We start from the raw sequence: 57,671 nt of genomic DNA, 5'->3' as shown, positions 1-57,671 counted from the left end.
GTTTCTAGACGATTAAAGCAAAAGGCTTCTTTAAAATAAATACCTGTCAACGCCGCAAAAGTAAAACCAACTCCCAAGATAGTTAGTGGGTTGGTGTACACAGTCACAGCAAAAGGGTGGCTGTCAACGTGAGCAAAGATAAATGCACAAATACTCCCAATTAACCAAAAAACTTGCAAAAGTCGGTGCAACGGAGCCATGTATATATGGATAGTTAGCAAGCTGACACCCAAAGCTAAACTAAAGCAAGTATATAGAGGCGTAAGTGCTTGGATGGCAGTAGGGTTATTGTTAAACAATGCTAAACCACTACCCACAGCAAAGCTGAGTGCCGCTACCATTAAGCCAGTGCGATAAATAATCACGCCAGTGCGATCGCTCTGGTCAATGGTAAATTCGCCAAACTGCCCTTGATACACTGGTGATGGAGCTACGGTTTGTGTAGTCATAGATAAATAATCATAAGTCAGCTGTATTTCCAGTATCTAGTCTAATAATTAATGACTTCTAAAGCATCATGGCAGTTTATCTGCAACTGTGTATGTGCATCACCTCCATTGATGGCAATTTCTACCCAGCCATGACTCCCAATTAAAGCTATGGCTTCGCCAACTTCGCCATTACTGTACGTTTCACACCCTGGTATTGTCAACCCAGCAAGTTGCACCTGCCAAATTTTACCTTTTACATAATTTCCTGGGATGTTGCTGATTAAGTTACCAAAGCCATCTATATATTGAATACAACCCAACACACCACGGCTAGTTTTTTGACATTCGCCGATATCTAGCTTGACTAAAGTAGCTGGGTTGATTTCTTGTCCTAGCTGTTTTAAGGGAACACCACTAGCAAGGTTAGCTCCCACAGGTGCAAAAATATCTCTACCGTGAAAGGTGCGGCTAGGTTGAGCAGTTAGCCAATAATTAGAGTTGGTTAGTTCTACGGCTGCAATGGCGGGGTTTTGGCTTAATACTCCGCTGAAGATGCCATTATCTGGCCCGACTAAAAACCCTTTTTTCAATTCTACGGCGATCGCTCGTCGTTGACTACCAACACCAGGATCTACCACTGCTATATGCACACTCCCATCGGGAAAGTAGGGATAAGCATTCATCAAACAAAACCTAGCAGCAGCAATATCTTGTGGTGGAATTTGGTGCGTTAAGTCGATCACCTGAAGCATCGGGTTGATTTGAGTAATTATACCCTTCATTACCCCGACATAAACATCACGATCGCCAAAATCGCTGAGTAATGTTATGAGCGATCGCTGATTCAATTGACTTTTTTGCATAAACATATTAACATCACATATACTCAGTCATAAATTCTGTAGCAACAGCTACAAAACTTGTGCTATGTTAGGAGTAACAGACATAAAAAAGAATAATGAGGTTAATCACTATGAATCAAAATAGATTACAGGCTATGAGACAAGCTAAAGAAGCACACAGACAAAATCTTAGAAAGAATTTAGAGCATCGCTTAGAAGTAGCAAAAGCTCAAGGTAACGAAAAGTTAATTCATCAATTAGAAGCAGAGATGAGATACCTAGGCTAAAACTGCTAAGGCAAGAGTTGATTGTTGATAGTTTTGTTGTGTGGAAAACCCGCTTCGGCGGGTTTTTTGTTGAGTTCGTCAGTATCAGGAATGATACCAATTCGCAATGACGCGACGCTCGTTCCTCGCTAACGCTTCGCTATCGCAGGCTCGCTACCGCTGCGCTAACGCCATTCGCGGCGGATGCGACGCTCGTTCCGACGCTCAAAGATTCGCTAACGCTGCGCTAACGCAGGCTCGCTACCGCAATTCGCTGTGGACGCGAACCCGTAAGGGTCAAAATTGGATAGTTGCTGGGCATTCATACCAAGCATCAGGGCAATCGCACTACATTACCTTCACCCTGTATTCGGCTTTGCCAATCTTTGCCTAAAATAATCATCAATTTCTACTTTCATGTCCTCCATCAACCGATATTGCCTAAATGCACCATAGGCAGGGAAAATTAGAATGAGGAAAATGCCAGCAAAATTACTCCAAAAAAATAGTGGAGAGCTAATCAAAAAAGTAGCTAAAAAAATGAATTGTTTTAGCCTAAATTCTTTAACATAATCACTTAAGGTTATTTCAGTTTTATCTGGCTGAATTGATATTGAAATTCTCAGGCTCGCTGATAGTCCAGTTAGCATCAGCCATAAACCTGACTTCATGATCACTAAAGTATAGCGATCTACCTTCTTATTCTCATATTTATGTCGGTGAGCAAAAATAACTATCCTTTCAATTAAGCCATCTATATCCGCCACTTCGCTGTAGGATACCAGTGTTTTGTTGAAGAAAACTAATAGCTTCATTTGTATCAAATGCTAAGTATGCGTTTAAAAGTCTAATTTCTTACTTTACCTTGGCGATTAGAAATCGCACGCCATTGAGGGAGTCGGGAAACCCGCCCAGCGCAGTGGCTTGGCTACACAGACAAAACCCAGCTTCGTGGGTTCAAAACCTTTGATTTTTCATGAGTCCGCGCAGGTGGTCTTTGTTTGTGTAGTAGCGATTTCTAATCGCCCAAAACTTTTAAAACATCCTCTAAAACAATCATAAACCTCTCTTAGAAATCATCCCAACCTTCAATACTAGAACCCGGATTTCTCACAAAGAGATAAAAAAAGGAGGTAAAAAACTGCGAAAATGTATATAGGATAAGCAAACCCAACCATAAGCCTTATACGTCAGTGAATAATGACATTTAATTGATTTGTACCAACTATATTGGTAATATAAGCTTTAGTATTTAATTCAACTTTCAGTTGGATGTAGCAGTCCTAATACCAATTCTTTATAAACTTGCACTTAATTAGTGACGCTATTACTTGGCGTTCTTGGCGTTCTTTGCGGTTCGTTTATCAATATTCAGTGCATCTTTAGGCAGGAATGGTATTAATCAGATCCAAACAAATTCTTTACCTTCTACAAATAGTTGGTAAATCAAATAGGATTGCAATACTAACTCAACATTAATTAGTCATCTATTTAGCTAAATATTACAGTGGCATTTACAGAAAGACATAGAAATATTATTCATCAATTGACTCAAAAAGGTAACTCTTTTAAAGAGGATATCCATAGCAATATTTTAACATCAAGTTTGCAGAGTAATCTACCATTATCCAGCAGCACATTAGCAACAAATAATATTAATACTCAAGCTGCTGCTGTGACGACTGCACAAGCAGACTTAATCATTCAAAATGTTGAATCACCTAATTCAACAGATGTTGGTAATACAATACAACTCAAATATCAAGTTAAAAACCAAGGCTCGGCAAATGCCTTTTCCAGCTATACAACGTTTTATTTATCTAAAGACCAAACTATTAGCGATGATGATGCTTATTTAGGTTCAGATTACGTTGATGGTATTGCCACTGGGGCCTACAGTTCAGAATCAGTCAACCTAAAAATTGATAATGGTATTGCGGCAGGCAGTTATTATTTATTGTGTCAAGCTGATGGCAGTGAAGAATTAACAGAAAGCAATGAGACTAATAATCTATTTGCCAAAGCTTTGAATATTACTCTGGTGAAAACAGATTTAATAATTCAAAATACCGTATCTCCCAGTGCAATAACAGTTGGCGATAGCTTTAAAATTAGTTATCAAGTCAAAAATCAAGGTGTAGGCAATGCTTTTCCTAGCTCCACTATGTTTTATCTATCTAAAGATAAAACTGTCAGCAATGATGATTTATATTTAGGTTCAAACGATGTTGCTAACTTAGCAGCAGGCGCTTCTATTTCCCAGTCAACCTCTCTGAAAATTGTCAACAATATTGTGGCAGGTAGTTATTATCTGCTATACAAAGCTGATGGCTACAACAATATTATTGAAACCAACGAAAGTAATAATATTGTTGCTCAAGCTATCACTGTTAAAAATAGTTTTCGCACCAGCAATGGCTATGGTTTAATTAATGCAGCCGCAGCCGTAGCTCAAGCTTTAGGTCAGACGACTTTTGCCGATGTTCCGGCTTTGGGTGGTAACAATTGGGGCGCAGACCTCATCAAAGCCCCAGAAGTTTGGGCAAAAGGATATACAGGTCAAGGAATTACCGTTGCTGTTGTAGATAGTGGAGTTGACCGCAATCATTCAGATTTGAGTCAAAATATTTGGAAAAACACAAAAGAGATTGCAGGTAACGGCAAAGACGATGATGGGAATGGCTATATTGATGATGTTTATGGTTGGAACTTTGTTAATAACAACAACAATACTTTAGACAACAATGGTCATGGAACCCATGTTGCCGGCACGATCGCAGGAGTAAAAAATAGTTTTGGTGTCACTGGTATTGCTTATAATGCCAAGATTATGCCAGTAAAAGTTCTCACTGATAATGCTTCTGGCTCTGATATTGCGATCGCCAAAGGTATTCGTTACGCTGCTGATAATGGCGCGAATGTAATTAACCTGAGCCTAGGTAAAGAACAATCTAGTAGTGACGTACAATCAGCTATTCAATATGCTAGCTCTAAAGGTGCGATCGTTGTGATGGCTACGGGAAATGCGAGTCAATCAATACCATACTATCCTGCTAGGTACGCAAAAACCTGGGGACTAGCTGTTGGTGCAGTTGATAAATCTGGCAATATGGCTAGCTGGTCTAACCTCGCTGGAAACGAATTAATTAGCTATGTGACAGCCCCAGGTGTGGGTATTTATTCAACTCTTCCTGGTAATCAATACGGTTCTAAGAACGGAACATCTATGGCTACTCCTCATGTAGCTGGAGTAGTAGCCTTGATGTTGAGTGCAAATAAAAGTCTCACAGAAGCCCAAATTCGCAAGATTGTCACAGCTACCTCAGCCAACAATTTCATTGCGTAATTTAGTCAAGAATAAGGGTGTGGGGTGTTGGGGGTAGTGTGAAAACTTCGTGGGAAGGAGCTTGTATCCCAATACGCTTGAGTTGAGGAACGAAACCCAACATCCGAGCATACTTTGTTGGGTTACGCTATCGCTACACCCAACCTACTTTTCTTGTACTGCCCCCTTGCACCCCTGCCCCAAGAGCACTATATAAGTCCTAACATTCGAGGCTTCACACTTTTGCACTCACTACTTTTCGACGTTGCAGCCAACTACCTAATAAGCCTGCAGCCACAATGCCGCCGATAGCTGTTGGTTCAGGTACACTTTGAGCATCGTCATCTTCTAGTTTGTAGACACTGACATCATCTAAGTTTAACCAGTCATACCCGGTGTGGCTGGCAAACTTTAACTCTGTAGCTTTAGAGTTAGCAATAAAATCAACAGTATATTTTTTGAAATTGTTGACGGGGTTAATACTATCCAATGTGAGGTTTGTTAGTTCTAACCGCTTTTGTCCACCAACAAATACTTGGAACAAATTATCAAGGCGGGGTGCTTCTTCTACAGAAGCAACATAAAAGCTGAGTCGATACTTCTCATCCTTTTTTGTCGCCAAAGTTTGAGACAGATAAGCCAATGTTCCTGGAGGAGTGTAACCAAGCTCTACACTGCGTGAACCATTAGTCGCAGGGTTGGGATAATTAGACAGTCGAATAGCATAACCACCACCTTCAAACTGGCTGTCATTCTTCCATCCAGTGATAAAAGGGTTAGGTAAGGTAGGGTCATAATTAGGATCTACCAGTGGGTCTGCCTCAAAATCTCCATTTTTGACTAGATTTAGTTGGGCTGCTTGAGCTTGGGAAATATATGCACCACTCATAGCAATGGCACTAGCCATACCAACAACGAATCCTAATTTTTGCGCTGATTTCATCAGATTTAGCTCCAAGTATTTCAAAATTCAAGGCTATACAAGTAATAAGGGCTGATTTTTCTGGAAAGCCTAAATTTCCCATGTCTAGAGTGAAGGCACACCAAATCCGCGAGTAGTAAACCTATTTCTGGCTGTCGTACTTGATAAGAAGTTGGCAAAACTATTGGCAGCACTTAGGTTAGTCGTTCTGTTGAGTACAGCCGCCGGATAGACAATTGCACTATGACAGTTTTGTGCAGCTGTTGTAATTAAAGCCGTACTGTTAGAAATTCTTTGGTCGGTTGTGTAAACTATCCCGGCATCAATTACATTGCCGTTGAGCGTTTTATTTTGTACTGCTGACAAGACATTACGCACATTGCTAGCAAATACCAATTTGTTAGTAGTTGTACTATTGAGCAGTGTATTGTAAGTACCACCGCCACAGCCTGTGAGAGTACTTTGTAGCACTTCTCTAGCATAGGCTCCGGCAGGAACAGTAGCTGGATCACCTATCACAATGCCTCTTCTACCAGTTCTGCCTGAACCGTTGGTTAATTGATCAAAAGCAGCAATAGCTGGACTTGGTGCGGGAGCTGTAGGTGTAGTTGGTCGAATCAAAACGAGACGGTTGGTGGCGACTGTTTTAGGCCAACCCGAAGCTAATTTCCCAGCACTTTGCAAGCTGTTCATTTGGGTTGTTGCAGCCGAGATAAAAATGTCTGGGATACCAGCTGACTCATTTGCTGGTAGATTGATTTGATTGAGCAAAGCACCAGAAGAATCAAAAGTATTGACGAAGGTGATTGGTGCAGTGGGGTTAGCTGCATTGTAATCACTTTCAATTTCTGGGATTACCTCTGTTAAACTTACTGCTGCATATACTCGTAGCGTGGTTATAGCTTGTGCTGTTTGGTGTGTAGAATTGATTAGCAGTGGCAAGCTAATAACTACAACTAAGCTGGTAACTGCCACAGCTATCCAACTCAGAAACCGTCTTTTTTGGGCTAGAAAGAACATACTGAAAGTGCTTGTTGGGTAAGGTGGATTTTAGGTGCTATTACCAACCCTGATGATATGTACCAACCTATTTGGTAATATGTGCGTAAGCATACCAAAATCAGGTATTTTTTACCAACCATTTTGGTAATCAAACGTTGACAATTCGTTTTCAAATAAGTAGTGCGGCGTAAATAATTTGTAGCTGGGAAAAGGCAGGAGGCAGGAAACTACTATTTCAAGTTGATGAAAAGTGTTTGATTTAAGCTTTTTGACTTTTGACTTCCACGTAGCTTCTACCCAAAGGTTTCAGAGTATAAACAAGCAGCTATGCAAACTTTTTAAGCTATCTATTTTACTGTTGCCTGTTGACTTTTTCCTATTCCCTACCCCGGAGTGTTAGTAACTATTGCAACATAAATCTATTATTGGTACAGTATAGAATGTGATACCAATTATATTGGTAGTTCTAGGTGTGGGGAAAATGTCAAATATTGTCTGGAAATCTTTGTATCTAGCTCCAATACTACTGGGAGTTAACTTGATGCTGGCTCAAACTGCGCTGGCATCTGCGGTAGTAGAAGAAGTTGCACCAGTGCCAGCACAAGAAGATAACACTGAATCTCTTCAACCGACAGATTCAGGTGATGACTCAACGATGAGTCAGGTAACATCTGTATCGCAACTATCAGATGTACAACCAACTGATTGGGCTTTCCAAGCTTTGCAATCTTTAGTTGAACGGTATGGTTGTATTGCTGGCTATCCTGATAGTTCATTTCGTGGTAATCGAGCTTTAACTCGCTATGAGTTTGCTGCAGGTTTGAATGCTTGCTTGAATCGGATTAACGAACTGATTGCCACAAGTACAGCAGACTTAGTAACTAAAGAAGATTTAGCCACACTGCAAAAACTCCAAGAAGAGTTTGCACAAGGCCTGGCAGAATTACGCGGCAGAGTTGACGGTTTCGAGGCTCGTACAGCAGTTTTAGAAAGCCAACAATTTTCTGCGACTACCAAGTTGAATGGAGAAATAATTTTTGCGCTGGGTAGTGTGTTTGGCGGAGATAGAGCTTTAAACTCTGACCAGTGGCGGACAATTAACGCCCCTGGGGGAAACCGAGAAGCGCGCAGAGCCGCGGCCTATGGAACAGCAGGACGGAAATTACAAGATAATCCTATCTTGAGCGATCGCATTCGTCTGAATCTTGTCAGTAGTTTTAGTGGTAAAGACCAGTTATTTTTGCGATTAGAAGCAAACAATAGCACGGCTTTTAACGCACCTGTCACAGGTACGAATATGACTCGTACATCTTGGGATACAACAAATAATGCCGATAACAGCGTCCAATTAGGCAAATTGTATTACCGCTTTCCCGTAGGCGATAAACTCAATGTCACTCTTGATGCGATCGGTGGCGAATTTTACGATAACGTCAATACGATTAACCCGTTATTGTCTTCCACCCCTGTAGGCTCGATTTCTCGATTTGGACGTTTTTCACCTATTTATCGCGCCAGTAATACGAGTTCCGGCAGTAACACAGGTTCAGGTATCACGGCTAACTTCAAACTCAGTGATGCTATTACTCTTTCTGGCGGCTATCTGGCTAGAAGAGGTAGCGATCCTAGTGTTGGGAAGGGGTTATTTGATGGTAGTTACGGAGCATTAGCACAGTTAACATTTCAACCAGACACAAATTTAACCTTGGGTTTGACGTATGCACACTCTTATCTTAGAGGTGCGAACAATGATGGTGATGTTGTAGTTTCGGGTTCCTATGGCAGTACTTTTGCGAATAGTCCTTTTGGTACAGCAATTAACACGACAGCTAATCATTATGGTTTAGAAACTAGTTATCGCTTTAACCCCAAATTTACACTTGGTGGTTGGGTAGGATATACACAAGCCATCGCTGAAAATAGTTCAGGAACGAATCAATTAACCAACCAAGTAAATAGAGGTGATAAAGCTGATATTTGGAACTGGGCTGTGACTTTAGCTTTTCCCGATTTAGGTAAAAAAGGCAATCTGGGCGGGATAATTTTTGGACAACCACCAAAAGTTACTAGCAGTGACTATGGCCCTAACGTTTTAACCGCTACAACGGCGCGGCGTGAAGATACAGATACATCTTTCCATTTAGAAGCTCTGTATCGCTATCAAGTCAATAGCAATCTCTCCGTTACACCTGGGTTGATCGTTATATTCAACCCAGAGCATAACAGCAACAACGATACTATCTATACAGGTGTGTTGCGTACTACTTTCCGCTTTTAACAAAACAAATCCCCTAATTAAAATTAGGGGATTTCCCTGTTCAAGATAGGAATAATTACCAACTTTTTAAATAAATACCAATTTAATTGGTATAAACTTTCATCAAAAATAAATATTAAAAAATAGTAAAAAAAAGGTTATTGCGCTCTCTGGAGGAAAATTTTAAAAATAGTCAGTGCTATATTGAATCTGTCAAGAATACCGAACCAGGGAGCAATATAAAATGCAAGTCAGTGCGCGTAATGCTTTAAAAGGAACAGTTAAAAAAGTTGAAGTTGGCAGTGTCAATACAGAAGTCACCGTAGAAATTGCTAATGGCGTAGAAGTAACAGCAATTATTACAAAATCATCGGCAGAAAATCTGCAACTCGCTGAAGGTAAGCAGGTTTATGCCATTGTTAAGGCTACTGATGTGATGATTGCGATTGATTAATTAATTTACATCAGTTTATCAATACAGCAAATAAAGGGCAGTTATTTTGCCCTTTATTATGGGTAATTCTCTACTGCATCAAGTCATATTTGAAAGCAGGCGATCGCATCTGAAAAAACATCTATCTCAAGAGCTAATTCAGAAGTTTTTTCAGGTGAAATTATGAGAATTAACTTTCATGTTTGGTTGATAAAATCCATAATAAATCTAACCATAATTGCGGATGCGTGTGTTTAAGTTGAGACATGGGATCTCGTACTAAGTTGGTAGCATTCAAGCACGCAACTTCCACCAGTCCTAAATACTGTGCGACTTCTCGTAGTAGATTTTTTTGCTTGAGGACAGCACTCATTAGCGTATCTGGACAATAAACAGTCACATATCGTTTGTGAAAATAACTCGGATGCAGATATTGAAATTGGGGGTTATTGACTTTCACATAACAGTGGCGAATGACTTCCCATGCACTAGGATGAGTATGTTCGACAATAGTCGCAAATTGCTGTGCCAAATCTTCTTCGGTAATCATACTTGCTTGCCTCTAAAATCTTGCAGGAAGGGATATTGACTTATGCAGTGAGACGACAAATCAAGGGTGTAAGGGTGTAAGGGTGTATATACCCAGTCTCAATAGCCAATCTTTGTGCGTAAGTCATTGTGATATTGAATCGTTAATGTTGCGATCGCTTGATCCCTGTCACAATATCGGTTGGTATATACTTCACTAGCGAGATTACCTGCCTAAAAAGCATCAAAACCGAAACTTAAACCAAAAACTGTATCAAATATAGCTATTTACCAACTTAAATGGTATAAACAAAAAAGATGAAAGCAAAATTTCCAAAAAATTTTATTTCATCTGCAAAACCTGAGAAGCTGATTTTATCAGCATTCTGGCTTTCAAATTTCTTAACATTACGCAGGGAAAATCAACTTAGCGCAAAAATTTTTGATTTTTTAGCAAGAAAACTAGCAAGACGTATGTTATTCTTTCTGTAGAGGGAAACGAAAGGGCAAAGCAAAAAACAAAGCAAACCTTTTGCAAGCACCGATACAGGTAAATCCGCTCCGGCTTAGTTACAGTTGAGAAAAAAGGAAGCCAATGAAGCAGGATAGTGACCTCCGCAACAACTTGAAGTCAATTAGAACCCGCTTAGGAATGAGCCAGCAAGATTTAGCTAATATTGCTGGGGTAACTCGTCAAACTATTAGTGGTGTAGAGTCAGGGCAGTATGCTCCTTCTGTAGCCATCACCCTGAAACTAGCAAAAGCCCTTGGCTGTCAAGTAGAGGATCTATTCTGGTTAGAGCAAGATTTACCGGAAATTGAAGCAACTCTCGCCAAACCTGTCACAATTAATCAACCTCTGCGCGTTAGCCTAGCGAGAGTCGGCGGACAATGGATAGCTTACCCCTTAGTGGGAAAAGACGCATTCCGTCAAGATATGACACCTGCTGATGGGGAGGCGGCAAAGCAAATTGGTGCAGATAAAGTCATAGTCCGGCTTTTAGATGACAACCTCGAAGTACTGCACAATACAGTAGTAATTGCTGGTTGTTCACCTGTAATCTCACTCTGGGCAAGGGCTACCGAACGTTGGCATCCGCAGTTGCGAGTCCATTTTACCTTTGCCAACAGCATGGCTGCATTGCACAGTTTATGCAGAGGTGAAGCCCACATTGCCGGGATGCACCTGTATGATCCCAAAACAGGCGAACATAATATTCCGTTTGTGCGGGAAGTTTTAGCCGACAAGTCAGCAGTAGTCATTACCCTTGGTTTATGGGAAGAAGGATTATTAGTACAATCTGGTAATCCCAAAGGCTGGGAAACATTATCTGATTTAGTCAAAGCTAAAGCAACCATTATTAATCGAGAACCTGGTGCGGGAAGCCGGATGCTGTTAGAACGCAAACTGCAAGAAGCGCAGATATCATTTGATGCTGTCAAAGGATTTGACCAAATCGTTACCAGCCATCAAGATGTTGCCCAAACTGTGGCGTTAGGTTTAGCCGACGCAGGTATTAGCACCGCATCCATCGCTGCAACCTTCGGGTTAGGATTTATCCCATTACATCAATCACGCTACGACTTAGTAATTCTCAAGGAATATCTCGAAGAAGCACCCATACAACAGTTGCTGAGTACCTTGGGACATCGTGTGGTTCACTCACAGTTAGAAGTTCTGGGTGGCTACGACATTAGCAGAATTGGGGAAGTAGTAGCGACTGTTTGAAAAGTATGAAGTATGAAGTATGAAGTATGAAATGAGGCATTGCTGATTAGTGGGATGTTTTTTGTTTCGCGCAAAGGCGCAAAGGCGCGAAGAATCAATATTTTATTTTTGTTAAACATCTCAATTCATCCCGCATTTATGCAACGCCTGAAATGAATATACTTCCACAGTAACCTTGTTAGCAATTTATTGTGAGTGCTTCATTGTGACCATACTTTACTAAAAAGTAAAGTAAAACTTCACACTTCAGACTTCACACTTCAAATATGTATTTGATTTTAACGGTTGTGGGCGTAGAGCGATCGCCCCCAGCGACGTTCTACATCGTCCGAACTCTTCACATCGCAGACCCACACAAATTCACACACTACTAGGAGACTAAATCATCATGACTGACGAAAACATTAGACAGATAGCTTTTTACGGTAAAGGTGGTATTGGTAAATCTACCACCTCTCAAAACACCCTCGCTGCAATGGCAGAAGTCGGTCAACGTATTTTGATTGTGGGATGTGACCCCAAAGCTGACTCTACTCGCTTGATTCTGCACACGAAAGCTCAAACAACCGTTCTGCACTTGGCCGCTGAACGCGGTGCAGTTGAAGATTTAGAACTTGAAGAAGTTGTGATTGAAGGCTTTCGAGGGATTAAATGCGTAGAATCTGGTGGACCTGAACCTGGTGTAGGTTGCGCTGGCCGTGGGATTATCACCGCCATCAACTTCCTGGAAGAAAACGGAGCTTATCAAGACCTAGATTTCGTCTCCTACGACGTATTAGGTGACGTTGTGTGTGGTGGTTTCGCCATGCCAATTCGGGAAGGGAAAGCACAAGAAATCTACATTGTTACCTCTGGTGAAATGATGGCGATGTTTGCAGCTAATAACATTGCGCGTGGTGTTTTGAAATATGCCCACACTGGCGGTGTACGCTTGGGTGGTCTAATTTGTAACAGTCGTAAAACAGACCGGGAAGATGAACTGATTACCACCCTGGCATCTCGATTAAGCACCCAGATGATTCACTTCGTTCCTCGTGACAACATCGTGCAACACGCTGAATTACGCCGGATGACTGTGAATGAGTACGCACCCAACAGTAATCAAGCGTCGGAATATCGTACATTAGCTGACAAGATTATCAACAATAAAAATCTGGCCATTCCTACACCTATCGAAATGGATGAGCTAGAAGATTTGTTGATTGAGTTCGGTATTCTTGAAAGTGAAGAAAATGCTGCAAAAATGATTGCTGCTGCTAATGCTCAAGAAGAAGCTGCTAAAAAGCAAGAAGATGCTAAAGGCGAAGCATTAGAAGCACTCAAAAAAGGCAATGTTGAAGTTGTTTCTGGTAGTGACAAAAACTAAAATTTGTTAGTTACTTAGTCATAATTGAGTGGGCTATTTATGCCCACTCTAACATCAAGAGTGTATCAATATTGGGAGGTATTTTCATAGCTGATTTATTGTTTTAGATGTTTTCGCTTTACCGTTATCACCGCAAATTTTTCAACTTTTTAATGCGTAATTAGTATTTTATTTTTCTCCTTCTCTACTTGGTTGGTTTTCTATTTCTGAGGGGATGGGAATGTTTTCTATCCCACTCCTCTTTTTTATACAAATATCAAAATTTACTAATATTTTTAGGTATAGCAGTAGCAAGATAGATTAGAACGTTAACAAATCATACAACCCTTATCTCAAAGGTCTTTTAGTCCTGTTACCTGTTACCTGTACCCTGCTATAAAAACACGTCTGATTTTTTTAAGCAAATTTAAGATTAGTCAAAAAACTACCCTAAATAGAATCATGAAAATTAATCAAGAAAACGTCAATAGACATCTTCAAAATTCAATGTCAGACAATGAAGATAGATTTGGTACACAAGTTCCTTCAGCGTTAGCAGCTCATGAAGATTGTGCTTTTGATGGGGCAATGTTGACTCTTATCTCTATTGTTGATGCGGCACATTTAATTCACGGGCCAAGTGGTTGTATTAGCAATTCTTGGGGAAATAACAGCACTTTATCATCAGATTCTAGGCTGCATAAGGTTCGCTTTACCACTGATATGGAGGAAAGCGATATCATTTTTGGGGCAGCGAAAAAATTACAACAAGCCATTTTGCAATTGGCTAGACGTTATCAACCTAGTGCTATATTTGTCTATTCTACTTGTGTTTCGGCTTTGATTGGTGATGATATTGATGGAGCTTGTAAAGAAGCTTATGAACAAACAGGGATACCGATTATTCCTGTTGATTCTCCTGGTTTCTCTGGGAGAAAAAACTTAGGTATTCGTCTAGCGGGTGAAACTTTAATAGAACAGGTAATTGGTACAGCAGAACCAGAGTTTACAACACCTTACGACATCAATATTATTAGTGACTATAATATGGTAGAGGCAGTTAAGAGTATCTTGCCTCTGCTTGAAAAATTAGGTATTAGAGTATTAGCTAAAATTGCCGGAGAGAGTTATTACAAAGAAATTTGTTATGCTCATCGTGCTAAGTTAAATGTGTTAATTTCTTCTAAGGTAATGTTAAATTTTGCCAAAAAGATGCAGCATAAGTTTGGCATTCCATATATTGAAGCATCATTATCTGGTGTTGATGATATAACTGAGTTTCTGCAAAATATTGCTGCACAATTAGGTGGTTATGAGCTACAAGAACGCACCGAAAAGTTAATCGAGGAAGAAGTTAATAATTTAGCAGAAAAGCTCATATTTTATAAATTAAACCTCGCAGATAAAACGGTAATAGTTGATGTTAGTGATTTTCAGGCTTGGAGCATAATTTCTACTGCGAATAGTTTGGGGATGAAAGTGATTCCTATCACTCAGGAAAAATTGAATCAAGCGGATAAAAATAGGCTGCAACAATGGCTGAATAGAGATGATGTAGTTTTGCTAAATGAGAACCTGGAAGAGATAATACAGGAATATCAAGTGGATGCAATTATAGCTGATGAGCATTTACAATCTCTTGCCATCCCAGCCAAAGTCCCTTTTTTGAATATCAACACCAAATTTTATGCAAGCTACGCAGGGATTTTAGCAGCTGCACAAGATTTATATGCAACTATCTATAGTCCCGTTTGGCAACAGGTAAACAAGTCTGCACCTTGGGACAAGATTGAATCATAGAAATTACACAAAAATCCTATTAAACTCTCTTTTCTCTGTGATCTCTGCGCCTCTGTGGTTCGTTTCTTGTAAGTAATTATCAATACAACTTCCAGCAAACTGAAATATGGCAATTGTTAGCGTTACGAGTACATCAGTTACAGTTAACCCCCTGAAACAAAGTCAAGCTATTGGTGCTACTTTGGCCTTTTTAGGCTTAAAGGGAATGCTGCCTTTATTACATGGTTCTCCTGGTTGCAGTGCTTTTACTAAATGTCCTTTAGCGCAGCATTTACGGGAGGCAATTCCCCTTTCTAGTACGGCGATGACTGAAGTTTCTACCATTATGGGTAGTGAGGACAAGGTTGAACAGGCAATTTTACAGATGGTGCAGAAATATCAACCAGAAATTCTCGGTTTATGTACCACGGGGTTAACGGAAACTAAAGGTGATGATTTGCGGCGTTTGACTAAAGATATGCGCCAGCGTTATCCAGAATTACAAGATTTACCAATTGTTTTGGTTTCTACGCCAGATTTTAAAGGGACTTTGCAAGATGGTTTTGCGGCAACTGTGGAAAGTATCGTGAAGGAAATTCCGCAAGACACTGGCGGCTGTCATCTTGGACAAGTTGTTTTGTTGGCGAGTTCTGCGTTTACACCCGCAGATATCGAACAGGTAAAAGAAATGATATCGGCTTTTGGCTTGCAAGCGATCGCTATCCCTGACCTTTCTGGTTTATTAGATAGTGAGTGGAATCATGACTACAAAGGTATCACCGCCAGTGGAACGACTTTGGCACAGTTACAACAAGTTGGTCATTCTGTCTTCACTTTGGCTTTGGGTGAAAGTATGCGCGGTGCAGCCAAAATTTTAGAACAACGCTTTAACATACCTTACGAAGTCTTTAGCGAACTCACAGGACTAGATCCCACGGATAGATTTTTACAAGCTTTAGCAGATATTAGCGGTCAACCTGTACCAGAAAAATACCGCCGCCAACGCCGTCAACTCCAAGATTTGATGCTGCATACTCATACTTACTTTAGTGGGAAGCGCGTTTCTGTCGCACTGGAACCTGATTTACTCTGGTCAATCATTGCTTTTTTACAATCAATGGGAGTGCAAATTCACACCGCCGTGACTACACGTTCTCCTGTGCTAGAAAAACTGGCAATTCCTTGTGTAACTATCGGTGATTTGGAAGATTTTGAACAGATGGCAGTTGGTTCGGACTTGTTAATAGCTAATTCCTACGCGGCGGTAATTTCTCAACGTCTCAATATTCCTCTCTACCGTCAAGGAATCCCAATTTTTGACCGCTTAGGCAATGCTTTGTCTACTAAAGTTGGCTACCAAGGTACTAAGCAGTTATTGTTGGATATCGCTAATTTATTTTTTAAGTATTAATCATCTTATACCAATTCGCAATTCGCAATTAAGAAATCTAGCTCCAGTAAGACTTTCCTAATTTCTATAGGACTCATATTTGATTTCTGAAAAACCAAATTGGCTAGAAGCTTGCCATACAAAGGTTCGTTTCTCAGTATACTTAGCAATATTCAAGTACGATTCCTATATCTGTCGCATTCTTTTCTTAAATTGGTATTATGTTGTCAATTACCAAAATATTACCAACCTAATTGGTAAAAAGATGCAATTGATACAAACTTGATCACAGATTTCCGCTTTGATGCTGATTAGGGAAACTATACCACCCAAGATTAGTAAGCAAGGTGAAAACACGGCATAGACTCAAAATCAAGTCTTTGAGTCTTAATCATCCCATCAAGTTAAGTAGAACAATAGCCAAAGCAACTAGCTTGGCTAAAAAACCGCGTCCTGACTCATCAGTTGCTATGGAGTCGTTACTGACATGGTTTGAAGTGATTGGCTACACAGTAGAACTAGAAGCCGATATCGCCTCTGGAAGACACAAGCAAGAACGCAATAATCTGACTGAAGTTATTTTAAGCGATCGCCTGCGTTATGCGTTGCAGCGAATTAACCCACAAATTTCATCAGCAGCAATTCAAGCAACTATCCGACAGTTGACTGTTTTACCTAGTAGTAACCTAATTGAAAATAACCTATACTTCCATAAATTATTAACCCAAGGGATTGATATTACCTACCCTATCAATAATCAAATAATTAGCGAAAAAGTCTGGCTGATAGATTCATCTAACTTGCTAAATAACGATTGGTTGGTAATTCATCCGTTTACCATTGTTGTAAATAATCAGACTCACAAAATAGATGCAGCTATTTTTATTAACGGCTTACCTTTAGCAATTATATATCACCAATCTAATTCTGAAAAATTTACTTTAAAAAAAGCTCAAGAGAATTTGCAAAAATATATGCAAAATCTCCCCCAATTATTTTTTTATAATGCTTTTTTAGTAATTACATATAGCAAACGAGCAGGAATTGGCACATTAACTTGTAACTCAAAAGATTTTTTACCTTGGCACACCATAGATGGTGAAGACTTTACCCATCCTCAAGAAACAGAAATAGATATACTAATCCAAGGTATTTTTGATAAACGACGCTTTTTAGAATTAATTAAACATTCTATAGCCTTTGAAAAAAGGGGCATTATCCATACTAAAAAGTTACTTCGTTATCATTTCTGTACTGTAAAATAAGCAATTTATTTAATTATGGTTATTAAATAAGTTGAAAATATAAAATAACACCTAAATGCCCACCGTGATTTGACATTTCAACATATATATTGTGAATATTACTCTTGTGTAATCTCAGAAATAATCTATTTAAGTCATACTGATTCATCAGCATTAAAGGATAATTAAAATCCTTACATTTTATCAAATTTATCAAATTATGAGCAAAGGGAATATATTTCTTTATCCACTCTCGTGTTTTTTGCAATTTTGATACTTCTTGATGATATGTAAAGTGCAATACTCCTACTCCATTACTTTCTAAATGTTTAATGATATTTGCCATAATCGCTTCACCTCTTCTGGGGGAAATATGCTGAAACACTATAAATGAATAAATAAAATTAAACTTTCTTCCTGCTATAGCAGTCAGAGAATCATCAGATTTAAGTAACTCAACATTTTGCAGTTTATTTAGCTGACAGTTTTTTCTAGCCTCTGCCAGCATAGATTCAGATACATCTAAACCAACAACATGAATGGATGATTTAGCCAAAGGTATTAATATACGTCCTACTCCACAACCAAATTCAAGAGCATATCTTGGCTGAAAATGAGGATCTATGTGTTTTTGAACTGTAGCAATAACAGAGTTAAAATCATTAATACCTGATTGAAAAAACTCCCTATAAGAATCTTCATTAAGATTTTTGCTCTGATATTTATCAGAGCTTAAAACTCCGAAGTATGGGTCTAATTCTCCATACCTGTTCCAGGCTTTATCAGTATTCTCAACCATTATAAACGTACCTATTTTTGTATAAATACTGGGGAACTTATATTAGTTTGCAATATCATATCAAGTCAGCAGTTTGTCAAGTACCATACTAAATGTATAAATTATGCTAAACAAACGCTTCTATCACATTGGGTTTGGGCAAGAAGATTTGGGTGAAAAGCCTCCTAGTATTGCTTTATTATCTGGTGATCCTGAAAGGGCGCATTTGATTGCTCAAACTCATTTACAAGATGTGCGTTTGTTGTCAGCAAATCGCGGACTTAATAGTTATTTAGGATATTTACCTAATAGTCGTCCTATCTTATCCGCTACAAGTGGGATGGGTGCGCCTTCTTTAAGTATTGTGGTGAATGAATTGGTACAGGTAGGAATTCGGCAAATTATTCGCGTCGGGACTTGTGGTTCGATTCAACCTGATGTAACAGTTGGTAGTATTGTGATTTCTAGTGCGGCTTTGTGTCGTCAAGGTGCGGCTAATGATATTGCACCTGTGGAATATCCGGCGGTGGCTGACCCGTTTTTGACGGTGGCTTTGGTAAAGGCGGCGCAAATATTGGGGTTTGAGCATCATTTGGGAATCACTGCTTCGGTGGATACTTTTTATGAAGGACAGGAACGAACTAATTCAGCGAATCCTTACTTAATGCGATCGCTCCGTGGTATTACGGAAGAATACCGCAAGTTAAATATTCTGAACTATGAAATGGAATGCGGTACGCTGTTTAAAATGGCTGGAGTATATAAGTTTGCTGCGGCGGCTGTGTGTGGCGTAGTGGCGCAGCGCACCGTTGATGAGCAGGTGATTTTAGAACAAAAAGATATGGCCGTTAATTGTGCGATCGCAACTGCTGTCAATGCAGCAACTAACTTGAACTAAATCATTATTTAGCCCAACTTTAAATTTGAGCTACGTAGTTTCATCGAGTCTTTACTTAATCTTTAATTTGGTAATTACTAAATCTAGATAATATGTATTTATTCGGATAAAACTTATTTTTCAGAAGTTGCAAAAGACCATATATTTGTCTTTTTTGAACTTTTAGTGAGCTTGATTTTGCAGCAGTTTAATTAAACATCTATTTCAAGCAAAAAGTTAAATATTTAATAATAATTTTATTTTCAGGATGCTAACAAACTGGAGAGCAAAATAACATGAACCGTGCTGGCAAGCGTTGGATTACGAACATTAACATAGCTGTAATGGCAGTAATGCCAACGCTGATAATTTCAGCATTTACATCCAAAGCAACCGCTGAAGATTTGGGAGCCTGTTTTATGGTGACTCCCTCTGGTGCAACTGTTGAATTGGCGAGACTTTGTACTGGCAACAAAGCTAATTCCGATGAACGAGTATTTAAAGTTCCTATTAAACGTCGCTTTGGCAGAACTCCAGTAATTGAGGTCAAATTCAATAATCAAAAAACCTTTGAAATGATTGTTGATACAGGTGCAAACGGCACTTTAATTACGCAAAAAATGGCCAATACTCTGCAAATTAAACCAACAGGAATATTGCAAGCTCAAGTTGCTGATGGGACACAAATACAATTTCCTACAGGTAAAGTTAAGTCTATAGCTGCGGGTGGAGTAGTAGCGAATAATTTAGAAGTAGCGATCGCACCTAAAGCAGATATTGGCTTACTTGGCCATGATTTCTTTGGCAATTATGACATCAAAATTTTAGCCACAGAAGTAGAATTTCATCCACGTTAATTATTTGGCGTTGCATAAATGCGGGATGAATTGAGATGTTTAACAAAAATAAAATATTGATTCTTCGCGCCTTTGCGCCTACTCTTCGAGAAGCCGCTACCGCGTCTATGCGCGAAACAAAAAACATCCCACTAATCAGCAATGCCAATTATTTAAGTCCTGAGTGCTGTTAGCGGTAGCGGGGCGTTTAGCCCGTTCTGAGTGCTGAGTAAAAATACTAACCTCTAGTCTCTAACTCACCAAACTAGCAATCAACTTGACTAATTCATTCGGTTCTACTGGCTTAGAGACATGGTTGTGAAAACCTGCTAGAAGTGCTTTTTGCCTATCTGATTCTCCCGCATAAGCTGTAAGTGCGATCGCTGGTACTTGCCCACCTTGTTCTGCTGGCAAATTTCTGATTTGACGCAACAGCATATAACCATCTACCTGTGGCATCCCAATATCACAAACTAAAACATCTGGTTTTAATTGATTTAAAGCCGGGAGTGCTTCAGTTGCAGAGGCTACAGCAATTACCTCTGCGCCACATTCTTTGAGAATAAAAGCTACTACTTCCCGTGAATCAACTTCATCATCCACAACTAAAATACGAATGCCAGTTAATTCTTGATAATTATCAAACTGTTCCGCACTTTGAGATTGTTGATTTTGATTGGCAATTAATGGCACTCTGACAGTAAAAATCGCTCCTTGCCCTTCGCCGGGGCTAGTTGCCCAAACTGTGCCACCGTGTAGTTCTACCAAATGTTTAACAATTGCTAGCCCAAGTCCTAGCCCACCAAACTTTCTAGTAGTTTGGCTATCGGCTTGTCGGAAGTAGTCAAATACATAAGGTAAAAAATCTGGGCTGATTCCTTGGCCTGTATCGATAACTTGAATTTGCGCTTGTCTACCAACTTGTTCTAAGCGAACTTCTACACGACCACTAGGTGCAGTAAATTTAACAGCATTGGAAAGCAAATTCCAAATGACTTGTTGTAACCGCACAGTATCGCCTAAAACTGTGCCAATATCGGCTGATAAGTTGGTTTGCAGTTGAATTGATTTGGCTTGGGCTGCTAAACGCACAGTATCTAAAGCAGACAGAATAATTGACTCTAAATTGACAGAGGCAATATTTAGACTCAATTTACCTCGCAAGATTTGGGAAATATCCAACAAGTCTTCTATAAGTTGAGCTTGTAACTTGGCATTGCGCTCGATAGTTGCCAAAGCTTCTGAGGCTTTATCTTGAGAAAGTTTTTGGCTACTGAGCAACTTAGACCAGCCTAATATAGGATTGAGTGGCGATCGCAACTCATGGGATAAAATCGCCAAAAATTCATCTTTGACGCGGTTAGCTCCTTCCGCTTGCGCCCTGGCTGTCTGTTCTCGTTTCAGCAATCTTTCCCGTTCTTGTTCTGCCTGTTTGCGTTCTGTTAAGTCAACCACAAAAGCAAAACCATCAGTACGAGAACCTTCCCGAAAAGCACAACCCATGAGAATTGGCACTCGATAACCTTTTTTGTGAATGTAGTAGTGTTCTACAGGTGTAGAAATCCCAAATTTTCTCAGTTCTTCAATTATTTTTACTACCACATCTCGGCAATCTGGGGGTGAAAGGTCTCGCCAACATAACCCGCCTGCTTCTAAATCTACCCTTGTATAGCCTAATAGGTGTAAATATGCGTCATTGGCAGCAGTAATTTGACCATTCATATTCCAAAAAGAGATGCCCATCACATTCGATTCGTATAGCCAGCGAAATCTAGCTTCACTTTCTTGCAGGGCTTTTTGGGCTAGTTTGCGTTCAGTAATGTCTTCAATAATGCCATTGATGATTGTCGTCTGATTATCGGTTAGAGAAGTCTGACTAATCCGCACCCAAATTGTACTGCCATCGGTACGATGTAAAAGTGCTTCACGCTCTCGAACATCTGTAATTGTGCTTAATTCTGCTAACAGATGAGCATAATCTTCAGAGCTAAAATAAGGCTCTAAAGTTTGATTAACTGGAATTTCGTCAACTGAATTTAAACCTAGCAATTGCCTAAATGCTGCGTTAGTTTCTAAGACAACACCATCGGCGGTGATGCGATAAACACCGACTTTTAATTGATTAAGCAAAGTTTGAAAGCGCGTTTCTAAACCTGTGATTTGACGTTGAGTCTGTGCTTGTCTCAAGACTAGACGAACTGCCACAGGTAAACGCATATAGTTACTAGGTGACTTAATTACATAGTCATCTAAGCCTGATTTCATCGCTTCTACAGCGATTTCTTGAGAACCACTGTTAGTAAACATGACAACAGGAATTTCGGGAAAGCGGCTTTTGATCTCTCGCAGCACGTTTAAGCCATTACTCCACCGTAGTTCGTAGTCAGTGATTACTAAGTCAAATTCTCCAGCTGACAATGCCTGTTCTAATTCTTGGGGACGAGCAATTTGCTGGATTTGTAGGTTGCTCAATTCTCGTTCTAAGGCATGAATCGCCAGCAAGCGATCGTGCGGATTGTCGTCAATTAGGAGAATGCGTAACATGGTAAGTCTAACCAGTGTATTTAGTAATTTTCTTCATAAGTGCCAAGTTCTGGCTTTTGGTTAAAAACCATCCAATGTCGGTTAACAATGGCGACAATTTCAACTAAATTATCAAAAGCCACAGGTTTGACCATATAGGCGTTTACACCTAAGTCATATAAAAGATTGACATCGCCATATTCTTGAGAGGCAGTTAAAACGACAACTGGTAAGCGCTTCAGTCTTGGTTGTTGCTTTAACCACATCAGTACTTCAGCACCAGAACGTCTGGGTAATTTTAAATCGAGCAAGATTAAAGCTGGCAAAGGATAAAGATTGCGATCGCTATATGGTGCTTCTCCCGATAGGTAAAGTAAAGCAGTATCGCCATCTCTGACTACTTGTAGTGGGTTAGTAATGCCAACCTTACGAAAAGCTCGTTTAACGAGGAGAATATCACGAGCATCATCTTCGACTAACAGAATTGTCTCCCCTATGGATACTGTATTCATTGAGATTCCATAACTTTTGACAATTCCATCATAGGTGTTTTAGTATGTATCAATTTTAACTTTGTTTTTTTTTGATTATTCATTGCTGATCCACTCCTTTAGCCTGTAACCCACCTGATTAAGCTACAGATTGCCTGAAACCTCTTATTCTTATCCTGGGCAAATTTCAGGTCTTTGTCTTCTACCATAGGAGTTACAGAAAACACACACAAAAAACCTGTACTGAGATTTTGATTAACTATCTCTAGTGTCTTGGCGTTCCAACACAGCTTTTGGTAAAGCAATCCAAAAGCGACTACCTTGACCTAATTGGGATTCTACCCCACAAAAACCGCCCATCTTTTCTAAGCCTTTACGCACAATTGCTAGCCCAATTCCTGTCCCTGGATACACTTCTACGCCATGCAATCGTTCAAAAACCCGAAAAATTCGCTCTTGATGTTCTGGTGCGATGCCAATGCCATTATCTATAATCCACAATTTAACCCAAGTAGCTTGCTCTTGGTGGTATTCCTTTGAATAGATTTGCACAACAGGCTCTCTATCCGATTGTACAAACTTAATTGCATTATTTAATAAATTTGTCACCACTTGAACAAGCGTAGAACGATGAGCCAAAACCTGGGGTAAAGCATTTTCGATTTGAATGTGCGCTTGTTGTTGTTGAATTTGTGCATCTATTTGCATCATCGCTTCTCGAACAACAACATTCAAATCCACAGGTTGAAGGGAAATTTGACTGCGACTCAAGCGACTGTAACTCAGTAAATCAGTAATTAAAGTATCCATTTGCTTGGCTCCCTCAGCAATATAGTTGAGGCAGTCTTGACCAAAAGAATCTAGTTGGTCGCTGTAGTCTTCTAACAAAGCTTGAGCAAAACCTTGCATGGTACGTAAAGGCGCGCGTAAGTCGTGAGAAACAGAATAATTAAAGGCTTCTAAGTCATGATTAATTTCTTGGAGTTGGGCGGTGCGTTCTGATACTCGATGCTCTAGTTGTGTCGCATAATCTTGGAGTTGTTGTCGCAGTTGTGATTGCTTAATTGCGATCGCTAATTGGGCGGAAACTTCTTGCGCTATTTCTAAAACTTCTCTACTAAAAGTTTCTGGTTGAGATTTCACCAAAATTATTTCCCCAATCACAACATCTTCTACTTGCAAGGGGATCGTTAAGCAACTATTTTTTTCTCTGCCTCCAAGTTGTTGGATAATTGGTGGATTTTCAGCGTTAATTACCAAAAATGGCGGCTGAGATAACACTTCTGGCAGAAAAAAATCAGCAATGGGCAGTGTTGTACCTTCAGTTAGTGGTAATTCACTATCAGCATCACCAGCGAGTACCTCAGCAGTTTTAGTTTCAAAATTGAATAATATCGAAAAAGCTTGTTGACAATTGATGAGTTGACGTAACCTTTTTAAGGCATCTCTAATAATTGTTACATTAGGTTCAGCCGCTAAAATTGCTCTGTCAATTTTGTGTAAATCTGCCAAACGTTGAGCCGAAAGTTGAGCTATTTCAGTTTGTTCAATGGCAGTCTTTAAGGCATTTTCATAACTCTGCGACACCTTATATATTTGTTGTCGGATGTAGTAAGTCAAAGTAATCCCGATAATGATTGCCAAAATGATGCTATTCGTACTCACTTGCTGTGCTGTCTCACGGGCAGTTTGGCTGCGACGATTACGGAGTGTTTCTTCTGTCGCAATAAACGCTTCTATCTGAGTGCGAATTACATCCATCTGCTTTTCTCTGGCTACAAAATTTACCACAGATTCTACTTTGCCTTGCTGACGCAGTTCTAAACCTTGAGAAATCAACCGATTCCAATCTTGATAATGCAATTGCAGTTGCTTTATCCGTTGAACTTGCAGTGAATTATCAACAACCAAATTGTTTAATTCGAGAAAAGCAATATTAATATCTGGGATGGCTTTTTGGTAAGGTTTGAGAAATTCTTGTTGACCTGTGATGATGTAGCCGCGTGAGCCTGTTTGGATATCGAGTAATAGTTTATGAGTGCGGTAAGCCTGAGCAATTACTTGGTCTGAATGATCTACCCATTGCAGTGCTGACAACAGACGGTTAATTTGCCACAGAGAAACTCCTGAAAACAGCAATAGTAGAACGCTAGGGAGAGCGATCGCACTTGTTAATCTTCGTTGAAAAATAGATTTGGCAATTTGCAGCAGCATAATACTATGCTACTGGTTCTACAGGAGAAATATAAATGAAATATCACAGGTGTAGCAACTTCAACAGACAACCTGAGCAGGTGCGATCGTGCAATTTTACACAGTCAAGTATTTTTGTTTTAACGGTGTGATCTCAAGCTATAATCCTGAGGGATTAGTTACAAATATTACATTTTCCCGACTCACAGTTTTTGTGTGAAATATGCAAGCACAACTTTTGGTTTCTGCTTTAACACTCGGCGTAGCATTGACGGCCATACCTGTTCAGTCTTCTCATGCCCAAATAGCCAAGGTTCCAACTCTTTATGAGTTGCAAAACCATGAGATTAAAGTCACTTATTCTACAACTAGCTTTGTAGGTAAGCCACTGCTCAACTATCAAGACCAACAACAAAAATTGCAGTTTTCTGGAGACGAAATCCGAACTACAGATACAGAAATTGGCCAATTAGTGACAGTAACTATCTATAAAACTGTAGATACTGGTTCTGTAACATTTAGCTTGCTTATCCCTGATGTCAACTTGGGAAACACCAATGAAGCCAAAATTGTGACTAACGGTATTACCACTGTCAACCGTTTTTCGACAATACCAGTATTGAACCAAGGACAAAGACAGACTTACAAAGTTACACCTTTATTTGGTACAGCCAAAGCAGTGGTGTTTTAAAGTATCAATTACTTTGAGGGTTTACAGGTGTGGGGTGTAAGGGTAGAGGGGTGTACGTATTCAAAACCTTTACACCTTAAACTCTACTCCTTATTTTCTAAATAAGTATCCAAATTAGGGACATCAACCCAACTCCTAGTGTCATGAGATTTATGAGATAAATCCATCAATAACTGGGAATAAACGCCTTCGCGCAAGGATGGGACTATTGACTGCTGTTGGTCAATTCCTTGTAGCCATTGATCTACTACTCGCAAAAATGCGCTAATGCGACCATCAGCAAAGTTTTGGGTAAACATTAACTGCTGTGGAATTTCAATTTCCGCTAAAGGTTGACCAACTGGAGAACCCCAAACCCGAAAACCGTGGATATAGTCTTTTTGATTTTCGCTGCCTAAAACTAATGTAGCGCGATCGCCATACACTTCTACCCAATGAGTTCGGGACGCATGAACCACCGCACTAATATTCAGTTGACAAGGTGTTCCATCAGCTAATTCTAACGACAGCAAACAATTATCATCAGTTTCTACAGGCTTTAATACGCCACTACTAGGGTCAAGGCGATGAGAAATAGCTGTACTTAAATAAGCACTTAATCTGCGGACTGGCCCAAATAACCAATAAATATAATCAAACGCGTGGGAACCCAAAGACCCCAATGCACCACCGCCTTGTGCTTGAGACGAATACCAATTCCACGGACGAGAAGTATCAGCGCGGGAAGAACCCAACCAGTCAATTTTAATTAAACGCTTATTTCCGACATAATCTGATGCTAATAATTGGGCAAATAACTGCCATCCTGGAACAAAGCGAAATTCAAAATCAACAACCGCAGTTACACCATTTGCTGTTGCTAATTGATCAAGTTCTTTGGCTTCGGCTACATTTAACGTTGTGGGTTTTTCTAATAATAAATGCTTGCCTGCTTGTAATACAGTTTTTGCCATTTCATAGTGCAGAAATGGTGGTGTAGAAATACTAACAGCTTGTACTTCTGGTAATTTGACAATATTAGCTAGACTATCACAAGCGTGAGGAATATTATTAGCATCAGCAATTGCTTGGGCTTTATGAATATCTCGATGGTAAACAGCAACCACCTCCGTTCGTGGATGAGCTTTAAACCCTGGTATATGGACTTTTTGACCAAATCCAGTCCCCACTACAGCCACCCCAACTACATTCTGACTCATAGTTAATTCCCCTCTGTATTGTTTTATATCTAATATATAGAAAGACTATAAACAAAAAGTGACAACTGGGCAGGGAATAATATCGTGTTCGGTTAAAGACTTATCATGAAGACCGCAGAGGGAGCAGGGGAGCAGAGGGGTAGAGAAAGCATTTTTGGGTTTTATGCATAGATTCGGGGATGATTAGATATCATCCGAACTTAATATTAGAGATAAAAATATAGTGAATGGATTTGTTTACAAGTCCTAGACCCAGCGCTATGTGCCTTCTACACAACTCATTTATGGTTACTATAGAAAAAATAAATTTTTATCGGCTAAGTTTGAAGAATTTAAACTTAGCCGATAACTATAGTATTTTATCTATGTAAATAATTTAATATTTATTAAATCTTGAAGATTTTTAATAAACAATATTGACATACAAGGCTGTAAGCTATTAATAACCGTATTAAATTCGATGTTAAATAAAACTTGTTACTTCTGCAAGTTTTATTAATCAATAGTTCTTAACAATCTCTATCTTCAGCCCATTTTATGGGAGATTTAGTTGGAGTAAATTTACATGCCAAAAATAAATTTTTCTTCGTCTAATTTTTCATGGTTTACAACCATGAAATTTGCTCAAAGTAGCTGGCATTTTAATAAAGCTAAATTTTGCATTTAAACGATCGCCAGTAAAAAAAGAGTATTTAGAATAAGTTAATTTAATCAACCTAGTTAATTTTATCCACTACCTTTAAACACAAACTAGGTAAAAGAGAGGCATTGATTTTCTCTTTTACACTTACTCTTTATACAACAGGTAATTCTTGTGTTAGAAGCGTGTATATTTGCAACAATATTCTGCGGATTTTTCGGTATCATTCTGAAAAAAAATCTCGTTATGAAAATCATCTCTATGGATGTTATGAGTACGGGGGTTATCGCCTGTTATGTACTAATTGCATCAAGAAATGGTTTGTTTACCCCAATTATTTCTAACGTCAAAGATATTAGATACGCTGACCCAGTTCCCCAAGCTGTCATATTAACGGCGATTGTCATCGGATTTTCGATTCAGTCCTTAATGCTGGTCGGTGTGATGAAATTGGCACGAGATAATCCAACGTTAGAAAGTAGCGAAATTGAGAAAAACAATACGCCATGACTACCATTACGATCGCCTGGCTGGCACTACCATTTTTTTTAGGGTTCGTTATTTATCTACTTCCCAAAATTGATAAATATCTCGCTTTATGTGTGACTTTTGCTTCGGTAGGATATGCGTTGCAGCTATTTTTCAAGCCGCCACTAACACTAAAGTTGCTCGATAATTTCGGTGTTCTCTTAACAATTGATCAACTTAGCGGCTACTTTATATTAACTAATGCGTTGGTAACAACAGCCGTCATACTCTACTGTTGGTACAGCGATAAAAGAGCCTTCTTTTACTCACAATTGATTATTTTGCATGGCAGTATTAATGCCGCGTTTGTCTGTTCAGATTTGATCAGTTTATACGTGGCTTTAGAGGTGAGTGGTATTGCCGCGTTTTTGTTGATTGCTTATCCTCGAACTGACCGCTCGATTTGGGTTGGCTTACGCTATTTGTTTGTCAGCAACGTCGCCATGCTGTTTTATCTAGTGGGTGCGGTGCTGGCATATCAAGCGCATCATTCATTTAGTTTTGCTGGTTTGCGCGTCGCACCTCCAGAGGCACTGGCCTTGATTTTTTTAGGACTATTGACAAAAGGAGGGATTTTTGTATCGGGTTTATGGTTGCCGCTGACCCACTCCGAATCAGAAACGCCAGTATCAGCGATGCTGTCGGGAGTTGTGGTCAAAGCTGGGGTTTATCCGTTAGTGCGGTGTGCGTTGATGGTGGCAGAGGTTGACCCGATAGTGAGAACCTTCGGCGTAGGTACGGCAATTTTGGGGGTGTTTTATGCAGTCTTTGAAAAAGATACTAAGCGGATGTTGGCATTTCATACGGTTTCGCAGTTAGGGTTTATCTTAGCTGCCCCGGTTGTGGGTGGTTTTTATGCCCTGACCCACGGACTCGTAAAATCTGCGTTGTTTTTAATCGCAGGGGTATTGCCGAGTCGCAACTTCAAAGAACTGCAAAACCAAGCGATCGCTACCCCAATTTGGATTGCTTTAGTGATGGCTAGCTTCTCGATTTCCGGCTTTCCCTTGTTATCTGGTTTTGGCGCAAAGGTGTTGACATCCAAGAATCTGTTACCTTGGCAAGCGATCGCCATGAATATTGCCGCCTTGGGAACCGCAATATCCTTTGCTAAATTCATCTTTCTGCCTCGTGGCGGCAATAGCGACAATATCAATGTCAAGCCAGGTTTTTGGGCTGCCATTATCCTCTTAATTGGTGGGCTGTTTCTGGCTAATATTGTTTATTACGAAGCATATAGTCTGGAAAATATCATTAAGCCCCTGGCAACCATCGCTATCGGGTGGGTAGCTTACTTGATCATCTTTAAACATTCACTCATCAAGCTGCCGCGTGTGCTTGAGCAATTTGATCATCTAATTGGTGTCATGAGTCTAATTTTAGTCCTGCTGTTCTGGAAGGGATTTGCATGGTTGGGTATCTAAATCTCATACTGCGACTGGTCATTTGGTTTCTGCTCACTGCCAATTTCAGTGTGGCAAATATCATTATTGGTGTCGGTATTGCTTTTTTATTGCCTGGTGGCTACACAGCAAGAGGATCATTAAAAGATTGGCTGCGTGTGTTGGGTGAAGTGATAGTGGCAATTCCTAAAGCTTACATTGAAGCATTTGAAATCATCCTCCGACCGCATAAATACGAAGACATCACAATGGAACAAGTGAAACCAGGTCGAACACCAGGGCTGATATTTCTGGATATCTTCTTGATTACCTTTACGCCTAAAACCATTGTCTTGAAATATCACGAAAAAGGTTGGTACGAAGTACATTGGGTGCGCCGGAGGAGAAAAGGATGATTCTAAACTTTGTATTAATTGCCATGATTTTGGCAATGCTCATTCCCATGTATGAAGCATGGCAAGATGACGATATTTGGCAAAAAATGTTGGCATTTGCCAGTTTTGCTACCAAAACTTCTATCACAATCTTGGTGGTATCGGTTTTACGTGATGATTGGATGATTGGTGTTGTTGGAGTCATCATTCTCAGTGTGGGGAATGCTGGATTAATGTTGCTGGCTAATATAATTAAACGTCTGAATGAAGTATGATTGACTTTCTTAGTTATGTCTGTATAGGTCTAGGACTCATCTTTTGGTTTTGGGGAACCCCTTCCTTACTTGGCAAGCGATCTTTATTGTTCAAGCTTCATAGTCTTTCCGTTGCTGATACCCTGGGATCGATGAACATCATCATTGGGTTGTTATTGAAGATACCCAGCGAATGGCCGCTACTCATCCTGGCTCTCATCTCCCTAGCAATTTGGAACACAGTGCTGGGGTATGTGTTGGCTTACTGTTCTAGTAGCGAGGGTAATTATGAATGATAGCTATATGTATATCATCATTGCGCTGCTGCCATTGTCTGCTTGTATGGTGGTATTTCAAGTCAATCCATACAATGCGCTAGTTATTCGTGGCATCTTAGGTGCAGTTGCGGCAATGGTATATGCAGTTTTAGGCGCGCCAGATGTTGCTCTAACAGAAGCATTGGTAGGTACGATGCTGGCAATTACCCTCTATGCAGTAGCAGTACGTTCATCAATGGTGATGCGTCTTGGCATCATCAAAAACGAGGCAGAGGAAGAACAGCATTTTGGGCAACTATTAGATGAATTACGCACAATTTTTGGCAAACGCCAGATGCGTCTAGAACTAGTTCCCTACTCCAATAACCAAGCCTTGCAACAGGCGTTGATGGATAAAGAACTCCATGCAATCTGTGTTAGACGAGAAAACATCGAGTCAGATTATGCAACAAGCAATGATGAAAACCAACAATATCACACCGCTATTAGGGTAAAACGCATCTATGAAATTCTACAAACTGAACTGACATCACCAGCAACAATCCTTAACTATATAAATACACCAAATTCAGGTGAAGAGCATATTTCTCCCTCTCCAACAGCAGATACGGTTTCTCCGAGGTCTTTATGAAATGGATTTACATTGCAGCAGGGATAGCACTGTTTGTGAAAATGCTCATCTTACCAAATTCAACCGCAGTGCTACCGGATTTCTCGATTGTGGAATCAATCGTCAAAGATGGTGGTATACCTAATGCAGTCACAGTCATTATTCTCAGAAATCGTTTGTATGACACTATTTTTGAAGTAGTGGTATTTACAATCGCTATCATGGGTGTCTACTTTCTGTTAGCCAATGAAAAGCCTTCTACCACAATTTATAGTTTTACCGATCAACCATCTATTGTCCTAGCACGTTTGGGAGCGACTATTGCCGCGTTGGTCAGTATTGAACTAGCTATTCGCGGACATCTTAGCCCTGGCGGTGGTTTTGCTGCCGGAGTTGCTGGCGGAACAGCAATTGGGCTGATTGCGATTACCTCGTCACCAGAGTGGATGCAAGGAATTTACCAGCGATGGCACGCCGCTACATGGGAGAAAATTTCGGTTCTTGTTTTTATTGTCCTAGCAGTGTTAACTCTAGCTGGAGTGGAGTTACCACACGGAGAGATGGGCGCACTTGTTAGTGGAGGAATTCTCCCGTTGTTGAATATATTAGTTGCAATCAAAGTTGCCTTGGGGTCATGGGCTGTAGTTTTAGTTTTTATCCGCTATCGGGGGTTATTGTAGATATTTATATCATTCACATTAATGATCATACAAAGAGACTCTGTAGAGACTTAGCATTGCTATTTCTCTACTTTTTATTTCAAAAATCTGATTGTAGAGGAATAGCGATAGTTTTTACCTCTATAAGCTTGAATTGCTGCTGTTATACTACATAGGGTTTGGTATAAAGATATAACAAAAATCAGGAAATAACCTGTGCCCAAAAAATAGGCAAATTTAAACTTTTCTAATCTATCATTGGTGGCAACTTTGCTGAAGTCAATTCCACAAATTGGAGATATTAATAATAAACAAATAATAGCAATAATTATATAGAGCGTTATAGACAGTTGAAAATTTACAGATTCTTTGCCATGAATATCTACCCAAGTATATCGATTTTTATAACGCTGCCAAATATATAAGGGTAATAAAATATTAATAAATGGAATATAAAGAGGAATATTCAAAAAGATGGCACTAATTAGATAAATCGGTAGCCAAATTAGAGCCGCTAGATGAGATAACATTGCCCATAACCTATCTGGGCGTTCTATATTATTATTCATGGATAATTATCTGATAATTCGCATAGTGAAAGGATAGCGATAGTGTTCTCCATGATAAGCTTTAATGGCGGCAAAACTGACTATAAATGATTGGAATAAAAGTAATCCAATAATTAAAAACATCCATAGCAATAGCAAACCATCTAAAACTGAACTAACTTCATTAACAGTGCCATTGGTGGTAATGGCAACGCCACAACTACCTAAGACAATTAGCAACGAAATCACGATCACTACTAAAGTATATAAAGTCAAGGAAATTTGAAAGTTTAAAGATTCTCTACCCTGAAAATCAATCCAAGGATATTTAGTTTTGTAAAGTTGCCAAATGCCTAATGGTATTAAAATATTGAGTGGCAAATATAAAGGAATACCAATAAAAACTAGCCCAAATAACACTAGCCATGATAACAAAGCCGAAAGATGACACAACATCGCCCATATTCGCATTTGTTGTTTGTCTCGTTTTTTCATGGCTTGTTAGTGGCAGAGAGATAAATAAAATCCTATTTACTACACTACCTGCAAACTAGCTAGACAAAAGTTTAAAATTTAAGTATTTCACGATCGCAATTTTCGGGAAAAGGTTCAATTTCCCAAACTATGCCTTCACCTGGTTCTAAGGCTACTTCTACATAAAGTTGTTCGATAGCAGTTGTGGCAATATCTTCGTTATCAGGAAAAGGCTGCAAATCTTCTGTGAGAAGTCGCAGTTTAAAACCTTCAGGAATAACTGCACCCACAGTGGCGTTATGCAACTCAAACCGCCAATAGGGTGCATCTGGTTCGCCTTGGGGTGTAATTGTTAGTTCATAGATTTGTCCGGCGATCGCTAGTCGTCGTGATATATTTACCTGGGTTTGTCTATCTTCGACACTCCGCGCTGCTGCACTTAATTCTAAATTCCAGCGTTCCCAACCAATATTTTGTGCAAGTTGAGATACACCGCTTTGCAACCATTCCAAAACTGAACGCTGTTGGGGTAGTCCGATGCGTTTTTCATATAAATTTTGTCGCCAACCGCCATGTTCAACTAACCCGCCCCAAAGTTGAAACGGAATGGCTAACCGAGGCGTGACGACTTCGGACTTTCCCAGGCGGTCAATTAAATTGTGAGCTTGGGCTTGCGGTAGGGTGGGAATTGCGGTAACTGGAGCGCGTGTAGGTTCTGCCGTACAAAATTCTCGCGCCACAGCTAAAACACTAATATCAGTAATTATCTCACTAGCATCTAAAGAATAAGTGCGATCGCCTGCGTCATAACTTCCTTTATTTTTAATTTGACTATGGGTGCAATAACCCCAAACCCTGACATAACCTGCATCTGGTTCCACTTGCACCGCCAAATAATAATCGCCTAGCCAACTCGGTAAATCTACCCATTCCTGGGGTACACGCAACTCACTCAAATCAATACTTTCACTGGGAACCAAAATAAATCTCGTTGCATCTACTGTAATAGCGGTTCCATTGACCAGTTCCCAAAAACTGGCTAAAGCAGTGCTAGTTGGCCAAACCTTTGCCTGTGGTGTAAAGTCTTCCTGTAACCAAGGTAAGACAGCATTCAGGCAAAGTTTATTTAAATAAGCTTGATAGTCAGCACTAGGATGAGAAAAGGCTAAATCACCTTGTGCAGTTTCGGGAATTTCTAAAATCAGTTCTGTAGAATCAGAAAAAGTAAAAGTCATGGCGGTTCCTCCGGGGAAAGGTTGGGCTTGTTTTGGCACTACCAGGGAAACTTCTCTTCCCCGAACAGGCGGCAAAATCTCCAGTAAAGTGCTGAGTGCTGAGTGCTGAGTAAAAAGACTTGTCTCTCTTGCTTGGCTCTAAAATCAGAACTTCTACCTCCTGCCTTCTGCCATATAGTAATTTTGTAACCATTCTTCCATCACAGCACTCATACTTTTGAGTAAGTCTGATGTCACAGAAATATGCAGGCTATCTTGACACCAGTTAGCTAAAGACCGCAATAAAACCTCTTTAGCTTTGGTCAATCGCCGGGAAACAGTATATTGTTTAATATCTAATTGTTTAGCGATCGCATCTTGATTCAGCTGCTGTGCGTAGTATAGTTGCAATATCTGTTGGATTTGCGTTTCTAGTTGAGCGATCGCAGTTTGTAATACTTGGCTAATTTCCTCTCGTTGCGAATTTCTCGCTTGTTCTTCTTCTTGGGCGACAATTTCGTTAATTAAAGATTCTTGCACCCCTGGTAAATTATCCAGTAACTCAAACCCATCATCACCACCTTTGGAGACATTGAGAGAATCTGGCGCAGGATAAAGATATTTGCGAACAGCTTTTGCTGCATTTAATAGCCATTTTTCCAAATTTTGGGCGTTTGCAGATTGGCTACTTTGAGAATTAAAAGATTGAGCGATCGCATCCCAAGTAGTATCATCAGGCCGGGATAATTGCCTGGAGTTACTGGCTTTGGTGGGGATATACAATGTTTTAAAAGCAGTCCAAGCCACAGTGTAGGCGCGAATGGTTTCCGGGGATAAACCAGCGTTTTCCAAAGCTTCTTCTAAACGCTTTTGGCTTGTTTTGCGTAATAAACCCCAATCACTACAAATATCGACTTCTTGACGCTGACGCAAAGTTTCGCGGATAGCAGTCCCAAAAATCAGACTAGCGTAGTTTTTGAAACTGCTACTTTGCGCAGGATTAAAACCTTTGAGGACGCGTTCAACCTGGGCGATGGCAATTTGAAAACAATCAGACAATTTGAATTGACTACTAGCGAAACCAGCACAAGTTTTTTGCGATGTCCAATAACAAGGTTCTTGTAAATACGCCGTTAGATGTTGCGTAGCTAAGGATGTAGCGGCTGGTTCTTGCCAAAACTTATACCAGTACAATACCCAAAAATATTCAGAATTTTCTTGAGGTATTTGTTGCAGACAACGTTGGATGCTGCGTCGCAAGCGCGCTTCAGCCGCCCAACGACTGAAGCGATCGCCATCAAACTGCACAAAAGTTGAAAAAATTTCAATGATGCTTTGTCGAGGTTGCATAAAAAATTACAAGCCGACCTATAGGAAAAGTACAGGCATTCAAACAAGCCTGCACAAACTTTACTACATGGAAATTGATTTATGTTTCGCCTCGCAATGAAATCTTTCACAATTGGTAGTTTAGTCGCCATATCTACCGCTAGCAGTGTTTTTGCCCAAATACCTATAATTAGAGATTTAGATTTAGTTCAAGCGCCAAACTTTAGCTGCGGCCCCCATCTACGTACGTATATTGTAAAACCGTTAGATAACCGCCAAGGATTGGGGATTCGCTGCGTTAAATTTAGCGAAGGTAAACCAGGGACAAGTATTCCGCGTCTGGCTTGGTATGGCGAAGGTAATTGGGGTGGTGCAACCTATCGCCACGTAGGACAAGCAATTTACAGAAGTTCCAACCTTGTTGGTTTTGCTTCTGATATTTATGGCAATGGCGAAAATATTCACAACAACTTCCCCGGAAATCTCAAAGTAGAAGTTAGTGGTTCCACAATTCGTGTCACTGGCGCATGGAATGAAGAATGGCATTTAGTAAAAGCTACTAGCTATAAACCTTTACCCAGACCAAAAACTTGTGGTGGTTACTTTGATGAATACCGCGTCTCTGACCTCGCAGGTAGCCGTCAAGGTTCTGGTTTGCGTTGCGTTCTGCGTGTTGGGCCAAACAATACCACTTGGTTTGGTAACGGTAATTGGGAAGGTTCAACTTATTCTCACATCGGTACGCGTTCTTTTAACGGTTACGGCGCTAGCGATGTTTGCACTCAAGGGTTTGGGCCAATTTGTAATACTTTCGGTTGGGGTTCATTGAAGTTCACTTCCGTTCCTGGTGGGTTTAATGTCACAGGTGCTTGGAGTGAAAAATGGCGGTAATCCGATTTTAGATTGCGTTCTGTGTCTACGTTAAAAACTCAGATACTACAAGGCTTTTAACCCTATCACCTGTCGCCTGTTCCCTATTATAATTGCTCAAAACCTTGAAGATACGGAAATTTATACTCAGCACTCAGCACTCAGCACTTTGTTTCATCAGACTGTGAGGAAATCACCACAACTCGACCATTTTCAACCACAGTACAATTTTTACTCTTATTCTTGCTGTGATTGATTGGTTCTTCCTGATACTGCTGTTGGTGGGTAAGATTTTGTTCATTTTGTTGGTTGAGAATTACGACACAACCAGTACAAGAAACTGTAGACATAAATAATTAATTGAGTTCTATCTCAATTATCGCTAAAAATTGGGAATAAGAATAGAAAAATTTTTATACCTTGATTATAGAGTTTTTACTGGCTAACTTACTTAAAATATCTTTAAAACTCTTCTTTCTCCGTGAACTCTGTGCCTCTGTGGTTCGTTATTCTTTAACCCTGTTTTGATTAGCTGGCTAGGGACGCAAACTTCTGCGTCCCCAGCCATTATTTATCTTCAGGTAGGGTCAAGATTTCTACACCCTCTTCTGTGACTGCTATTGTATGTTCAAATTGCGCTGATAATTTGCGATCGCGTGTTACAGCCGTCCAACCATCGCCCAACATCTCTACTTCCCAAGTACCCTCGTTAATCATTGGCTCAATGGTAAATACCATTCCTGGTCTGAGGCGCTTACCTTTGCCTCGCGTGCCGTAGTGGGGAATATCCGGTGCAGTGTGAAAAATATTACTAATGCCATGTCCAACAAAATCCCGCACCACAGAAAAGCCTTGAGACTCAGCATACTCTTGAATAGCTGCCCCAATATCACCCACCTTTGCCCCTGGTTTAACTTCAGCAATACCTCGATAAAGGCACTCTTGGGTAACTTCTACTAACTTTTGCGCCTTAGGAGATGCATTACCAACAATAAATGTTTTTGAGGTATCACCGTGATATCCATCTACAATCGGCGTAACATCAATATTAATTATGTCTCCTTCTTTGAGGATTTGTTTAGCATTAGGGATGCCGTGACAAATGACCTCGTTCACACTAGTGCAAATTGACCGAGGAAAACCTTTATAACCAAGAGGTGCGCTTTTAGCACCGTGCGCTTGAGTCCAGCGTTCAGCCTCATCATTGAGTTCCAGCGTACTCACCCCAGGTTTAACTAGCGGTTCTAGATGCTCTAGAAGTTTAGCTGCCAAGCTTCCGGCTCGACGCATTTTGTCGATTTCGCGTGAGGATAAAATAACGATTGTTTCGATTTTCATGGACTTTCTTCTAAAGCATCATTCAAAAATATAGTTAAACCTGAGTGTGCTGCTCTATAGGCAGCATCAGCCACTTTCAAGGTGTACAAACTCTGTTCTGGGGTAACGTACAAAGGAGTGCCATCAAAAAGATGGTCTAACACCATAGTTGTATCTTTAGCAAATAAACCCCGACGTGTGCCAACATCAATTGGTGTAGTTTCTCCAGGCTGGATTAAGTATCCTGTATTGCCATCAAAAATTAAAGCACCTTTTTCGCCGTGAACTTCAAATTTACGCTCTGCTTGCCATATTGTCTCGCCTTTAGCATAAATCACTTGTGCTAAAAGTCCACTGCTAAAGCACAGTTGACTCGTACACAAACAAGTTTGGTAGTATTCCGATTCTACTGCCCAATATCGCTGATGGCAGTTCACTGTAAAGACTTTTCCAAACAAATCAACCAGACGATGCACTCGAGAAATTGCACCAATTAAAGGAAAACCAAATAATTCGGGGTTATAAGTCCACTTACGCGGTGCAGGATTTTGCGGGTTGACGGTGCTGTAGCGGACATAAAACACATCACCAACTTGATCTAGGTTTTGTTTCAATGCTTGGTGTAAGCCACCTAGTAATTCTATGTGTTCGACGTGGAGTAATTTATTTTGAGCTTTGGCTAAAGCCAGGAGTTCTTCTGCTTCTACTAAATCTATTGCTAGGGGATATTCGACAATGACGTGTTTGCCTTGGGTAAGTGCAGCACGAGCGATCGCTCCATGATCTCGATTGACTGTGGATATTACAATTAAATCCAAATCATCTTGTGCTACTAACTCTTGCCAAGAATGAACAGCAGAGGCTTGAAATTCTTTAGCGAAATTCTCTGTTGTTTCTAAAGTATGACCAACAACTGCATCTAGATGGGTTCGTTCATCTTGCAGCAGTGCTTCTGCTCTTAACTTTGCTGCATACCCAGTTCCTACCAAGCCGACACGCACTTTTGCTTGCCCCAAAACTGCCTTTGAATTATACACGATCCTTCAATACATAGACTTATACCCTAAGCCGCAAAATTGAGGGGAATTTATGCAAATCTGAAAGCTACTACTCACTCAGCTAATGTATAAAGTAAACTTATTATTCACAAGTAACTAAATTTCATTACTAATCGTGGTCGATTTCCAGTTACATGATTTAGTTTTTCCCGTAGTATCAGAATTGAAGTAAATTTTCATCAGCGGCTAATCCTATAAGTTAAGCCGTGAGTATTGCTTTAGCATAACTTATACTGCCGTCTACAAAAGAGAGGAATACTGAAATGGCAACTTACAAAGTTACCCTGATCAACGAAGCTGAAGGCTTAAACAAAACAATTGATGTTGCTGACGATGTGTACATTCTAGACGCAGCTGAAGACGAAGGTCTTGATCTGCCTTACTCTTGCCGTGCTGGTGCTTGCTCCACCTGCGCTGGCAAACTCATTTCTGGTAGTATTGATCAAGGTGATCAGTCTTTCTTGGATGACGATCAAATCGAAGCTGGATATGTGCTGACTTGTGTAGCTTATCCAACCTCTGACGTTACAATCGAAACCCACAAAGAAGAAGACCTCTACTAAGAGTTAAATATTCCCCCAAAAAATCTCTTGCAAGAGTTATTGAAGTTGAAAAAAGCCTAGCAGCACAAATAGGAAGATTTTTTCTTCCTACTTGTGTTTTTTCAAGTTAGTTTGACAAAAATTCTAGTATCTTCACGCTCCAGCAGGAAAACAAAATTTTGTTTTCCTGCTTTATTCGTTTTTGGAGGAACAGGTTACAGTTTTCCTCTCTACTCCCTAACCTGCAGGGTTACTAATTTGGTCGTTGAAAATTTGAATCTTCGTACCAGGATAGTAAAACTGAAGAATTTTGGGAGTTGACCAACCAAGTTTGGCTAAATTTTGTGCGCCAGTTTGACTTAAGCCAACACCATGTCCTAATCCGCCACCAATAAAAGCATATCCCCACAATTCGGCTGCACCTTTATTTAATGGTTGTAAGTAAAATAAGGTACTTACAGGGGCTGCAAAGGCACTGCGGATTTCGTCTTTGTGTAAGGTAAATACGCCAATGTCGGTTTTGACAGCTAAATCAAGGATACGTCCACTGGAACTGCGTTTAGTGATGGCGATCGCTTCTAGGGTGGTAAATTTAGCGTAGGGGCTTTTTTTGACGCTCAAGAATTTTTGCAAATCCTTGGTAATTTCTGGGATGGAACTTTCTTTGCGCCAACGAAATACATCCCAGTTGCTTTCATTAAAGCCTTGTTTCATGCTAATAAATCTCTGGAAATTCTTTTCATCCGCTAAACTTTGTTGTGACAGATTCCAAAAATTAATCGGCGTGTCCACTACTGGCTGTAAATAAGGACGGTCTTCCCCATTCCAGACATCGCTAAAAAAGGCGGTGACACCACCAGTTGTGGAAGAATATAAGGCATCAACTAGCTGGTTATTGTAGGTTAGTACCATGCCTCGCGTTGCGGCGATCGCTTTGTCTGTTTTGGCTGTGGCCCCACTTAGCCCATAATAAACTTGGCAGTGAGTATCGGCACACAATTGGTAGTTATCTACAGCAAATCGGCGCACATTTCTCAAAGCGTAAGTCCGCGCCAAAATTGCCTGGGATTCTAAGGCGGCTGTTGGTACGTCAGTACCAATTTCGTTGGGGACAACACCGCGTAAATAAGTTTCTAACCGCACTTCATTGACTAAAGTGTAAGTCCCGTAAGCGTTGGGCTGTAATGTCATGCGTCCTGAATACAACCTACCAGTTCCCGGTTTTTCACCTTTGCTGACCCGAATTAAGTTTTTGTCAGCACTAATGGCTAATTCGTTGGGACTGTAACGCTTGCCATTGACTACCCAACTTACCCGTGGCACTTTGTCTTGAATTTTCGTATCGACGTAGGCCATTTTCGCGCCAGCCGCTTGCACGTTCTGGAATAACAAGCGACGCAGTAAAGCCGTACTGTAAACATCTCGTTTTGCCCAGACTTGCCAACGTTCTGGCTGAGATATTTCCACTTCTACCCCTTGAGAACGCCATTTTTTGGCACTATCTTCTGCTGTTTCAAAGGTACGGTAAGTTCCTAAAACCACTACCTCCTCAACTACAGGTTTTGGTAAGGTTTGCATCACTGTTTCTAGCTTGATGGGTTTATCAGTGACGATGGTTTCTAGTTTGCTACCTACTTGAAATCTTAGCCGCAAGCGATCGCTTGCGGTCGGTTCTAGTTGCAGCTTGGCAGTTGATTTCTCGCCAAACCTTTGTATGATTCCTACCCTCAATTCCACGTCATTGCCAATGCTGGTTGGGCCTGATGCTGCGGTGAATCCCAACAAGCAAAATGCCGTCACTACAGTGTAAGACAAACGCCAAAACGAAAAGTTTATCTTGACTAAATTCTGCCCTCTTGTTCTTGGTCTGGGCAGAATTTCTATTTGCTTCGTAGCGTAGTGGTTTTGTCGCATGAACGCTCCAATAGTACCATTACCAATTTAGCTACCCGAATCACTTGCAAATCGAAGTCATAATGACTATGATTTATATATGGATACAAAGCAGAACTAATTAAATCAACTCCTTATGGCTAAAGTACAAGAGATACCGTTAAATCAAATTAAGCGTCCGTTGCCGAGAGTCAACGATCCCAACAAAGTGAAAGCCTTAATGGAATCAATTGCGGAAATTGGGCAACAAGAACCTATTGATGTTTTAGAGGTAGACGGACAGTATTATGGCTTTTCTGGCTGTCACCGTTATGAAGCCTGCCAGCGTTTAGGCAAAGAAACCATCTTAGCCAGAGTCCGTAAAGCTCCTCGCAGTGTTCTCAAGATGCACTTAGCGTAGTAAAAGTATGAAGTGTCAAGTGTGAAGTATGGAATTTCATATTTCAGCCCTAAAACTTCATCCGTTCTCAACCCTATTCCTCAAATAATAAGTTTAGGAGAAAATTATGTCATCTCAAGCAACGGTAAAAAATGTAAATATTGGCATTGACGACGAAAGTCGCACCAAAATTGCTGAAGGATTGTCGCGCCTGTTGGCTGACACCTATACACTATATTTAAAAACCCATAACTTCCACTGGAATGTTACTGGCCCAATGTTTCAAACTTTGCACTTAATGTTTGAAACCCAGTATACAGAACTTGCCTTAGCTGTCGATTTAATTGCTGAAAGAATTAGAGCCTTGGGTTATCCTGCACCCGGAACATACAGTGAATATGCCAAACTGAGTTCGATTCCCGAAACGTCTGGGGTTCCCAAAGCCAAGGAAATGATTCAGTTGCTGGTAGAAGGACAAGAAGCTGTTGTGAGAACTGCTAGGTCTATTTTCCCGGTTGTGGATGAAGTAAACGACGAACCCACCGCCGATTTATTGACTCAACGGATGCAGGTTCATGAAAAGACTGCTTGGATGTTGAGAAGTTTGCTGGAAGAATAGAGAATTATGAAGGATGAAGTATGAAGTATGAAATGTTTTTTCAGGCTTTATGCTTCATCTTGGAGCCTTTATCTTTCCCTCAGCAATGGCTAATACTGATTTCCACCAAAAACTGCAAGAATTAAACCAAAAAGTTGGAATTACGAGTTTTAAGGCTTTGAGTCAAGCGGCTGCTGTTTCGGAAAGGCAAATCTTACGGTTACGGCGGGGAGAAATAGCCCAGATGCGAGTGGATGTGCTGTTGAAGTTGTCATCAGTGCTTCAGGTATCTTTGAGTGAATTAGTCACGACTTTTTCCAGCTGCAAGTTGAGTCAAGAGAAGGGAGTATCTACTCAGCAGATGTTACAAGAGATTGCAGATTTAAAAAAAGAATATCAGCGATCGCAATTACAAATTGAACAACAACGCGAGTTACTACTCCAACAATTCCAGCAGTCGAGCTTACAACTGCTGGAATCTTTATTGTTGCAGTTTCCTGTGGCTGCCCAAAAAGCACGCGAAAATCCGCAGTTAGAGGCGGTGAAGATAGTACCCTTAGTGGAGAACCCACTAAATAAACTTTTACAAACTTGGGGTGTAGAAGCGATCGCGCCTGTAGGCGCAGAAATACCCTATGATCCGCAAAAGCATCAATTAATGGCAGGAACCGCACAACCAAACGAATTAGTCAAAGTCCGTTATCCTGGCTACCAGCAAGGAGATAAGCTACTTTATCGAGCCAAAGTGCAGCCAACATCATAGAGTTGATAGGAGTTGAGATGAGATGCTTAACTCCTAATTTTTTTGATAATTAAAATCGTTGTTAATAATATTATCAATATTGGGAATAATTAAAATGGAAGCATTCTTCTGCCAACACTTGAGCAAATTTTAGCAATTAACCTTTCAGGAATTTAGGTCAGCAACACTGATTAATATAGATTAGGCTATTAAATCAGCCAGCAAAGTAAATCATGGGATACATTGCAGATGCTTTACAGATTATGGCAATTGAATCATTATTTGTTAGCTATCAAGTCACCTGATATACAAATTTGATTTTCTATAATTAGTGAGTTGTTATCAGATGGTAGATAACCTGCTGATAATTTCTAATTTTAACTTGAGTCAGATAACATTAGTTTTACTAACCAAATTTTGGTGCAACTGATACAAAAATAACTTTTGATTATCAGTTATGTTCATATACCTAACTTCTTGCAGGTTTAATTCACAAGTTCCCCATGCCATCCTCAATTCAAATTGAGTTGTTAATTTCCGAATAGCCTATCAAAGCTACTCAAATATTGTGAGCAAATTAGGCAAGTGACATTATGGATACTTCTTAAGTAACTATTGGTATGTATTATGTCTGGAATTATTTTTATGAGTATCAGACATTTTTTCAATTCTCATAATTAACGTTTATGCCAGACATCTAGCGGTTAGCTAGGAATAATTGATTATTTCTGTTTTGCTAGGTTTTTATTAAAAATGGCTATTAGTATATAATACTAGCAAATTCAGTAACTTTTTTTACAACAATTGGGGATAAAATGTTATGGAACAGCAAGTTAAAGTTGTGAAACTCAATGGCATTATCAATACTGCTAACTCACAAGAACTAAGAGACAATATTACTTATCTCCAAGAAAGTGGCGCAAAAATCGTTTTAGTGGACTGTCAAGATGTGACATTTATGGACAGTATAGCCTTAGGAGCTTTAGTATTAGCCTTTAAAACCTTAAGAGCAACAGATACAAAATTAGTTCTTTGTTCTATTAACGAACAAATCAGAATTTTATTTGAAGTGACTGGCATGGATAAAGTATTTGAAATTTTCCCTACTCAAGAGGATTTTCATCAAATAGTGCTGGCAAACAGCTAATTAAATTTGATTCGTAAGATTGATAAATCATCATCAAAAGCATCTTTGGAGTTTAAAGAAATTAGGTAATTTAATACTTGTTCGAGTGGACAGTCAAGAGTATTTTGTAAACTCGTGAGTATCTGAATTAACCCATCTAAACTCCAAAGTGTGCCATCAGATTTAGTAATTTCGTAAGCACCATCGCTAAAAATATAAAGATTACTCAAGCTTTCTACTTCACAATAGGCATCTACATATTTGGCTTCAGGAAACATCCCAACAGGCATTCCCGGGGTTCTTAATAGTTTAAATTCGGCATTTCTGGATGAGTTACCTGATACTAAAATCGCCGGGGGATGCCCAGCACTAGCATAAGTTAACTGGCGAGTTTCATAGTTATAAACTCCATACCAAATAGTAAAGTATTTATCATTTTGATAATTCATCTGAAAGGTTTCATTTAAGGCTTTCAGTACTTCACTAGGTTGATAGTAATTCAAATCTTTTAAGGCACGAGAACGCAATAAATTTAAAACCGAAATAGACGGCAGAGTTGCTTTTAGTCCATGCCCAGCAGTATCTAATAAATAAACGGCTAAATAATGAGAATCTAGCCAATAATAATCGAAACAATCACCACCTAGTTGACGTGAGGGAATAAAATAAGAGTCAATATGTAATGGTTCGGTGATTGGTAATGGTAAAAGCGATCGCACATAGTCTGCAGCTTCAGCTAGTTCGGTTTCTAAAAGCTGTTTTTGCGTTTGTAAATCTCGGCTTAATTGATGCAGTCGCAATCCAGCCCTAACTCTGGCCTTTAATTCGTTTTGTTCGATAGGCTTAGAGATAAAATCATCCGCACCTGCATCTAATCCCTTGACGCGATCGGCGACTGAATCTAAAGAAGTTAATAAAATAAAAAAACTAGTAGATAAATCGGGATCAGATTTAATATATTTACAGACTTCTATTCCATTTAATAATGGCATAATCCAGTCACAAATAATTAAGGCAGGACGGCAAGAAATTGCCTGAGCGATTCCCTCTTCACCATTACAAGCAGTAATTACCTGATAGCCTTGTTTTTCTAACAATCTTTTCAAAAATATTTGAATGGTAGGGTCATCATCAATTACGAGAATTTGAAACATAATCATATAAATAAATATTGTATGAAAAAAATTAAAAAGGATAGGCAAACCAGATAGAAGTTCTGAGGCTAAATCCTTTTAACTACAATCCCCAATCTGGATAACCCATCCTAATTATTCAGCCGATTTCTCTAATTTCCATCTGAAGCAAATATTATGGTGGCGATAAAGGATTTAGCCACAAAAGAATAGAATTTTTGAGTTGATTTAAATCTCGATATACTTCTTGCTTAAACCATTGTCCAAAAGCATCGAAGGGAGTGAATGAATTGCCTGGTTGCCATTGAATATCTTGTCCTAAAGGCGTTGTATGATTTCCAGTTAATGTTTGAGTTGTCACCATATCTGGAAAGCGTTGTTGTAAGATTTTGGTTAAAGCGGCTGATTGGTCAAGGGTATCGTTATGGAATTTAATTAATAAGTTGCGGCGGATTTGATAATTTTGCTGCACTATTTTGTTAGTTTCTAATGGCGAGGGTGTAAATTCAATCGCCAATGTAGAATTTAGTTGTTCTACTAGAGGAATCGCATCTTTAGCCGCATAGTTATTAAAGGAGATTAAAATATTTCCGGCTCGTTCTACCGGACAAAGGCTACCTATGAGCAAGTGGAGTTTGCAACCCATACTATGTCCAATACCATAGGTAGGGAGATACAGCTTACGCAGTAAAGCTGAGTCGTGTAAACGTTCGAGAGTACGTTCAAAGTTCAGCAAGACAGATTTTGCGATCGCTATATGATCTAATGTATTCACAAAAGGGGTAGCTATAACAACATATCCCTTATTGGCTAACTGTTCTAATAAGCAACGGTAAGTCAAGTGTGGTGCGGTAGCGACAAATGCACCCCCTAAAAAATGGATAATTCCTTTGGGATTTTGGGGAATGAGTACCCAGTTACCTCTAATTTCTTTCCAGTCCATGCCTGTAGGCGATTTTTTAGTTTACACTTCTTTATGTTAGATCGGGAATAGTAACACTGCGAAATCTCGATCGCTCAAAAATTAAAAGAGGCAGTAGCTAATCCACATTTACAAATGTTTCAGATATCTGAAAGCATCTATCGTAGTTCTAAATTAAACGTCAACCAATTCGCTTCCTACTCCCTATTCCCTGCCTGCTTGAGTAATTTATTAATCAAATAGGATTGCTATAGCGTTTCCCAATCTAATGAAGTACACGCCAATTTATTCACTGTTTCCTGTTCCCTAAAACGAAAAAACTTTGTATCTCACTAGTATGAGAACGGCTATACTCATATCTTGCACGCCTGCGACTGAAGTCGCGGCTACACAGACAAAACCCGCCTGCGCGGGTTCCAAACCCTTGATTTCTCATCAGTCCGCGTAGGCGGACTTCGTTTGTATAGCCGCGAATTCCATTCGCTGGGGCTAGGTGCAAGATGTGAGTATATATCTTTGGCTCAGATAGTAATTTGCCATCTCAAATCAAAAGTTTTCTTCCCGTTATCCTCCCTGACTTTGTAATTTTTTCATCTCATACTGCACATCTAAAGCAATCTGTAATGCTTCGTTTAATAATTTGCCATGCTCAGTAGCCTTTTCTGTCACTTGCATTGCCGTTAAAGTGGCTAGATTATTGGCAAATAATTCAGCATTACTCACAATAAAATTTTGATTTTCTCGTAAAATTCTCTCAGTTTTTAAAGCACGGACTAAATCATCTCTGGTAAGTTTTAAGGCAGAAAGTACCCTTTCTCTTTGATGAATAGCAACATCTGGATTACCAGCTTCTTCTATTTGGTCATTAATATCTATGGCTTTAATTATAGAATTATATCTATCAACATCCTCTAAGAGGATTTTCAGAGAATAAGTCATATTTTCTTTCAGGATTTTTAGCACATTGCGCCAGAATAAATAAAACATCAATTGTGCTATTCCACTGCCAAGAAAACAGACTATTAATAATAGTATCCAAGAAGGAATGACTAACCAGTTAGCAAACAGCCGGATAATAATATCAAATCCTAGATAACTAAAAACAAATATAGAAAAGCTAAGAAAAACAACAGTTGCCCCCTCCGAACCTTTCATTTTATAAAAAATTTGTTTGCTAAACTGTTTGAGAGGGTTGGTAATTAAAACTAGTTGATATTTGACAGGCAAATTAGTTAATTGTTGCAGTTCTTTGGTACTAATTTCTAAACCATGTAAATCATCACGCACAGCTTTCCCCATAATCAGCTACATAGTTATTTAATACAATATAACAAGCGAATTTCGGGATTGCTGACTAAACTATCATTTTGATAAAATTTTTTAATTAACTGGTAGTCTTGCTTTACCTATTTTATCTAAGTTACTCAGTAGTTAATGCTTGACCTTACATACATCATCAAAGTTGAGAAGCGTTATTTTAAATACAAACTAGTTAGTGATACTTGGTAATTGAAATTAGTTTCCTGAATCATGTGTCTAACATTACCAATACCAGCTATGAGTGATTAGTTCAGCTATCAAGGTTTTTTCTTTACAAAATTGCTACGTTGAGCATTTAAAAATGGTGGTATAGGACAGTCTAGAGTCATAGCGATCGCTCTGAGTAAATCTGCTTCTTGGGGAGTTACTTTGTTATCTACCAAAACCGTATGGGCGCAGGCATCAACAACTGCTTGCTTAATTTTAGGACTAGCTAGGCGCAAACGCTCAAGACTGTTTTTCACCACAGCAAAATCACTGGGAGCTAAAGTATCTGATATTTCTTTTTGTCCGGCTCCTGGCAACCGAAAAACACCGCAGCGAAAAGCATAGGCAGCGGCTTCTGCTTGAGGATGTCCCACTCTTGCTAGTGCCGACAGCACGTTGATGCTATCTGGCCAAATCTGTTCTATTGAGTTAAACTCCACAGATATAGAGGCTGTTGGATGAATACAAGGCTGAAGACGATGCCACAATACCAACTGCAACACAAAATACCACAACGATAAATTACGGTTGACAATGGCTAAACCATGAATATATTTGCACAGCCGTTGACAATCTGTGGCGGAACCTTGACGTAATGCAGGGATGGTTAAATCCAACAATGGTAAGCGCAACTTAGCATGTAATAGACTAACTTCGCTGTTAAATGCCAAAATCTTTTCCACGATATCAACAGGCTGCACTTGCTGTAACCAAGTAAGTTGACGTTCTCTGATAGCTGGATTTTCATTTTCTAAAGCCAGTGCCAAGACTATAGCCATTGCACTTTGCTGCTCTCTGACACCCAGGCGTAGAGATTCTGGTAACTCAGACAACAGTGCTTGAGCATGGGCAAAATGCTCTGGTGCAACAGTACCTATTTGATTCACCACCTGTTCGGCTGTGATGTTTGCTGTCGTACCACCCGCTAAACCCATCACTAGAGATTCTTGAGTATGGGACTGCCTTTGGTAATGAGTAGGCATAGAGCCGGAATTACGCACCTTAACACCCCGAACCCGACGAATTCTTTCTGCTAAAGGTGGGTGGGTAGCTAGCATCTCGTCCCAAAAAGATGGGTTGAGGGCGTTGCCAAAAAACATATGACTAGCAGCTTCCGCGCGTGGTGCAATCAAGCGTGAATCCATTCTTTGGAGTTTTTCTAAAACGCCTGTAATGCCATCAGGGTTGCGCGTAAACTGTACAGCAGAAGCATCCGCCAAAAATTCTCGCTGACGCGAAATTGCAGCTTTGATTAAAGTACCGCAAAAAAATCCCACACTGCCAATGAGAATCAGTGCTAAACCAAACCCCCACAAGGGTAAGCCTTTATCTTCGCGGGAGTTACTCCGAAATTCCCATAACAATCTGCCAGTGAAGTAAATAAACAAAATACCGTGCAGTAAGCCTATCAAACGCAAATTTAACCGCATATCTCCGTTGAGAATGTGGCTAAATTCATGTCCGATGACACCTTGTAATTCTTCTCGGTTGAGGAATTGTAAAGTGCCGTGTGTTACGCCAATCACAGCATCGTTGGCTGTAAACCCCGCAGCAAAAGCATTAATACTCTTTTCCGCATCTAAAAGATAAACTGCTGGCACAGAAATACCAGATGCGATCGCCATTTCTTCAACAATATTTAACAGTTGTCGCTCTTGTTCATTAGCTATGTCTGATATTAATAATCGCCCGCCTAATTCTTGGGCGATAACTCTACCACCTTCACGCAGACAAAGAATTTTATACAAACTCGCTAATGCGATCGCAATTGTCGTTACACAAACTACACTCAAAAACAATTGTCCATGCCACCAGACACGCGGAGCCATACGCAAAAAAAATAACGTAGCAAGATAAATTGCCCCAATCATTACTCCTATAGATAAAACGTATAACCCGATTAACTTTTGTGTATTTTGTCTCGCTTGGTCTTGATGCTCAAAGAAATTCATAATTTAAAAAGATATGCGAGGAGCTTGTTTGACTTCGGGCGCAGATTCTGGTAGCAATTGGGCAATGTTAAAGTTAAAAATACCTGCTACTAAATTACTAGGAAAAGATTCTTTTTTAGTGTTGTAAACAGTTACCGCATCATTAAAAGCCTGACGTGCAAATGCAACTCGATTTTCTGTAGAAGATAGTTCTTCCATCACTTGAGTCATTGTGCGATCGGCTTTCAATTCTGGATAAGATTCAGAAATTACCATCAAACGGCTTAAGGCATTTGTTAACGAAGCTTCCGCATTACCTAATTGCTGCATCGCTTGTGGATCACCTGGATTTTCTACAGCGCGGCTACTAGCATTAACAGCTGAATTACGTGCAGCAATGACAGCTTCTAAAGTTTCTCGTTCATGTTTCATGTACCCTTTGGCTGTTTCTACCAAATTGGGTATGAGATCATAGCGACGTTGTAACTGCACATCAATTTGTGAAAAAGCATTCTGATAACGATTGCGGAGTTTTACTAAATCGTTGTAACTACTAATGATAATTAGAATTACTGTTGCGACTAAAGCAATCAAAAATATGAGGATTCCCATAAAATTCATAATTTTTTACTACAAAAATAAATTGCCAAGGCAAACTTCAACTTTTCTCTCAGGAAAGCTGTAATAAATTATGTTTCGCCAATCTAACTAATTAAAGTCATCGCAAATTAAAAATTGACTAATAAAGCCTGTCTAAACTCTCATCCCAGATTGAAAATCTAAGATAGTATCAGTCTTTTGTTTAGCCAAGTTTTTAGTGATACCAATTATGAGTCTACTGGTAAGCAACTAGCTTCGTCTTCTGTAAAATTAATTACGAATCTTTACTGAGGTTACATTTTCAACTATTCAAAAGCCACTACTAAAATGCTGGCCCCTCAAATAGCACTAAAGCCAAAATAAAATCAGTAATAAAAATTGACACCCAAGTGGTCACAACTGCTATAGTTGCTGATTCTCCCACTTCTTTAGCTCCGCCGATAGTAGTTAGTCCCCAACTACAACCATTCACCGCCACTAAAATCCCAAAAATAAATCCTTTCAACAAAATAGTCAATAAATCTGACGGCTCTAAAAAAGTTCTGACAGATTCTAAAAATACTTCGGGAAGCACTTGGTAAAACTGAGCGGCGGCAAACACACCACCAAAAATACCCGTAATAATGGCAAAAATCATCATTATCGGCATCATTAAAGTGCAAGCTATGACTCTGGGAAGTACTAGATAATCTATAGGATCAGTTTTGAGCATATATAATGCATCAATTTGCTCTGTCACTCTCATTGCTCCTAATTCTGCGGCAAAAGCAGACCCTACTTGTCCAGCAATAATACTAGCTGTCAAAATTGGTGCTAGTTCTCGACAAAAGGCTAATGCAAAAGCTCCTCCCACTGCACTAGCAGCACCAAATTGGACTAATTCTCTAGCTGTTTGAATGGTGAAAATCATACCTGCAAAACCGCTGACTAGTAGGACTGGAGATAAAGAACCAGGGCCAACCTTCACCATGTGTTCTAAAACTTTGCGGTAGTAGGTTTTTCCTTGGAGTATGTGCAGCCATACTTGACCAAAGAGTAACAATGCGGCGCAACAACGCAATAAAAAATTATCTTTTGATACCAATTTTATCTCCCTTAAGACTGATTTTTTTGCATCTCAAAATCTTAGGCCATAAAACCACAGAAAGATACTTTTTTGCTTGTTAACTACCTTTAAGTAGATTATTGGGACGGATATAATCGCTAGGATTAATAAATTTTTATCAATTTATAATTTACCAATTTAAATTTAAAAAGAGCTTTTTTTACTTGGCGATATCTCTGCTAAATCGCAGTTTTATATGGATAATGAACTTATGATTTCGGCAAAATTCTGCATTTAAAAGGAATTTCCTAGGGTTTTCAGCAACTATACAACTATCTTAGGTATGAAATTATAGACAGGAAAAAATCACCTTTAGCTAGTTGTTGAACTGAAGTAAATTTTGAAATACTTAGTTGTAGATATGCTGTTGTTTTGAAATTTTAATTATTACTAAATGTTATGTCGCAGGATAGTTAAAATTACAAATCTCCGTAATAAAAATAGGAGTATATGGTCATTTGCCGAAATACGCATATAGTTTTCAAAATAACGCTGAAAGCTGACTAGAAAGTAGCTTGCTTTTCAGAAAGTATGTTGATTTTCAATATTTCTACCTAACTTTGTCTGGAGGAAAATTTCATGGGTAGTCTGTTTCGTTGGTCTTTAATACATACAACTTTGCTGGCTTTAGGAGTAACAACTGCTACAATCAGTCCGCTAGTAGTGGCGACCCCAACTTTGGCTCAAACGACGGTTCCATCTACAACACCCACTACAGAACCCAATGCAACCCCAACTACAGATCCAAATACTACTCCGTCTGTAAGTCCTACGGCAGCGACAAATTTTTCGGATGTTGGCACAGATTACTGGAGTAGCCCGTTTATTCAAGCACTGGCAACCAGAAATGTGATTACTGGATTTCCTGATGGGACGTTTAGGCCAAACCAAGCTGTAACTCGTGCCGAATTTGCAGCCATGATTCAAAAGGCTTTTAACCAAAATCCAGTGCGACAACTTAGTGCCAATGGATTTACCGATGTACCTGCTAATTATTGGGCTACTTCTGCGATTCAAGAAGCCTACGAAACAGGTTTTATGGCAGGTTATCCAGATAATACGTTTCGTCCCAATCAGCAAATTCCCAAAGTTCAGGCGATCGCAGCTATATCTAGTGGTTTAAATTTAAGTACTAGCAATTCTGCATCAGATATTCTGAATAATTATTACACAGATGCTTCGACAATTCCTAGCTATGCAGTCAATAATGTAGCTGCCGCCACTGAAGCTAACATTGTTGTTAACTATCCCAACGTTAAACAACTTAATCCTGAAGCACCTTTAACTCGTGCGGAAGCCGCAGCGTTGTTATATCAAGCTTTAGTCAGACAGGGACAAGCACAACCTTTGGCGAGCAATCTTCCGGCTAGCCAATATGTTGTAGCAGCTAGCAATACTGGTACAACTCCCACTGGTAATGATATCGTTTCGATCGCTGCGTCTAGTAATTCTTTTACTACCTTAACTACTTTACTGAAAACTGCTGGATTAGCTGAAACTCTGCAACAACCAGGCCCCTACACAGTATTTGCACCCACAGATCAGGCATTTGCCGCTTTGCCTGCTGGAACTGTACAGCAACTACAACAACCAGAAAATAGAGAACTATTGCTGAAAATTCTCAGATATCATGTGGTTCCAGGACAATTAACTACTAGTCAATTGTCATCAGGAGAACTAAAAACCAGCGAAGATACACCTGTAAATATCAAAGTTAATAGTGCTAATAACCAAATTGCCGTTAACGATGCCACTGTAATTCAACCAAATGTTCAAGCGAGCAATGGTGTAATTCATGTCATCAACGAAGTTTTGATTCCACCCAATTTGAATGTAAGTCAACAACCTGGAAACAACAATACTCCTGGAGGAACTACTGATGTTGATCCTGGTAGAGCTACTCGTGGTGGTTCTAGTTATGTTGGAGTTGCTGGCAATATTGGTTTAGGTGGTGATTCCGCTTTAAGCGAAGGAAACATTGCCGTCATTAGCAAACTTGGATTAACTCGGACTATATCAGTACGCCCTTCGGCTGTATTTGGTGATGATACTGTAGTTTTAGTCCCGATAACTTTAGATTTTGCTCCTCGTCCCGTCAATCCTACAGGTAATCAACGTTTCCCTGTCTCACCTTATGTAGGTGCTGGTGTAGCTATCGAAACTAGCAATGATGCTGATGTCGGATTCCTATTAACTGGTGGTGTTGATGTTCCTTTAGGCTCTCGCTTTACTTTGAATGGTGCTGTCAATGCCGCTTTCTTAGATGATACTGATGTTGGCTTAATGTTAGGTGTAGGTTACAACTTCTAAGTTGGGCTAATAAAAACAGACGCGAGCGATCGCGTCTGTTTGATGAGAAAATTACTACTTCTGTAGGTTACTTTTGATTCGCCTATTCTTTATTTCCTAGCGTCCCACACCAACATATTGGAAACCTGCTCTGACCAATGTTTCGGGATCAAGGAAGTTACGCCCATCGATGATGACAGGGTTGTTCATCAATTTCGCCATTTTGCCATAGTCTAAGGTGCTAAATTGATGCCATTCGGTAACAAGTACTAAAGCATCACAGCTATCAGCTAGTCTTTCTGCGTCAGTTTCTACTAGTACACCAGAAAGACCATGACGCATTCCTGTTTGAGAAATAATTGGGTCGTAGGCTTTGACTTTGGCTCCTAAGCGGTTGAGTTGCTCAATTAAGTTGAGTGCAGGAGCATCACGCAAGTCATCGGTATCGGGTTTAAATGTCAGACCGAGTAGACCAACAGTTTTACCTTTAAGGATTTTGAGAACTTGTTGAAGTTTTTCTAAAGCAATTAAACGCTGACGTTCGTTAACGCTCACCGCTGATTTGAGTAATTGTGCTTCATAACCATAGTCATCAGCAGTGTGGATTAAAGCGGAAACGTCTTTGGGGAAACAGGAACCACCCCAACCAATACCAGCTTGTAAGAATTTGTTCCCGATACGGGAGTCTAAACCGATACCTTTAGCAACTTGAGTGACATCCGCACCCACGCGATCGCAGATGTTAGCAACTTCGTTAATAAAACTAATTTTGGTTGCTAAGAAAGCGTTAGCAGCGTATTTGATCATTTCGGCTGAACTGAGGTCTGTAACTAGTACAGGTACGGGTGGTAAAGATTTATCAGCAGCGAATTTGCGCTCCACAATTGGGGCATAAAGTTCTTTCATCATTTCAACTGCTCTGGGGCTGTTACCACCGAGAACGATGCGATCAGGGTTGAAGGTGTCATACACTGCTGAACCTTCACGCAAGAACTCTGGGTTACTAACAACATCAAAATGTGATGCAATTTCTGGCAATTTATCTTCAGCTGGTGCGCCACCTGCTGGTACTAGCACTTTTTGGCGTTCAGCAATGCCATCTAAAACAATCATCCGCACCCAGTCACCAGAGCCGATAGGTACTGTGGATTTGTTAACAATGACTTTATAGCCACCATTGAGATTAGTCCCAATACCACGGGCTACCGCTTCTACATAACGGGTATCGCTCTCGCCAGTTGGTAATGGCGGTGTACCAACAGCAATAAAGAGAATTTCTCCGTGAGCAACTCCAGCCGCGAGGTCAGAAGAAAACTGGATATTACCAGACTGAATTGCCGACTGCATAATGTCCGACAAGCCAGGCTCAAAAATAGGCGATTGCCCAGATTTCATGAGTTTGACTTTTTCTTCATTATTGTCGATGCAAATTACATCATGCCCGATGTGAGCTAAACAAGCACCTGTAACTAAACCAACGTAACCAGTACCAATTACACAAACACGCATTATTTAAACTCCTCGCTTTCTTCGGGTGACTCTTCAAAAGGAAGTTGTCAATATGACATCAGAACCCTATCCATAAACTAGTTATGTATGACAAGCTACAAATAGGGTCAAGCTTGTATTCCAGGTCAGTGCAGTTTTTACTGCTGTGAAAGTTAAATCCTAGGTATCGCCGTTAATGCGATTGTGGAAGTCTTCTACTGTCAGTTTTAACCCTTCTTGTAGAGGAATGGTAGGTTCCCAATTTAACCAAGTTTTTGCTCTGGTAATATCAGGACGACGGCGACGAGGATCGTCTGAAGGTAATGGCTCAAATTTAATTTGAGCATCGGGATTTACCAAATTCTGCACAGCCTGGGCTAATTCTAAGATGGTGTATTCATCAGGATTACCTAAATTGACGGGGCCAGTGAATTCACCATTCATTAACCGCATCAGTCCTTCTACTAGGTCTGATACGTAGCAAAAACTACGAGTTTGCGTTCCTTCTCCGTATACTGTTAACGGAATTCCCCGCAACGCTTGGACAACTAAATTACTGACGACCCGACCATCGTTTTCTAACATTCTTGGGCCGTAGGTATTAAATATGCGCGCTACCCGAATCTCAACTTTATTTTGTCTGTAATAATCAAATGCTAAAGTTTCCGCGATTCTTTTGCCTTCGTCGTAGCAAGAACGTAAACCGATAGTATTAACATTACCCCGATACTCTTCTGTTTGGGGATGAACTTCTGGATCGCCGTAAACTTCACTAGTGGAAGCTAACAAAAACCTTGCTTTCACGCGTTTGGCTAACCCTAACATGTTCAGTGTACCCATAACGTTAGTTTTAACGGTTTTTACTGGGTTGTACTGATAATGTACGGGAGAAGCTGGACAAGCCAAATGGTAAATTTGATCGACTTCTAAACGAATTGGTTCAGTGATATCGTGGCGGATTAACTCAAAGTTGGGATGACCCATCCATTTGAGGATATTACGCTTATGACCAGTATAAAAATTATCTAAACAAATGACTTCATGCCCTTCAGGTATTAATCGGTCAATCAAATGGGAACCAATAAACCCAGCGCCGCCCGTCACCAAAATTCTCATAGTTTTCTTGATATTTTCAAATACTACTAGTGGCTGTTTAGCTTGTTTTTAGAGTACCCAGCCGATACATAAAAATGCAGGGCGAACAGAGCTAATTCAGAATATTTTGCTACAACACTGAACAGCAGAACAATTCATCTAGAAAAATAACAAACCTGATATAAGGGTTGAGCATTTATACGGAAGAATTCATCAAATCTTCAATAAAATCAAGTTTAGTGTAAAAACTCGAAGGTTCAGTTGGACAATCTGATTTTTAAATCAATTTTTAGGGTGTGGGGGTTATCTCAAATCTCAAGTAAATCAGGGATTTTTATTAAACTACAGATTTAGTATTAGAAACCTTTGTCGATGTAAGGCTAATTTGAGTATGTTGTGGTTCTCCCAACATGACAATCGAACATGTCAGTTGTCTGGATAGTTGAGTACCGACATCGCTAATAGCTAAACTCCCAGGAATATTTCGATTGCGTATAAAAGGCAACACTACTAAATCATATAGTCGTGCTGCCTGCAAAATTGCTTGGGTAATATTTTCGTGAGCAATAATTTGAATTTCCGGCGTATTTTGTAAGCCTAAGTGTGCTACTAAACTTAAGAGTTGCGATCGCCTAGCGTCGATTTTACTATAGCTAGTGCGGCGATCGCATACATGTAAAACTGTTACTTGTGCTTGATTAGCATCTGCCAACATTTGGGCAAATTGTACAGATTTGAAGCTCAATGATGTTAAATTTTCGATTGGAACTAAAATCCGCTGAATTTTGTGGGGTGATTCTACAAGACGTGTTACTGCTACCGGACAATGGGCTGCCCAAAGTACACTATCAATGACATTGCCCAGTAACCGCGCTCTGAAGCTATGACGTTGACCCCAACCCATCACTATTAAATTAGCTTTTTGTTCGCGTGCTGCCCGACTAATTCCTAATGCAAAGTCATCATCAATTCTGAGTAGCGGTGTTGCTTGAATTCCTAAATTCTGACTTTGAACTGTAGCTTTTGCTAGTAATCTTTCACTTTGTTGCAGAGATACGTCTAGCTGTGCTGCATCCATCTGCGCCGCAACATGAGCAATATTTAAGGGGATAATTTTCCCTTGGGATTGGCGCGCTAATAATGCTGCTAGTTCAATTAAATTTTGCTGGGTATAAGGGTTATATATAGATACAACGATGGTAAAATTTTTCGGCTTTTCTGCTGTTTTTTGGACAATTAAACTTGAAGTTACAGTTTCTGAAAGGAACGTAGGTGATAAAGATACTGCAAAACGATTAGTAAGTAATAAGCTTAAAGGTGATGTAATTAACATTAAAACTACTACACTGTGCATGACTTCAGTTGATAGCAATCCCGTGCGATATCCAATGAAGGTAGCAGCTAAAGTTGTAGTTACCTGCGGTATGGATAAAGACCACACTGTTAACATTTCTTGCCAGTTATAGCGATAAACTAGTTTGGTTAGTAAAGCTGCTATAAATTTGCTGGCAATTACACCAGTTACAAATAGCACTACTAATTCGACATTGGTGCTACTTCTCACCCAAGCCGACAAATCAACTAATAAACCAATATCAATAAAAAAAATAGGAATAAACAAAAATGTACCAATAAATACTAATTTTTCTTTAATTGGGCTGTCG

General features: G+C 39.8%; 56 protein-coding genes (2 of these 56 cut by a window edge). 28 read left to right on the top strand and 28 right to left on the bottom strand.

The window, feature by feature from the left end; translation table 11 throughout:
- A protein-coding gene (locus H6G69_RS12435; RefSeq protein ID WP_190686736.1) for a DUF2301 domain-containing membrane protein crosses the window boundary here: on the bottom strand, positions 1 to 449 show its 5' portion. It extends 208 nt beyond the left edge of the window; only the first 449 of its 657 coding nucleotides appear in the window; the start codon lies at positions 447 to 449; its stop codon lies beyond the left edge, outside the window.
- 41 nt (positions 450 to 490) lie between these two features.
- Positions 491 to 1,294: an S-adenosyl-l-methionine hydroxide adenosyltransferase family protein gene (locus tag H6G69_RS12430; RefSeq protein WP_190686733.1), complete on the bottom strand. Its 804-nt coding sequence runs from the start codon at positions 1,292 to 1,294 to the stop codon at positions 491 to 493.
- A gap of 110 nt (positions 1,295 to 1,404) precedes the next feature.
- On the opposite strand from H6G69_RS12430, the gene H6G69_RS12425 reads away from it, so the two are divergent.
- The gene (locus H6G69_RS12425) at positions 1,405 to 1,560 is read left to right on the top strand and encodes a hypothetical protein (RefSeq protein WP_190686731.1); all 156 of its coding nucleotides are present in this window, start codon (positions 1,405 to 1,407) and stop codon (positions 1,558 to 1,560) included.
- A gap of 106 nt (positions 1,561 to 1,666) precedes the next feature.
- Positions 1,667 to 1,933, top strand: coding sequence for a hypothetical protein (locus tag H6G69_RS12420; RefSeq protein ID WP_190686728.1), 267 nt, complete (start codon positions 1,667 to 1,669; stop codon positions 1,931 to 1,933).
- Here H6G69_RS12420 and H6G69_RS12415 read toward each other — a convergent pair.
- Positions 1,899 to 2,354 carry a hypothetical protein gene (locus H6G69_RS12415; RefSeq protein WP_190686725.1) on the bottom strand — a complete coding sequence of 152 codons (456 nt, stop codon included), beginning with the start codon at positions 2,352 to 2,354 and terminating at the stop codon, positions 1,899 to 1,901. The two genes, H6G69_RS12420 and H6G69_RS12415, sit on opposite strands and share 35 nt — an antisense overlap.
- 692 nt (positions 2,355 to 3,046) lie before the next feature.
- Here H6G69_RS12415 and H6G69_RS12410 point away from each other — a divergent pair.
- Complete coding sequence (locus H6G69_RS12410) at positions 3,047 to 4,885, top strand: S8 family serine peptidase (RefSeq protein WP_313950744.1); 1,839 nt, start codon at positions 3,047 to 3,049, stop codon at positions 4,883 to 4,885.
- 214 nt (positions 4,886 to 5,099) lie between these two features.
- On the opposite strand, the gene H6G69_RS12405 is transcribed toward H6G69_RS12410, so the two are convergent.
- Complete coding sequence (locus H6G69_RS12405; protein ID WP_190686722.1) at positions 5,100 to 5,807, bottom strand: DUF642 domain-containing protein; 708 nt, start codon at positions 5,805 to 5,807, stop codon at positions 5,100 to 5,102.
- Between the two features lie 84 nt (positions 5,808 to 5,891).
- Positions 5,892 to 6,806, bottom strand: a complete 915-nt coding sequence (gene modA / locus H6G69_RS12400; RefSeq protein ID WP_190686718.1) for a molybdate ABC transporter substrate-binding protein — start codon at positions 6,804 to 6,806, stop codon at positions 5,892 to 5,894.
- A 463-nt stretch (positions 6,807 to 7,269) separates the two neighbouring features.
- Between modA and H6G69_RS12395 the strand changes: the two genes are divergently transcribed.
- Positions 7,270 to 9,066: an iron uptake porin gene (locus H6G69_RS12395; RefSeq protein ID WP_190686715.1), complete on the top strand. Its 1,797-nt coding sequence runs from the start codon at positions 7,270 to 7,272 to the stop codon at positions 9,064 to 9,066.
- A gap of 223 nt (positions 9,067 to 9,289) precedes the next feature.
- Positions 9,290 to 9,499 carry a molybdopterin-binding protein gene (locus H6G69_RS12390; RefSeq protein ID WP_190686711.1) on the top strand — a complete coding sequence of 70 codons (210 nt, stop codon included), beginning with the start codon at positions 9,290 to 9,292 and terminating at the stop codon, positions 9,497 to 9,499.
- A gap of 169 nt (positions 9,500 to 9,668) precedes the next feature.
- Here H6G69_RS12390 and H6G69_RS12385 read toward each other — a convergent pair whose 3' ends face one another.
- Positions 9,669 to 10,028, bottom strand: a complete 360-nt coding sequence (locus tag H6G69_RS12385; RefSeq protein ID WP_190686708.1) for a hypothetical protein — start codon at positions 10,026 to 10,028, stop codon at positions 9,669 to 9,671.
- Between the two features lie 296 nt (positions 10,029 to 10,324).
- On the opposite strand from H6G69_RS12385, the gene H6G69_RS33650 reads away from it, so the two are divergent.
- The 6 genes from H6G69_RS33650 (at position 10,325) to H6G69_RS12360 (ending at position 17,514) form a co-directional block, all read left to right on the top strand.
- The gene (locus H6G69_RS33650; RefSeq protein WP_206757644.1) at positions 10,325 to 10,498 is read left to right on the top strand and encodes a hypothetical protein; all 174 of its coding nucleotides are present in this window, start codon (positions 10,325 to 10,327) and stop codon (positions 10,496 to 10,498) included.
- 103 nt (positions 10,499 to 10,601) lie between these two features.
- Entirely contained in the window at positions 10,602 to 11,735 is a 1,134-nt protein-coding gene (locus H6G69_RS12380; protein WP_190686705.1) for a substrate-binding domain-containing protein, read from the top strand.
- 388 nt (positions 11,736 to 12,123) lie between these two features.
- Positions 12,124 to 13,101 (top strand): nitrogenase iron protein, encoded by a 978-nt coding sequence (gene nifH / locus H6G69_RS12375; protein WP_190686702.1) that lies wholly within the window; start codon positions 12,124 to 12,126, stop codon positions 13,099 to 13,101.
- Positions 13,102 to 13,542: 441 nt separating this feature from the next.
- Positions 13,543 to 14,880, top strand: a complete 1,338-nt coding sequence (locus H6G69_RS12370) for a nitrogenase component 1 (protein WP_190686699.1) — start codon at positions 13,543 to 13,545, stop codon at positions 14,878 to 14,880.
- Between the two features lie 106 nt (positions 14,881 to 14,986).
- Entirely contained in the window at positions 14,987 to 16,270 is a 1,284-nt protein-coding gene (gene nifN, locus H6G69_RS12365) for a nitrogenase iron-molybdenum cofactor biosynthesis protein NifN (protein ID WP_190686696.1), read from the top strand.
- 326 nt (positions 16,271 to 16,596) lie between these two features.
- Positions 16,597 to 17,514: a type I restriction endonuclease gene (locus H6G69_RS12360; RefSeq protein WP_190686693.1), complete on the top strand. Its 918-nt coding sequence runs from the start codon at positions 16,597 to 16,599 to the stop codon at positions 17,512 to 17,514.
- A gap of 22 nt (positions 17,515 to 17,536) precedes the next feature.
- Here the strand turns inward: H6G69_RS12360 and H6G69_RS12355 are convergent, their stop codons facing one another.
- Positions 17,537 to 18,292 (bottom strand): class I SAM-dependent methyltransferase, encoded by a 756-nt coding sequence (locus H6G69_RS12355; RefSeq protein WP_190686690.1) that lies wholly within the window; start codon positions 18,290 to 18,292, stop codon positions 17,537 to 17,539.
- 103 nt (positions 18,293 to 18,395) lie between these two features.
- Between H6G69_RS12355 and H6G69_RS12350 the strand changes: the two genes are divergently transcribed.
- Positions 18,396 to 19,169, top strand: a complete 774-nt coding sequence (locus H6G69_RS12350) for a nucleoside phosphorylase (RefSeq protein WP_190686688.1) — start codon at positions 18,396 to 18,398, stop codon at positions 19,167 to 19,169.
- Positions 19,170 to 19,444: 275 nt separating this feature from the next.
- Positions 19,445 to 20,005 (top strand): TIGR02281 family clan AA aspartic protease, encoded by a 561-nt coding sequence (locus H6G69_RS12345; RefSeq protein WP_190686686.1) that lies wholly within the window; start codon positions 19,445 to 19,447, stop codon positions 20,003 to 20,005.
- A gap of 231 nt (positions 20,006 to 20,236) precedes the next feature.
- Here the strand turns inward: H6G69_RS12345 and H6G69_RS12340 are convergent, their stop codons facing one another.
- From H6G69_RS12340 to H6G69_RS12330, 3 genes are all read right to left on the bottom strand, one after another.
- On the bottom strand, positions 20,237 to 22,528 hold the full coding sequence (locus H6G69_RS12340; RefSeq protein WP_190686684.1) for a response regulator: 2,292 nt from the start codon (positions 22,526 to 22,528) through the stop codon (positions 20,237 to 20,239).
- 20 nt (positions 22,529 to 22,548) lie between these two features.
- Positions 22,549 to 23,019, bottom strand: a complete 471-nt coding sequence (locus H6G69_RS12335) for a response regulator (RefSeq protein ID WP_190686681.1) — start codon at positions 23,017 to 23,019, stop codon at positions 22,549 to 22,551.
- A gap of 234 nt (positions 23,020 to 23,253) precedes the next feature.
- Positions 23,254 to 25,212 (bottom strand): CHASE3 domain-containing protein, encoded by a 1,959-nt coding sequence (locus H6G69_RS12330; RefSeq protein WP_190686678.1) that lies wholly within the window; start codon positions 25,210 to 25,212, stop codon positions 23,254 to 23,256.
- Positions 25,213 to 25,414: 202 nt separating this feature from the next.
- On the opposite strand from H6G69_RS12330, the gene H6G69_RS12325 reads away from it, so the two are divergent.
- The gene (locus H6G69_RS12325; protein WP_199335940.1) at positions 25,415 to 25,882 is read left to right on the top strand and encodes a hypothetical protein; all 468 of its coding nucleotides are present in this window, start codon (positions 25,415 to 25,417) and stop codon (positions 25,880 to 25,882) included.
- An 83-nt stretch (positions 25,883 to 25,965) separates the two neighbouring features.
- On the opposite strand, the gene H6G69_RS12320 is transcribed toward H6G69_RS12325, so the two are convergent.
- On the bottom strand, positions 25,966 to 27,081 hold the full coding sequence (locus tag H6G69_RS12320; protein WP_190686675.1) for a Gfo/Idh/MocA family protein: 1,116 nt from the start codon (positions 27,079 to 27,081) through the stop codon (positions 25,966 to 25,968).
- 814 nt (positions 27,082 to 27,895) lie between these two features.
- Between H6G69_RS12320 and H6G69_RS12315 the strand changes: the two genes are divergently transcribed.
- The 7 genes from H6G69_RS12315 to H6G69_RS12285 are packed head-to-tail and all read left to right on the top strand — an operon-like array spanning position 27,896 to position 31,848.
- Entirely contained in the window at positions 27,896 to 28,231 is a 336-nt protein-coding gene (locus H6G69_RS12315) for an NADH-quinone oxidoreductase subunit K (protein WP_190686673.1), read from the top strand.
- Positions 28,228 to 29,673, top strand: a complete 1,446-nt coding sequence (locus H6G69_RS12310; RefSeq protein ID WP_190686670.1) for a cation:proton antiporter — start codon at positions 28,228 to 28,230, stop codon at positions 29,671 to 29,673. The genes H6G69_RS12315 and H6G69_RS12310 overlap by 4 nt, the downstream gene beginning before the upstream one ends.
- Positions 29,658 to 30,047, top strand: coding sequence for a Na+/H+ antiporter subunit E (locus tag H6G69_RS12305; RefSeq protein WP_190686668.1), 390 nt, complete (start codon positions 29,658 to 29,660; stop codon positions 30,045 to 30,047). Before H6G69_RS12310 ends, H6G69_RS12305 begins: the two co-directional genes overlap by 16 nt.
- Positions 30,044 to 30,301, top strand: coding sequence for a hypothetical protein (locus H6G69_RS12300; RefSeq protein ID WP_190686665.1), 258 nt, complete (start codon positions 30,044 to 30,046; stop codon positions 30,299 to 30,301). Before H6G69_RS12305 ends, H6G69_RS12300 begins: the two co-directional genes overlap by 4 nt.
- Positions 30,298 to 30,576, top strand: a complete 279-nt coding sequence (locus H6G69_RS12295; protein WP_190686662.1) for a monovalent cation/H(+) antiporter subunit G — start codon at positions 30,298 to 30,300, stop codon at positions 30,574 to 30,576. The genes H6G69_RS12300 and H6G69_RS12295 overlap by 4 nt, the downstream gene beginning before the upstream one ends.
- Positions 30,569 to 31,189 (top strand): DUF4040 domain-containing protein, encoded by a 621-nt coding sequence (locus tag H6G69_RS12290; protein ID WP_190686659.1) that lies wholly within the window; start codon positions 30,569 to 30,571, stop codon positions 31,187 to 31,189. The genes H6G69_RS12295 and H6G69_RS12290 overlap by 8 nt, the downstream gene beginning before the upstream one ends.
- Positions 31,186 to 31,848, top strand: a complete 663-nt coding sequence (locus tag H6G69_RS12285) for a Na(+)/H(+) antiporter subunit B (protein ID WP_190686657.1) — start codon at positions 31,186 to 31,188, stop codon at positions 31,846 to 31,848. Before H6G69_RS12290 ends, H6G69_RS12285 begins: the two co-directional genes overlap by 4 nt.
- A 74-nt stretch (positions 31,849 to 31,922) precedes the next feature.
- On the opposite strand, the gene H6G69_RS12280 is transcribed toward H6G69_RS12285, so the two are convergent.
- The 4 genes from H6G69_RS12280 to H6G69_RS12265 form a co-directional block, all read right to left on the bottom strand.
- A complete protein-coding gene (locus H6G69_RS12280) occupies positions 31,923 to 32,396 on the bottom strand; it encodes a DUF4870 domain-containing protein (protein ID WP_190686654.1) in 474 nt (157 codons plus the stop codon).
- 6 nt (positions 32,397 to 32,402) lie between these two features.
- Positions 32,403 to 32,870 carry a DUF4870 domain-containing protein gene (locus H6G69_RS12275; RefSeq protein ID WP_190686651.1) on the bottom strand — a complete coding sequence of 156 codons (468 nt, stop codon included), beginning with the start codon at positions 32,868 to 32,870 and terminating at the stop codon, positions 32,403 to 32,405.
- Between the two features lie 71 nt (positions 32,871 to 32,941).
- Complete coding sequence (locus H6G69_RS12270; RefSeq protein ID WP_190686948.1) at positions 32,942 to 34,084, bottom strand: DUF1822 family protein; 1,143 nt, start codon at positions 34,082 to 34,084, stop codon at positions 32,942 to 32,944.
- A 153-nt stretch (positions 34,085 to 34,237) separates the two neighbouring features.
- Positions 34,238 to 35,413, bottom strand: coding sequence for a sigma-70 family RNA polymerase sigma factor (locus H6G69_RS12265; RefSeq protein ID WP_190686648.1), 1,176 nt, complete (start codon positions 35,411 to 35,413; stop codon positions 34,238 to 34,240).
- Positions 35,414 to 35,494: 81 nt separating this feature from the next.
- On the opposite strand from H6G69_RS12265, the gene H6G69_RS12260 reads away from it, so the two are divergent.
- Positions 35,495 to 36,283 (top strand): hypothetical protein, encoded by a 789-nt coding sequence (locus H6G69_RS12260; protein WP_190686645.1) that lies wholly within the window; start codon positions 35,495 to 35,497, stop codon positions 36,281 to 36,283.
- Positions 36,284 to 36,423: 140 nt separating this feature from the next.
- Here H6G69_RS12260 and H6G69_RS12255 read toward each other — a convergent pair whose 3' ends face one another.
- From H6G69_RS12255 to H6G69_RS12245, 3 genes are all read right to left on the bottom strand, one after another.
- A complete protein-coding gene (locus H6G69_RS12255) occupies positions 36,424 to 36,612 on the bottom strand; it encodes a hypothetical protein (protein ID WP_190686644.1) in 189 nt (62 codons plus the stop codon).
- A gap of 217 nt (positions 36,613 to 36,829) precedes the next feature.
- Positions 36,830 to 37,600, bottom strand: coding sequence for a type I methionyl aminopeptidase (gene map / locus H6G69_RS12250; RefSeq protein WP_190686640.1), 771 nt, complete (start codon positions 37,598 to 37,600; stop codon positions 36,830 to 36,832).
- A complete protein-coding gene (locus tag H6G69_RS12245) occupies positions 37,597 to 38,616 on the bottom strand; it encodes a Gfo/Idh/MocA family oxidoreductase (RefSeq protein WP_190686637.1) in 1,020 nt (339 codons plus the stop codon). The genes map and H6G69_RS12245 overlap by 4 nt, the downstream gene beginning before the upstream one ends.
- A gap of 284 nt (positions 38,617 to 38,900) precedes the next feature.
- Here H6G69_RS12245 and H6G69_RS12240 point away from each other — a divergent pair, with 284 nt between their 5' ends.
- Positions 38,901 to 39,200, top strand: coding sequence for a ferredoxin (locus H6G69_RS12240; protein WP_190686634.1), 300 nt, complete (start codon positions 38,901 to 38,903; stop codon positions 39,198 to 39,200).
- A 216-nt stretch (positions 39,201 to 39,416) separates the two neighbouring features.
- Here the strand turns inward: H6G69_RS12240 and H6G69_RS12235 are convergent, their stop codons facing one another.
- Positions 39,417 to 41,093: a SpoIID/LytB domain-containing protein gene (locus H6G69_RS12235; protein WP_190686631.1), complete on the bottom strand. Its 1,677-nt coding sequence runs from the start codon at positions 41,091 to 41,093 to the stop codon at positions 39,417 to 39,419.
- 115 nt (positions 41,094 to 41,208) lie between these two features.
- Here H6G69_RS12235 and H6G69_RS12230 point away from each other — a divergent pair, with 115 nt between their 5' ends.
- From H6G69_RS12230 to H6G69_RS12215, 4 genes are all read left to right on the top strand, one after another.
- Positions 41,209 to 41,472 (top strand): ParB N-terminal domain-containing protein, encoded by a 264-nt coding sequence (locus H6G69_RS12230; protein ID WP_190686624.1) that lies wholly within the window; start codon positions 41,209 to 41,211, stop codon positions 41,470 to 41,472.
- Positions 41,473 to 41,578: 106 nt separating this feature from the next.
- Positions 41,579 to 42,070, top strand: a complete 492-nt coding sequence (locus H6G69_RS12225; RefSeq protein ID WP_190686620.1) for a Dps family protein — start codon at positions 41,579 to 41,581, stop codon at positions 42,068 to 42,070.
- Between the two features lie 85 nt (positions 42,071 to 42,155).
- On the top strand, positions 42,156 to 42,812 hold the full coding sequence (grpE, locus tag H6G69_RS12220) for a nucleotide exchange factor GrpE (protein ID WP_190686618.1): 657 nt from the start codon (positions 42,156 to 42,158) through the stop codon (positions 42,810 to 42,812).
- A 799-nt stretch (positions 42,813 to 43,611) separates the two neighbouring features.
- Positions 43,612 to 43,938 carry an STAS domain-containing protein gene (locus tag H6G69_RS12215; RefSeq protein ID WP_190686615.1) on the top strand — a complete coding sequence of 109 codons (327 nt, stop codon included), beginning with the start codon at positions 43,612 to 43,614 and terminating at the stop codon, positions 43,936 to 43,938.
- Here the strand turns inward: H6G69_RS12215 and H6G69_RS12210 are convergent.
- The 6 genes from H6G69_RS12210 to H6G69_RS12185 form a co-directional block, all read right to left on the bottom strand.
- Entirely contained in the window at positions 43,935 to 45,071 is a 1,137-nt protein-coding gene (locus H6G69_RS12210) for a PP2C family protein-serine/threonine phosphatase (protein ID WP_190686612.1), read from the bottom strand. The genes H6G69_RS12215 and H6G69_RS12210 overlap by 4 nt on opposite strands.
- Positions 45,072 to 45,225: 154 nt before the next feature.
- Positions 45,226 to 45,993, bottom strand: coding sequence for a DUF1350 family protein (locus H6G69_RS12205; RefSeq protein ID WP_190686608.1), 768 nt, complete (start codon positions 45,991 to 45,993; stop codon positions 45,226 to 45,228).
- A gap of 543 nt (positions 45,994 to 46,536) precedes the next feature.
- Entirely contained in the window at positions 46,537 to 47,271 is a 735-nt protein-coding gene (locus tag H6G69_RS12200; protein ID WP_190686605.1) for a hypothetical protein, read from the bottom strand.
- A gap of 278 nt (positions 47,272 to 47,549) precedes the next feature.
- A complete protein-coding gene (locus H6G69_RS12195) occupies positions 47,550 to 49,451 on the bottom strand; it encodes a M48 family metallopeptidase (RefSeq protein ID WP_190686603.1) in 1,902 nt (633 codons plus the stop codon).
- Between the two features lie 3 nt (positions 49,452 to 49,454).
- Positions 49,455 to 50,051: a LemA family protein gene (locus H6G69_RS12190; protein WP_242072047.1), complete on the bottom strand. Its 597-nt coding sequence runs from the start codon at positions 50,049 to 50,051 to the stop codon at positions 49,455 to 49,457.
- A 301-nt stretch (positions 50,052 to 50,352) separates the two neighbouring features.
- Positions 50,353 to 51,120, bottom strand: a complete 768-nt coding sequence (locus H6G69_RS12185) for an MlaE family lipid ABC transporter permease subunit (RefSeq protein ID WP_190686945.1) — start codon at positions 51,118 to 51,120, stop codon at positions 50,353 to 50,355.
- A 594-nt stretch (positions 51,121 to 51,714) separates the two neighbouring features.
- On the opposite strand from H6G69_RS12185, the gene H6G69_RS12180 reads away from it, so the two are divergent.
- On the top strand, positions 51,715 to 53,445 hold the full coding sequence (locus tag H6G69_RS12180; RefSeq protein ID WP_190686598.1) for a fasciclin domain-containing protein: 1,731 nt from the start codon (positions 51,715 to 51,717) through the stop codon (positions 53,443 to 53,445).
- Between the two features lie 96 nt (positions 53,446 to 53,541).
- Here H6G69_RS12180 and H6G69_RS12175 read toward each other — a convergent pair whose 3' ends face one another.
- The 3 genes from H6G69_RS12175 to H6G69_RS12165 all read right to left on the bottom strand — a co-directional run.
- Positions 53,542 to 54,933 carry a UDP-glucose/GDP-mannose dehydrogenase family protein gene (locus tag H6G69_RS12175; RefSeq protein WP_190686595.1) on the bottom strand — a complete coding sequence of 464 codons (1,392 nt, stop codon included), beginning with the start codon at positions 54,931 to 54,933 and terminating at the stop codon, positions 53,542 to 53,544.
- A 159-nt stretch (positions 54,934 to 55,092) separates the two neighbouring features.
- The gene (locus H6G69_RS12170) at positions 55,093 to 56,028 is read right to left on the bottom strand and encodes a UDP-glucuronic acid decarboxylase family protein (protein WP_190686592.1); all 936 of its coding nucleotides are present in this window, start codon (positions 56,026 to 56,028) and stop codon (positions 55,093 to 55,095) included.
- Between the two features lie 316 nt (positions 56,029 to 56,344).
- A protein-coding gene (locus H6G69_RS12165; RefSeq protein WP_190686589.1) for a cation:proton antiporter crosses the window boundary here: on the bottom strand, positions 56,345 to 57,671 show its 3' portion. It continues 806 nt past the right edge of the window; the window shows 1,327 of its 2,133 coding nt (coding positions 807-2,133); the start codon falls outside the window, past its right edge — the gene reads right to left on this strand; the stop codon is at positions 56,345 to 56,347.

This window comes from Nostoc sp. FACHB-110 (assembly GCF_014697425.1).
GTDB lineage: Bacteria > Cyanobacteriota > Cyanobacteriia > Cyanobacteriales > Nostocaceae > Nostoc_B.
Note: the sequence above shows the minus strand (reverse complement) of the source record. Positions and strands in the feature narration are given on the sequence as shown.

Excerpts from the sequence above, each read along its gene's own strand:
- H6G69_RS12430 (WP_190686733.1), bottom strand. The coding sequence starts at position 1,294 with ATGCAAAAAAGTCAATTGAATCAGCGATCGCTCATAACATTACTCAGC.
- H6G69_RS12425 (WP_190686731.1), top strand. The coding sequence starts at position 1,405 with ATGAATCAAAATAGATTACAGGCTATGAGACAAGCTAAAGAAGCACAC.
- H6G69_RS12420 (WP_190686728.1), top strand. The coding sequence starts at position 1,667 with ATGACGCGACGCTCGTTCCTCGCTAACGCTTCGCTATCGCAGGCTCGC.
- H6G69_RS12415 (WP_190686725.1), bottom strand. The coding sequence starts at position 2,354 with ATGAAGCTATTAGTTTTCTTCAACAAAACACTGGTATCCTACAGCGAA.
- H6G69_RS12405 (WP_190686722.1), bottom strand. The coding sequence starts at position 5,807 with ATGAAATCAGCGCAAAAATTAGGATTCGTTGTTGGTATGGCTAGTGCC.
- modA (WP_190686718.1), bottom strand. The coding sequence starts at position 6,806 with ATGTTCTTTCTAGCCCAAAAAAGACGGTTTCTGAGTTGGATAGCTGTG.
- H6G69_RS12395 (WP_190686715.1), top strand. The coding sequence starts at position 7,270 with ATGTCAAATATTGTCTGGAAATCTTTGTATCTAGCTCCAATACTACTG.
- H6G69_RS12390 (WP_190686711.1), top strand. The coding sequence starts at position 9,290 with ATGCAAGTCAGTGCGCGTAATGCTTTAAAAGGAACAGTTAAAAAAGTT.
- H6G69_RS12385 (WP_190686708.1), bottom strand. The coding sequence starts at position 10,028 with ATGATTACCGAAGAAGATTTGGCACAGCAATTTGCGACTATTGTCGAA.
- H6G69_RS33650 (WP_206757644.1), top strand. The coding sequence starts at position 10,325 with ATGAAAGCAAAATTTCCAAAAAATTTTATTTCATCTGCAAAACCTGAG.
- H6G69_RS12380 (WP_190686705.1), top strand. The coding sequence starts at position 10,602 with ATGAAGCAGGATAGTGACCTCCGCAACAACTTGAAGTCAATTAGAACC.
- nifH (WP_190686702.1), top strand. The coding sequence starts at position 12,124 with ATGACTGACGAAAACATTAGACAGATAGCTTTTTACGGTAAAGGTGGT.
- H6G69_RS12370 (WP_190686699.1), top strand. The coding sequence starts at position 13,543 with ATGAAAATTAATCAAGAAAACGTCAATAGACATCTTCAAAATTCAATG.
- nifN (WP_190686696.1), top strand. The coding sequence starts at position 14,987 with ATGGCAATTGTTAGCGTTACGAGTACATCAGTTACAGTTAACCCCCTG.
- H6G69_RS12355 (WP_190686690.1), bottom strand. The coding sequence starts at position 18,292 with ATGGTTGAGAATACTGATAAAGCCTGGAACAGGTATGGAGAATTAGAC.
- H6G69_RS12350 (WP_190686688.1), top strand. The coding sequence starts at position 18,396 with ATGCTAAACAAACGCTTCTATCACATTGGGTTTGGGCAAGAAGATTTG.
- H6G69_RS12345 (WP_190686686.1), top strand. The coding sequence starts at position 19,445 with ATGAACCGTGCTGGCAAGCGTTGGATTACGAACATTAACATAGCTGTA.
- H6G69_RS12340 (WP_190686684.1), bottom strand. The coding sequence starts at position 22,528 with ATGTTACGCATTCTCCTAATTGACGACAATCCGCACGATCGCTTGCTG.
- H6G69_RS12335 (WP_190686681.1), bottom strand. The coding sequence starts at position 23,019 with ATGAATACAGTATCCATAGGGGAGACAATTCTGTTAGTCGAAGATGAT.
- H6G69_RS12330 (WP_190686678.1), bottom strand. The coding sequence starts at position 25,212 with ATGCTGCTGCAAATTGCCAAATCTATTTTTCAACGAAGATTAACAAGT.
- H6G69_RS12325 (WP_199335940.1), top strand. The coding sequence starts at position 25,415 with ATGCAAGCACAACTTTTGGTTTCTGCTTTAACACTCGGCGTAGCATTG.
- H6G69_RS12320 (WP_190686675.1), bottom strand. The coding sequence starts at position 27,081 with ATGAGTCAGAATGTAGTTGGGGTGGCTGTAGTGGGGACTGGATTTGGT.
- H6G69_RS12310 (WP_190686670.1), top strand. The coding sequence starts at position 28,228 with ATGACTACCATTACGATCGCCTGGCTGGCACTACCATTTTTTTTAGGG.
- H6G69_RS12305 (WP_190686668.1), top strand. The coding sequence starts at position 29,658 with ATGGTTGGGTATCTAAATCTCATACTGCGACTGGTCATTTGGTTTCTG.
- H6G69_RS12300 (WP_190686665.1), top strand. The coding sequence starts at position 30,044 with ATGATTCTAAACTTTGTATTAATTGCCATGATTTTGGCAATGCTCATT.
- H6G69_RS12295 (WP_190686662.1), top strand. The coding sequence starts at position 30,298 with ATGATTGACTTTCTTAGTTATGTCTGTATAGGTCTAGGACTCATCTTT.
- H6G69_RS12290 (WP_190686659.1), top strand. The coding sequence starts at position 30,569 with ATGAATGATAGCTATATGTATATCATCATTGCGCTGCTGCCATTGTCT.
- H6G69_RS12285 (WP_190686657.1), top strand. The coding sequence starts at position 31,186 with ATGAAATGGATTTACATTGCAGCAGGGATAGCACTGTTTGTGAAAATG.
- H6G69_RS12280 (WP_190686654.1), bottom strand. The coding sequence starts at position 32,396 with ATGAATAATAATATAGAACGCCCAGATAGGTTATGGGCAATGTTATCT.
- H6G69_RS12275 (WP_190686651.1), bottom strand. The coding sequence starts at position 32,870 with ATGAAAAAACGAGACAAACAACAAATGCGAATATGGGCGATGTTGTGT.
- H6G69_RS12270 (WP_190686948.1), bottom strand. The coding sequence starts at position 34,084 with ATGACTTTTACTTTTTCTGATTCTACAGAACTGATTTTAGAAATTCCC.
- H6G69_RS12265 (WP_190686648.1), bottom strand. The coding sequence starts at position 35,413 with ATGCAACCTCGACAAAGCATCATTGAAATTTTTTCAACTTTTGTGCAG.
- H6G69_RS12260 (WP_190686645.1), top strand. The coding sequence starts at position 35,495 with ATGTTTCGCCTCGCAATGAAATCTTTCACAATTGGTAGTTTAGTCGCC.
- H6G69_RS12255 (WP_190686644.1), bottom strand. The coding sequence starts at position 36,612 with ATGTCTACAGTTTCTTGTACTGGTTGTGTCGTAATTCTCAACCAACAA.
- map (WP_190686640.1), bottom strand. The coding sequence starts at position 37,600 with ATGAAAATCGAAACAATCGTTATTTTATCCTCACGCGAAATCGACAAA.
- H6G69_RS12240 (WP_190686634.1), top strand. The coding sequence starts at position 38,901 with ATGGCAACTTACAAAGTTACCCTGATCAACGAAGCTGAAGGCTTAAAC.
- H6G69_RS12235 (WP_190686631.1), bottom strand. The coding sequence starts at position 41,093 with ATGCGACAAAACCACTACGCTACGAAGCAAATAGAAATTCTGCCCAGA.
- H6G69_RS12230 (WP_190686624.1), top strand. The coding sequence starts at position 41,209 with ATGGCTAAAGTACAAGAGATACCGTTAAATCAAATTAAGCGTCCGTTG.
- H6G69_RS12225 (WP_190686620.1), top strand. The coding sequence starts at position 41,579 with ATGTCATCTCAAGCAACGGTAAAAAATGTAAATATTGGCATTGACGAC.
- grpE (WP_190686618.1), top strand. The coding sequence starts at position 42,156 with ATGGCTAATACTGATTTCCACCAAAAACTGCAAGAATTAAACCAAAAA.
- H6G69_RS12215 (WP_190686615.1), top strand. The coding sequence starts at position 43,612 with ATGGAACAGCAAGTTAAAGTTGTGAAACTCAATGGCATTATCAATACT.
- H6G69_RS12210 (WP_190686612.1), bottom strand. The coding sequence starts at position 45,071 with ATGTTTCAAATTCTCGTAATTGATGATGACCCTACCATTCAAATATTT.
- H6G69_RS12205 (WP_190686608.1), bottom strand. The coding sequence starts at position 45,993 with ATGGACTGGAAAGAAATTAGAGGTAACTGGGTACTCATTCCCCAAAAT.
- H6G69_RS12200 (WP_190686605.1), bottom strand. The coding sequence starts at position 47,271 with ATGGGGAAAGCTGTGCGTGATGATTTACATGGTTTAGAAATTAGTACC.
- H6G69_RS12195 (WP_190686603.1), bottom strand. The coding sequence starts at position 49,451 with ATGAATTTCTTTGAGCATCAAGACCAAGCGAGACAAAATACACAAAAG.
- H6G69_RS12190 (WP_242072047.1), bottom strand. The coding sequence starts at position 50,051 with ATGAATTTTATGGGAATCCTCATATTTTTGATTGCTTTAGTCGCAACA.
- H6G69_RS12180 (WP_190686598.1), top strand. The coding sequence starts at position 51,715 with ATGGGTAGTCTGTTTCGTTGGTCTTTAATACATACAACTTTGCTGGCT.
- H6G69_RS12175 (WP_190686595.1), bottom strand. The coding sequence starts at position 54,933 with ATGCGTGTTTGTGTAATTGGTACTGGTTACGTTGGTTTAGTTACAGGT.
- H6G69_RS12170 (WP_190686592.1), bottom strand. The coding sequence starts at position 56,028 with ATGAGAATTTTGGTGACGGGCGGCGCTGGGTTTATTGGTTCCCATTTG.